Source organism: Desulfuromonas soudanensis (assembly GCF_001278055.1).
GTDB classification, from domain to species: Bacteria; Desulfobacterota; Desulfuromonadia; order Desulfuromonadales; family WTL; genus Deferrimonas; species Deferrimonas soudanensis.
In genome coordinates this window covers 2797782-2854142 of record NZ_CP010802.1, presented here as the reverse complement: position 1 = coordinate 2854142, position 56361 = coordinate 2797782, and the positions used below count along the sequence as shown (strand labels likewise).

Genomic DNA, 56361 nt, shown 5'->3' with positions numbered 1-56361 from the left:
CCGATGTTGAGGGACTTAACGGTGATTGTCGTTGCCTCCATGGCATCGACGCAGGTGATCTGCCGGCGGATATCGATGGTGGCATACGTATCTGCGGCGGCACTGGCCAGGGTCAGGGTGCCGGAGATGTTCCCCGGGGGTGTCGCCGGGGCGGCCAGGGTGAAGTCGACCATGATGGCGCTGCCGGCCGTCAGGGTGACGGCGGTGCAGGCGGGGAGATAACCGGTCTGGAAGACGACCAGATTGTAGTCTCCGGATTCAAGGAAAACGGCATATTCCCCGTTATCGGCGGTCACTGTTCCCGCCGCGATCACAACCCGATCCTTGACATCGGGGGCCGCCGGGGCCGTGACCTGGGCGGTCACCAGAGCACCGGCTTGCAGTGCGGATCCTTCGTCGGTCACCGTTCCGAAGGCGGAGGCGTAGTTGGCCGCATGGAGGACCTTGATCGTCGGTTTGAGCAGGTACTGCCCGCTCGATCCCGCCTTGACCACGGAGCGCATGGCGTCGAAATCGAGGAGCAATTCGGTGGTCCGATTTTCATGGATATCGAAACCGTTGACGATTTTCAGTCCGCTGTTGGTGCCGCTGGGAACTTTCATATCATGAACCAGGCCGGCCTGGTCGATGGCGTAGTTGGCATGTGGGTGCGTCATGCCGAGGATGTTCATGCCGGTTTCCGGAATTTTCCCGATAATCAGGCGCATCTGCGTATAGTGGCCGGTGGCCAGGGAGGAGACGCCGAGGGTCGTGCGAATTCCGTTGACCAGTTCCAGCAAATTATAGGTCTTGTCGGGGGTCGCCACGGTCTCCCAGGTGCCGTCGCCGTCATGGTGGACTTCGACGCGCGTAACGGTGACGTAGACCGCCTGGTACTCATCGGTGGTGCTGTCGGTCAGGGAGGTGGACAGGGTACCATAGGTGGTTCCCGAGCTGCTGTTGCCGCCGCAGGCCGCCAGTAAGAATCCGGCCGAAAGGCAAGCCAGAAGGATGGGGAGTTTCTTTAGAATTTTCAGTATCATGGACTCTCTCCTTTGCAGAGGTAATCTGAATTGCCGAACAGGGAAGAAACCGGCCCTTCCCGCGCCTTCGGCAGCTCCAACCCGGTACCGCCTGTATTCTCTTATACAACAGAACGGAGAGGTTGAAAGCCTGCCCCCCCAAGAATCGTGAAAAGACCGGCCCCTGGGTCCCAAGCTGCTGATTGCAAATGGAAAAAATTGCCATGGGCTTTCGCTGGATGTGTCCTGTGTGACAGGGCAGTCAACGGTGACGGCTCCGGTTGGGCACACCGCCGGCGGAACCCTCGTGAAAAAAGGGGACAGGTCGAATGGACCTGTCCCCCCAATTGCCATGGAAATCGTTCAATCTGAACGGTTATTTAAATTTTGTTGCCGCCCTTGCGGCCGGGATCGCCGGGGGTACCGCCCATCTCATCGTTCGAACCGAAGGGGTTGCCCTGATTGGAGTTACCCGGGTCACAACCCTCGGGGCCGTTGCCGACGCCCTGGTTGCATTTGCTCTTGGCCGGTTTGTTGTTCTGCTGCGCACAGTCGGTCAGGGTAGCGCCGGTCAGGGTGACGGCGGCCTGGGAGAGTGCATCGCCGTTAAAGACTCCGCCGGTGACAGTGATGGCCTCCCCGGCAAGAACGGTCCCCTGAAAGCTCGAGGTGGTCAGCGTTGCGGCTTCGGCGACCCACCAATAAACGTTGCAGGGCGCTCCGCCGTTTTCCATGACCACAGAGAAGTTGGTGGCGGTGAGGGCGCCGGTGCCGAGGGTGCCGATTTTGAAGATCCAGACGGCATTGGGGTCACCCTGGCCGTCGAGGGTCAACACGCCCGTCAAGGTGGCCGCTGCGTCGAAGCAGTAGACGCCGGGGGAGAGGGTCATGCCGTCGAGGGTGCCGGTCAGGGTCGAATCGCACAGCGCGTAGCCTAGATCCGTGTAGGCGGTGACGAAGTCCTGCTGAGCATTGGCGGCGACCGTATCCCCGGCGTGAATCGCCCCGGTAATCGTGCAATCGGTCTGAGTGACCGCGGTGCCGGGGTAGACGCCGACGTCTCCGAGGACGGTGGAATTGGTGCAGGTCACAGCCGTCGCGGCCAGGATATTGAAGTTTTCCGCCGCGCCGAGGTACGGGACGGTTTGGGCGAGGGCGGCCTGGAACGGTGCCGCCACAAAAAGTGCGGCAAGCAGGCCGAGAGCGGCAAGTCTTGCGGTCAGCCGCTTCCGAGTCATCGGATTTTTTACAGAATTTTTCATTTTGTACTCCTTTGGGGTGAGTAGGACCAATGCAGATTTTTTTGACTTACGGATCTTTCTTCAGTCGGGTTTTCTATACTACAAGGGTCGTGCCAGATCAGCCGCCAGGGGGCATTTGAAGCTCAAGTAGCCGATTTCTATCCTTTGAGCGAGGAAGAGAGGGACGGAGGGAGGCTGGGATGGGGTGGGGTCAGCTCGTCATATGTGACGGACCCACCTCCTGTGACGGGCAAGAAGGCGTGGATTTCTGATCGGTCAATCCAATCATCGCCTGGAATGCGGGTTCATCGGCAGGGATCCAGCCTGGTTAAGATTCGGTTTGGTTTGACCATTAAAAAAGGCCGGTTCCCTGACAATCAGGGAGCCGGCCTTTTTCGCGAACCCTAAGGGGAGCGGTGTTTATTTGCGGGAATGGGAAAGGAGACCCCAAACGTTTCAGGCTCGATCTGTATTGTTTTTAGTATGTTAAGCCCCTTGGCCGGATCCAGTTTCGTCAGCTTCCAACCCCGAATAAATATGTAGAGATCTCTTCCCGAATTGGCTCTATAATCAGCGAGGTTGGTTCTCGTCAGTCCCCCGTTTTGCGGGGCTTTACCCAGGTCCGGGATTTCTGCAGCTATGATGAAAAACAAGGTGTCGCGGCTCAATCTGATTATCGTCCTTGGCTTCGCTCTTGCGACCTTTCTCCTCTGGGGCTGGGGGAATCGCCCCTCCACCGAACCCCCCTGGCCCTCGAAGGTGGCCGGGATGTCCTTCTCCCCCCTGCGTCTGCATAACGACCCGGTGGCCGGGGACTATCCGACGGAGTCCGAGATTGCCGCCGATCTGGCCCTGCTGCAGGGGAAGGTGCAGGCGATCCGCACCTACGGCCTCGGCGGAACCCTGAGCAGCATTCCGCAACTGGCCGAAAAGCACGGCATGAAGGTAACGTTGGGGGCCTGGCTCACCGACAACCTCGAAGAGAACGAACGGGAGCTGGAGAGGCTCCTTCTGGTCGCCAAAAAAAACAAAAAGAACATTATCCAGGTGATCGTCGGCAACGAAACGCTTCTGCGCGGAGAACTGAGCGTGGAACAGCTGGCCGCCTACCTCGATCGCACGCGCAAGGCGCTGGACCTCCCCGTGAGTACCGGCGAACCCTGGAACGTCTGGGTGGCCCATCCTGAACTGGCGCCGCACACCGATTTTATTGCCGCCCACTTTCTCCCCTACTGGGAAGGGGTCGCGCTCAAGGCCGCCCTCGATCACGTGGACGCCACCTATGTCATGCTGCAGGAGGCCTTCCCGAAAAAACGGATCCTGATGGCCGAGGTCGGCTGGCCGAGCAATGGCCGCACGCGCGGCGCCTCCGTCGCCACCCATGCCAACGAGGCGATCTTTCTCCGCAACTACCTGCAGCGCGCGGTGAAAAACCATTACGATTACTACCTGATGGAGGCTTTCGACCAGCCCTGGAAATCCGAATCGGAAGGGGCGGTCGGGGCCTATTGGGGGGTTTTTGACGCCCACCGCAACCAGAAATTCCCCTTTACCGAGCCGATCGTCCGGGTCCCGCAATGGCGTTTGCTGGCCGGATTATCCGTCGGTCTGGGGCTGGCCGCCGCGCTGATCCTCTTTACCGACAGCTCCACCCTGCGGCGGCGCGGGCGCAGCTTTTTGGCACTGCTGGCCAACGGGATGGCGGCGACCCTGGTCTGGGTGGTTTATGACTACGTTTACCAGTATCAAAGCCTGCTGACGATTACCGTCGGCATCTGCCTGCTCTTCGGGTTTCTCGGGATCTGCCTGGTTCTGCTCACCGAAGCCCACGAACTCGCCGAGGCAAGCTGGATGAAAAAGCGCCGGCGTTTTTTCGCCGGGACGCCGGAGAGGGAGCTGGAGATCGCGTCGGGGCGGAGTTTCCCCAAGGTCTCCATCCACGTTCCGGCCTACAACGAGCCGCCGGCGATGATGATCGAAACCCTCGATGCCCTGAGTCGCCTCGACTACCCCGATTTCGAGGTTCTGGTCATCGACAACAACACCTCCGATCCGGCGGTCTGGCAGCCGGTGGAGGCCCACTGTGCCGTCCTCGGCGAGCGCTTTCGCTTCTTCCATGTCTCACCCCTGGCGGGATTCAAGGCCGGAGCGCTCAATTTCGCCCTGCAGCAGACGGCAGCCGACGCCGAGGTGATCGCGGTGATCGACAGCGACTACCAGGTTTCCCCCCGCTGGCTGAGCGATCTGACCCCCTATTTTGCCAATCCGGATATCGGTTTCGTCCAGGCACCGCAGGATTACCACGACGGCGACACCTCGCTGTTCAAGAAGATGTGCTACGCCGAATACAAGGGGTTTTTCCATATCGGCATGGTGACCCGCAACGACCGCAACGCCATTATCGAGCACGGGACCATGACCATGGTTCGCGCCCGGGTGCTGCGGGAGGTCGGCGGCTGGGCCGAATGGTGCATCACCGAGGATGCCGAACTTGGTCTGCGGATTTTCGAGGCGGGATACGAGGGGGGGTATATAGAGCAGAGTTACGGCCGCGGGGTGATGCCGGATACCTTCATCGATTACAAGAAGCAGCGATTCCGCTGGGCCTATGGCGCCGTACAGATCCTTCGCCGGCATCTTGGAGCTCTTCTCGGCTGGCGCGACAAGCGCCTGAGCCGCGGCCAGCGCTACCATTTTGTCGCCGGCTGGCTCCCCTGGCTGGCCGATGGACTGAACCTTTTCTACACCTTCGGCGCCCTCTTCTGGTCGGTGGTGATCCTGCTGGACCCGCAGCATACGGACCCCCCGCTGGCGGTCTTTACCATTCCTCCGCTGGCGCTCTTTTTTTTCAAGGTTCTCAAACTGGTCTATCTCTATCGGACCCGGCTGGGTGCCAGTCGCTGGGAGACGCTCGGTGCCGCCCTGGCAGGCCTGGCCCTCTCCCATACCATCGCCAAGGCGATAGTCGCCGGCTTCTGGACCAAAAACATACCGTTTTTCCGCACACCGAAATGCGAGAATCAGCCGCGACTGGTCCAGGCGGTTCTGAGTGCCGCCGAAGAGACCCTGCTGGCCTTCCTGCTGATCGGTGCGGCCCTCGGGGTGCTGTGGTTGCAGGGAGGGGTCATCCCGGGCGCTCGCCTCTGGGCGGGGGCGCTGCTGATCCAGTCCCTCCCCTATCTGGCGGCCCTCGGCATGGGGGTTGTCAGCGCCCTGCCGGGGTCGGCCCAGGGAGAGAAGATCCCGGTCGTCTCCTCTTGACCTTACCGTTTGGCGATGATCCAGACCGCGTGGACGATCCCGGGAATATAGCCGAGGAGGGTCAGCAGGATGTTCAGCCAGAAGGCCCCGGCAAAACCCACCTGCAGGAAGACCCCGAGGGGCGGGATGAGAATTGCGATCAGTATCCGGAAAAAATCCATAGGTTCTCTCCTTGTCAGTTAATCAAAGACCCCCGGCCGCGTTCCACAGGGCGCGGAGGAGCAAGAAACTCAGCAGGCCGATGCACAGCACCAACCCGACCAGCAGCAGGACGAGTCCCCAGACGAAGAGGCGGCTGACGACCACCGTTTTGCGCGGCTGGTCGTAGTAGGCGCGGAGAAGATCGACATTTCGCTGGTTGGCCTTCCAGGCAAAATCGAAGAGATCCCCCAGGACCGGAACGGCGCCGATGAGGGCGTCGACGGCGATATTGAAGGCCATCTTCAGCAGCACCGCTCTGGGAGCGCCGAGGCGGGCGGCTTCGGCGAGGATATAGCTCGACATCAGGGCGCCGACACTGTCCCCGAAACCAGGGAGGAGGCCGATCAGGGCATCGAAGCCGACCCGGATGTCGAGCCCGGGAATCGGGATGGAATTGTCAAGAAACCAGGCGAGGCGCTCCAGTCTTTTTCGGTCGGCTGCGGTTGCTGAAAGGTTCATGTCCGGGCTCCCGAAAGGAGGTTGTAACGACACACGCTGCTTATTATAGCAATGCGCTGTCCGGTTTTGCCACGACCGTCTCCTGATATGATAAAATCAAATCGTAGCCTGTATGGATTTGACCGGAGATCTGAGGTACGCCGGATCTGGAGCGTTCCGGCGTACCGGCAACATTAGGGAAAGGAGAACGGTAATGACGGATCGATTCAGCAAGGCGGTTGAAGAACTGGACAAGAAATCTGCGTTTGTCTGCGAAAGTTGCGGCCATCCCCACGACATCGCCAGTGTGCGGCGGAAGGCTGCGGAGGAGTCCGGAACGGAACTCAAGGACCGTTTTTCGAAACCGGTCGAAGAGTCCGCCGAAAAATCGGCGTTTGTCTGCGTGAGCTGCGGGCACAGTCAAGCTATCCCCAGGTCCCGCAAGTAATCAGGGGTCTTCGCTCCCGGTTCAATCAGTCCCGCCCCGTCGTCGGCAATAGCCGGATTTTGCCAAGGTTGGATTGTGCTTTGTTTTGCCCGAGGGACGGGGCAAGACCCCTTCCCTCGGGCAAAAAAAAACCCCGCTTATGGCGGGGTTTAATTTTTAAATGGGGTGGCTAGTGGGGATCGAACCCACGCATGAACGAGTCACAGTCGTTTGTGTTAACCGCTTCACCATAGCCACCATAGGCTTGTCGCTCGTCGATAGCTCCACGATGCCGACGCCAGTTTGTAGCATAAATTGCCGGCGAGTGCAAAGATTTAGTTTCGGCAACCGGGCAAAAAATACCCTCAGGGACGCTCCGTTCGGGTTCCCGGGAGGGATGAACGGGCCTGGGCCGGGTTTCTGCTGATTTTTTCAATTATGGCGCTATGTTGCGTTGACAATCTTTGCCGGAATGGGTTACAAGATGGGTAGTTTTTCCTGCGCGCGGTTGGCGAATATCCCCGATTGCCGCCATTGAAAAAATTTACATCAGCCTCCTCTGCCGGTGTAAGGTGACGCCCATGATCGATTACGCCGTCAGCTCCGACAAAGTCTCCACTCTCCTTTTGGGCGGAGCGGTTCTGATCGGCCTCTGCCTGGCCAGTTTTTACAACTATCTCCTGTTCCATACCCTCGTTGAATTCTTCTCCGTGGTCGTGGCCTGCGGTATTTTCATGATCGCCTGGAACACCCGGCGCATCATAAAAAACAACTACTTTCTCTTTGTCGGTATCGCCTCCCTCTTTGTCGCCCTCGTCGAAATCTCCCATGTCCTGACCTACAAGGGGCTGGGGATCTTCCCCGGCATCTCTCCCGATATCGCAACCCAGCTCTGGATCGCCTCCCGGTACCTGCAAAGCCTTTCCCTCCTCGTCGCTCCCTGGTTCATCGGCCGCAGGCTCAGGGCCGGATGGACGATCGCCTTTTTCCTGACCCTCACCTCTCTCCTCCTGACGGCCGTTTTCAGCGGAAATTTCCCTGCCTGCTTCGTGGAGGGGAGCGGGCTGACTCCCTTCAAGAAGGGGAGCGAATATCTGGTCTGCCTCCTGTTCCTTGGCGCAATCTACTTCATGGTCAGGAAGAAGGAAGCCTTCAATAGGGGGGTGGTCCGGCTCCTCTCCGGTGCCCTCCTTTGCTTCATCGCCGCCGAACTCGCCTTCACCCTTTATTCCGATGTCTACGGGCTGAGCAACGCGATCGGCCATATCCTCAAGTTCGCCGGTTTTTACCTTGTTTACAAGGCCCTGATCGAAACCGTCCTGGCCCGACCCTACGATCTTCTCTTCCGGGAACTTAAGCAGAGCGAGGAGCGCTACCGCCGCCTCTACAAGGATACTCCGGTCATGCTCCACTCCATCGATCGGGACGGGCGGCTGGTCAGTGTCAGCAACTATTGGCTCGCCTACCTCGGGTACGGGAAGGACGAAGCGATCAACGTCAAACTAACTTCTTTTTTTACCGAAGAATCGCGTCGTTACGCCGAAGAGGTCGTGTTTCCGGAATATTTTCAGACCGGATATTGCAAGGATGTCCCCTACCGGATAAGGAAGAAGAACGGCGAGATCCTCGACGTTCTCCTCAGCGCCACGGCCGATCGGGACGATCAGGGGGAAATCATCCGCTCCCTGGCGGTCATGATCGACATCACCGAACGGAAGCGGGCATCGGAAAAAATTGCCAGCCTGAATGCCAGCCTGGCGGCAAAGGCCGAGGAGCTGGAAAAAGCCAATCTGGAGCTGGAGTCCTTCAGCCACACGGTCGCCCACGACCTGCGGGCGCCCCTGACGAACATCAGCGGCGCCTGTCAGGGGCTGAACGAACTGTGTGCCGATACCCTCGATGGGAAAAGCAAGAAATTCATCGACTACATTCATGACGAAACCCTGCGCATGGACCTCTTTATCAGCGCCCTCCTCGATTTCTCCCACCTGAATCGTCAGGAACTGCACCGGGAGGAGCTCGACCTCAGTGAGATGGCCGCAGCTATCGTCCTCGGTCTGCGGATGCGGGAACCGGAGCGTCAGGTCACCTTCACCCTCGCCGAAGGAGTAAAATGTCTCGGAGACCCGGTCCTCATCTATTCGGTCCTGGAAAATCTCCTCGGCAACGCCTGGAAATATACCGGCGCCAGAGACGAAGCCCGCATCGAATTCGGCGTGATTGCCGAGGAAGAGAAGCCGGTTTTTTTCGTCCGCGACAACGGCGCAGGCTTCGATATGAATCAGGCCCACAGGCTCTTCGGCGCTTTCCAACGCCTGCATAACAGGGACGAATTTGCCGGGACCGGTCTCGGCCTGACCACGGTGCAGCGCATCCTTTTTCGCCACGGCGGACGGATCTGGGCGGAAGGAGAGAAGGACAAGGGGGCGACGTTTTTCTTTACCCTGTAACTCTTGCCCGCAATCTCTTCATCGCCGGCGTGTTGGCGGCGATCATTCCTGTCGATTGAACCCGGGGATTTTGACAGAGGAGGGATCTCATCTACAGTTGTGGAAAGGAAGGGAAAATCGTCCAAATAACGGAGGGCGGGAAAGGGGGAGATGGTGACTAAGAGACGAAATTTCCTGTGTGCGCTGGCTCTCGGAGCCCTCATGACGGTTCTGTCCGGCTGCGGGGGCGGGGACGATCCTGTCATTATTACCGGGCCGGGGCTGGTGGGAATCGACGACCGCCCCACCGTCGAGCTCACCGCGCCGGAACTGACCGTTCAGTACACCCTCCCAGGGCTACCGGGGACGTTTACAGACTTCATCCTCAGCGATCAGCCGACGGACGGCGACATCGCCTTCGACCCGGTCCTCGACTCCTTCACCATCACCCAGGGCTCGTTCACCCTCCTCTTCGGCATCGACAGCGCCAGTCGCAACCGCCCCGAGTACCGGGCCTTCCTCGATTTTCCCCTCGACGGCTCGACGGGCGGGCCGGACATCCCGCTGAATGCCGACATCTTTTCTGCGACCCTGACCGTCTTCGTCAATTTCGTCGATTTTGCCGGCACCGTCCCTGTACTCCTCGATCTGGTCGAATATTCGGTGGCGCCCGGGGGACTCAACTCCGGCGACTATTCTTCCGCCCCCCTGGCGGTTCAAACCTTCGACATCTTCGATTCCGACGCCGGCTTCGACGTGGAGATCGACGTCACCGCGCTGATGCGCGAAGCGCAGTTTTTAGGTGTGAATGATTTTCAGGTCCGTTTTGTTCTCGGCCCGTAACAGGGGAGGCCGGGCCAGGAAGAGCAGGCCGGACAATCCCACCGCCATCCCTACGTTTGCCGGGAGTCAGCCATGACGATTCATCACAGGCCGATCGGGGAACGGATCGACTGGCTGCAGGATCTGGCGCGTCGCCACACCGCCGAGTTCCGCAGTCCCGAGGCGTACCTGGCACGGGAGCGCTATCAGGCCAAGCATCCCACGGCCATCGTCGTCCTCAAGTGCATGGACGGGCGGATCAACATCCCGGTCGCCACCGGTACGCCCCCCGGCATCATCCAGCCTTTCCGCAATCTCGGCGGCATGTTCGACCTCGGCTGGCCGCATCTGGGAGAAGTTCTGGCCAGCCACGTGCACCGCATGGTGGCCGGCGGCCGCCGGGTGCTGATTTTCATCACCTATCACTTTTCGCGGGGCGATGTCGCGCGGGGGTGCGCCGGGTTCCATTACGACACCGAGGCGGCCCTGGCCCATACCCGCACCATCAAACGGCAGGCCGAACACATCTTCGGCACCGGCCACGCAACCGTCTATCCGATCATCTGCGGCTTCGAGACCGACGAGGACGCCCTCCTCATTCACGGAAAAAACGGCGAGGTCATCGATCTGGCGGCCATCTCCAAAGCGCAGGCCGGCTCCCTCGGTCCCCGCCTCACAGCCCTGTGCCCCGATCTCCCCGAACAGATGAGGGAGGACCTGCTGCGCCTGATGTACGGGAACCTGGAGTGGATCGCCCAGGTTCGTACGACCTCGCGCCTGCTGGATATCGAGCACCGGGAATGGATGATCTGTCTGGGCCAGGGGTTCGACTTTCTCCATACCCCCAACCTCGCTCTCATCGTCGGCCCCTACAGCCCCGACCTCGCCGATCCCATCGGCCAGGCCGCCGGCATCATCGAGGCCAACATGCAGGCGGGGCGAATCCCCGACGACGGCTTCCTGCTCCTTGCCTCGGTCCCCTATGAGGACATCGGCGTGGACCGGGCCCGGGCCGAGCTCAAGTCGAGGTTTCTCGCCGGTTTCGCCGGCGAGGTGATCCGCACCCGCTTCCCTTCCCTTGCCGACCGCATGTTCACCCAGACCGCCGTCCTCTCCTGGCGATCCCGGGCCCTGGAAATTCTGCCGACGCACTGAAAATATGATCCTGCCGGTCCGGTGATCTGCCGGCGTTGACCCTGTCCAGTGCCGAGCCGCCGGTGGTGGACATTGACTGATGGATTTCCGAGTTCGGGGAGCAACCGTGAATGAACTGAACACCCTCTTCCAGCCGGTGGGGGAGTACTGCCGCCGCGAGGTGATTACCTGTTCGGCCGACGATCCGTTGGTCGAGGCGGCGGCCATCATGCGGACGCACGGCATCTCCGGGCTGGTGGTCTGCCGCGCCGGCGTGCCGGCGGGGATGCTCACCGACCGCGATCTGCGCAACAAGGCGGTGGCCGAAGGTCGAAATCCCCGGACCCTGACCGTCGGCGACATCATGAGCTCGCCGCTGATCACCGTCGGCGAGGACACCTTTCTCTTTGAGGCCTTGCACCGCCTCTCCCGGTCCGGGATTCACCGGCTGGTCGTCGTCGATGCCGCCGGGCGCCTGGCCGGAATCATCACCGACTCGGATATTCTGCGCCTTCAGAACAGCACCCCCCAGCACCTGATCCTGGACATCGAGGAGGCGGACGATGTTGAAACGCTCAAAACCCTCTTTGAACAGGTTCAGAAACTGGTCGTCCAACTCCTCGGCGCCGGTGTGGCGGTTCAGGACCTGGTGCGGAATATCGCCCATCTCAACGACCGGATTCTGGTCCGGCTGGTCGATCTTCTGCTGGTTGAAGAATTCTCCGACCTCTCCGGGCGTTTCGCCTTCCTGGTCCTGGGGAGCGAGGGGCGGGGGGAGCAGACCCTCTCCACGGATCAGGACAACGCCCTCGTTTACGCCGATGACCTGACCCTCCAGGAACGACAGCGGATGGTAGAATTTTCCCAGGCGTTGATATCCGGAATCCTGGCCGTCGGCATCCCCTCCTGCCCGGGAGGGATCATGGCCAACAACCCCCTGTGGCGTCACAGCCTCTCCGAATGGCGCGTCGTCCTCGATGAGTGGTTCGGGACCCCGGTCGCCGACAATCTCCTGCGGATCGGAATGGTGGCCGATATGCGGGCCCTGCAGGGGGATCTGCAGCTGGAAAAGGCCTTGAAGGAGCATATCCTCGGCCGCCTTGCCGGAGATGAGATTTTCCTCGGGCATATGACCGCCAAAATGCTGCGTTTCCGGGTGCCGCTCGGGTGGTTCGGCCGGATCAAGACGGAAAAGGGGGAACACAGGGGAAAGCTCGATCTGAAAAAGGCCGGCATCTTTACCATCACCGAAGGGGTCAAGATTCTCGCCCTCTCCGAGGGGGTATCGGAAACGGGGACGGCCGAGCGGATCGAACGACTGGTTCGGCACAAGGTCCTGAGTCGCCGGGAAGCCGACGATCTGGAGGCGACCTTTCACGCCCTGGTCTACTTCCGCCTGCGCACCCAGGTGGAGGCGATCCGGGAAAAACGCCTCCCGGACAACCGGATTGCCCTCGACCTGCTCAACCGCATGGAAAAGGGGCGACTGCAGGTGGCCCTCGAGGGGGTGCGCTCCTTTCAGGGGGTGATGGAGCGCCGCTATCCGCTGGGTCAGATGGTTTGAAGGAAGCCTTCGAAAGAGAGTGACGACGATAAAAAAACCGCCCGACCGGAGGAATCCGGGGGCGGTTTTTTTTAACTATTCAGCACCTAAGCGAGCGCATGTGGTCTGCAGCCATTGCCCGCGTCCAACGTTGTCACTTGACTTCCCGCAAGCAACAGCCGCAGACCACAGGGTGTGTCGTTGAGTAAGGGAATAGAATGGTTGCGTTTTTTCATCCAATGTCCGCAGAAATATTCAGTCGGCCTCAAACTTGTAGCCGACGCTGTAGACCGAACGGATCAGCTCTTCGTCGGGGGCGACGGCGGCGATCTTCTTGCGCAACTTTTTGATATGGCTGTCGATGGTGCGGTCGCTGACGATGCGGTCGTCGGGGTAGATGTGATCCATCAGCTGGCTGCGGGAGAAAATCCGTCCGGGGTGGGCGGCGAGATAGGCGAGGAGCTGAAACTCGACGGCGGTGAGATCGAGGAGTCGGCCGTGGAGGACGGCGCGGTAGCGGGACGGATCGAGGTCGAGGCCGCCCATGGCGCCATTCCCCGGGGCCGCCCGGCGCAGGACGGCCCGGACCCGGGCCACCACCTCCCGGGGGCTGAAGGGCTTGCAGATGTAGTCGTCGGCGCCGATTTCCAGGCCGAGAAGGCGGTCGATCTCCTCGATGCGGGCGGTGATCATGATGATCGGAACGGCCGAAAAGGCGCGCACCTCCCGGCAGATCTCCATGCCGTCCTTGGCCGGCAGCATCAGGTCGAGCAGGACGAGGTCGGGGCGCTCGCTGCGGATCAGCTCGACGGCGGCGGCGCCGTCCCCCAGGGTCTGCGGCTCGAATCCCCCCTGGCGCAGATAGTCGGAAAGGAGGGCGGCGAGCTTCTCTTCGTCTTCGACAATAAGGATGCGTCCGCTCATGGCATTTTCTCCAGCGGGAAGGTGATGGTGATCCGAACCCCGCCCAGGGGGGAGGGACCCGCCGTGATCGAACCGTCGTGGGCCTGGACGATGTTGCGGCAGATGGCCAGGCCGAGTCCGGCTCCCCCCGTCGTCCGGCTCCGCGAACCCTCCACCCGGTAGAGACTCTCGAAGAGGCGTGTCCACGCCTCCTCGGGAACCCCGGGGGGACTGTCGTCGATCCGGAGAACGGCCGTCGCCTTTTCAGCCTGCAGGCTCACCCGGGCCTCTCCCGGCGCATCGGTATATTTGAGGGTGTTCTCCAGCAGGTTGGCCAACAGCTGATGCAGGCGCTGCGGATCGGCAAAAAGCCTCAGGTCGGCGGCGGGGAGCTCCTCCTTCAGGGTCAGCCCCTTGTCGGCAAAGCGCGGGCGCACGGAGGCGAGGGCCTCGCGCAACAGGGCCGTGAAATCCGTCTTCTCCTTGCGATAACTCAAGGCGCCGAGATCGGAGACGGCCAGCTGGTAGAGGTCGTCGACCAGGCGCCCCAGGCGCATCGCCTCGGTGTGCAGGGAGGCGATGGCCTCGGCGGTCGGCTGGCGGATGCCGTCCTGCAAGGCTTCGATCTCCCCGCGCAGCACGGAAAGAGGGGTGCGCAGCTCATGGGAGATGTCGGCCACCCACTGACGCCGCGCCGTCTCGTTTTTCTCCAGGGTCAGGGCCAGGGCGTTGAAGTCCCGGGCGAGCTGTCCGAGTTCGTCGCCGGAGACGGTCGGAACCCGGGTGGCGTAGGCTCCGCCCGCGAGCTGTCGGGTCGCCGTGGCCAGAAGCTGGATCGGGCGCACCAGGCGCCGGGCCAGGAGCAGGGAGAGAAGGGTGGAAATCAGGAGGACGACGAGGCCGACCAGGGCCAGGGCCAGCTTCTGCTGCTGGACGAAGCGCAACTGGTGAACGTCGGAGAGCTCTTTTTGCGGCAGCAGGATCAGGGAGCCGACGACGGTGCCGTCGTGGCGCAGGGGGGTGCGGGGCAGATCGGCGCCGGCGCCCCCCGGGCCGAGGATTCGACTCCCGTCGGCGTCGAGAAGGAGGACGCGGCTCTCGAAACGATGGGCCGGCCCGGGAAGGCGCCCCTCGGGACGAGGGAGACGCCCCTGCTCGGCGCGGCGCTCCAGTCGTTTCTCCAGCCGCTCCCTCTGCTCGGGGGTAAGACTCCCCTCGGGGAGGGTGCGCAGCATCAGGCGCAGCCACTCGGCGGGGTCGTCGCGGAGAAAGGCCCAGCTCCCCCTGGCGGCATAGGCCTCTTCAAGCCCTGCCGCCAGGCGTTCGAGGCGGCTCTGTTCGAGGGTGTTGACGTACTGGAGAAAGCCGCGGTCGATGCTCCACTGCATGATGAAAAACATGCCGAAGACCGCCAGCCCCGAGGCGGCCAGCAAGGCGAGAAAGAGCCGGTATTGTATCCTGATTCTCATAGACGTCCCCTGGGTGTCGACACCCGTAGTCCTCTTTGTCTCCTTCTCCTATCATATCCATGGCGATGACCGCCACGAATACTTGAATCGGCGCCCACTTTTCCTCAATCCCTGCACAATTGACCTGTCGCGGGGCCGTATTTGCCGTTGATGACGCACAACGGTCGGGCCTTGACGCGTTTTTTCATGACCCGGACAGGGGATATGGCCTATGATTGCCAGGGGAAAGATCCATGCCCCGAACCCAATTCTCCCCTTGGAGCCCTCCCGTGAATTCACTGGTGTCCCGTCTGGATCGCCTGCTGCCGCGCAGTTTGCAGGTCAAGCTCATTTTGCTGGTCACCGGACTTCTCCTCCTGCTGGTGGGGCTCATCGGCGCCCTCTTCTCCGACTCGGTGGAAAATCTACTGCGCGTGCAGATCGGGCGCAAGGCGGTGGAGGTCGCCCGCTCCGTCGCCCTGAATCCGGCGATCAGGGAAGGTCTGCGGACCGGAAACAGCAGGGACGTTCAGGCTGCGGCCGAGGCGATCCGCAAGGCGACCGACGCCGAATTTGTCGTCATCGGCGATACCCGGGGGATTCGCCTTTCGCACCCCGACCCGAAAAAAATCGGCGAGCACTTCGTCGGCGGCGATATCGACCTGGCCCTCAAGGAAGGGAAGTCCTACGCGTCCGAGTCTGTGGGGACCCTCGGACCCTCCCTGCGCGGCATCGTTCCCGTGCGCGACGATCGGGAGGAGATCATCGGTTTTGCCGCCGTCGGATATCTAGTGCAGGACATCGAGGCGGTGGTGCGGGAGCAGCAATGGGAGATTCTGCGGTACGCCGCCGTCGTGGTGCTCTTCGGGATCTTTGGCGCCACCCTCATCGCCCGGGGGCTCAAATCGGTGATATTCGGCCTTGAGCCGCAGGAAATCGCCGCCCTCTTTCGGGAGCGCAATGCGGTCATCGGCGCCATTCGCGAGGGGATCATTTCCGTCGACGGAGAGGGGCGCCTGACCCTGGTCAACCCGGCGGCGCGGCGCTATCTCGGCGAGAGCCCTTCCGCCGACCTGCGCGGAAGGCGACTGACCGAGGTCTGCCCCTGTGCCGATCTCGAGCGATCCCTCGGGGAAGGCGAGCCGCTCTTCGATCGGGAAATGACCCTGGCAGGGAGAACGATGGTCGTCAATATCCTCCCCTTCGGCGCCGCCGGAGCCGGTGCCGTGGCCAGTTTCCGCCCCAAGGATGAACTCGACCGCCTGACCCGTCAGCTCTCCCAGATGCAGGAATACTCCGAGCTGCTGCGGGCCCAGACCCATGAATACACCAACAAGCTGCACACCATCGCCGGGCTGATCCAGATCGGCGCCCACCAGGAGGCCCTCGACCTGATCATGACCGAGTCGAGCGGCTATCAGGACCTGATCCGCACCCTGGCCGAGGCGGTTCCCGATCCGGTGGTCGCCGGGGTGATTCTCGGCAAGTTCAACCGCGCCCGGGAGCTCAAGATCGATTTCATCTTCGACCGGCAGAGTTTCCTGACCGACCTGCCGGAGCACCTCGACCGCAACCATCTGCTCACCATACTCGGCAACCTCCTCGACAACGCCTTCGACGCCGTGCGGGATGCGCCCCGCCGCGAGGTGCGCCTGTTTCTCACCGATCTCGGGCCGGACCTCCTTTTCGAGGTCGAGGATTCGGGGGAGGGGATCTCCCCGAACATTGCCGCCACCCTCTTCGAAAAGGGGGTGACCACCAAGGGGGGAACCGGCCGGGGGATCGGCCTGTTCCTGGTGCGCCGGGCCCTCGATGCCCTCCGGGGAGAGATCACCGTCGGCCGCGGCGAAATCGGCGGCGCCCTCTTTACCGCCATCATTCCTAAGGGTGTTGGGAGAGAACTCAAGTAAAAATCGGCCTCCTTGACGCAATGTCGTTGCGAAGAGGAAATGACAAGATGATCAAGAGGGTTTTCTCTCCGCGAGCTCTGCGTCTCTAGTGAGCATAGCGAACGGGCGTGCGATGATCCTTTTTTGAAATACTCCAAGCATCCCACGCAAAGACGCAAAGACGCAGGGCAGGCAAGACCTGATCAGGTCAGGGCAATGAGCAACAACCAAAAGGGGAGACTTCGCCATGAATCCAGGATTGATCCGGGTGCTGATCGTTGAAGACGATGAGCGGATCTCCGAACTGCACCGGCGCTTCACGGAAAAGCTCGACGGTTTCGAAGTGGTCGGCCTGGCCAATTCCCTTGCCGGGGCCGCCGAAATGCTCGAGGTCCTCGAGCCGGACCTGGTCCTCCTCGACCTCTTCTTTCCCGAGGGGAACGGCATGGAACTGCTGCGGGAGATGCGGATCGGGGCGGCGCCGAGCGATTTCATCCTGATCACCGCCGCCCGGGAGATGGCCTCCCTGCAGGAAGCGCTGCGCGGAGGAGCCTTCGATTACATCATCAAGCCGGTCTCTTTTCCCCGGTTTCAGGAGGCGCTGCAGAAGTACCGGGATTTCTTCCACCTCGTGCGAAGCGGCGGGCCCCTCGAGCAGAAGGATGTGGACCATCTCCTCTACCCCCATCCCGTGGCCGACGGGGGGAGCGCGACTCTCCCCAAGGGGGTCGATCCCCTGACGCTGAAGAAAATACGCCTGGTTTTCGAGAATCCGGGCGTCAAGGATCTCGGTGCCGAGGAGGTGGGTGCCCAGGTCGGCGTCAGCCGTTCGACCGCAAGGCGCTATCTCGAATTCATGGTTTCGGAAGGTTTTCTCGTCGCCGATCTCCTCTACGGCGCCGTCGGGCGCCCCGAGCGCCGCTATCTGCGCAAGTCCTGATTTTCCGCCGTGAACAGAATGGGCAAAAAGGTCGTTAAAGACACAATTCTTTTTAAAATCCCAATATTTACATCTCGATAGTCAAGCCTCTAGAGTGGGGACAACAACCGGTTGCCCAGCCTGCCGACCGCAGCGGAGAGCAGCCGATCCCCTCACCCCCTCAAGGAGGCCTCCATGCTCTACATCCAGTTTCTTTTCCTGCTCCTGATGCTCTATCTCGGCAGCCGCTACGGCGGCATCGGCCTCGGCGTGATCTCCGGCATCGGCCTGGCCGCCGAAGTCTTCATCTTCAAGATGCCTCCGACCTCCCCGCCGATCACCGTCATGCTGATCATCATGGCCGTCGTCACCTGTGCGTCGATTCTCGAGGCGGCCGGCGGCCTCAAGTACATGCTGCAGGTGGCCGAGCGCATCCTGCGCTCCAATCCCAAGCGGGTCACCCTCCTCGGACCGCTGGTGACCTACACCATGACCTTCATGCTCGGCACCGGCCATGCGGTCTACACCATCATGCCGATCATCGGCGACGTGGCCCTGAAAAACGGCATCCGCCCCGAGCGCCCCATGGCGGCGGCCTCCGTCGCCTCCCAGCTCGGCATCACCGCCAGCCCCATCTCCGCCGCCGTCGTCTACTACCTGTCGCAGATGACCAACGTCGCTCCCGGCCTCACCCTGATGTCAATTCTGGCCGTCACGATCCCCGCCACCCTCCTCGGCAACCTGGCCATGTCCCTCTACAGTATGCGCCGCGGCGTCGAACTCGAGGATGACCCCGAGTATCAGCGGCGCCTGGCCGACCCGGTGTGGAGTCAGCGCATAAAGGACACCACCGCCACGACCCTCGATGAAAAGCTCCCCGTGGCCGCCCGCAACTCGGTGCTCGTCTTTCTGCTGGCCCTGGCGGTGATCGTCGTCATCGCCATGTTCCCGGAAATCCGCACCCAGTCCGCCGGGGCCAAGCCGATTTCCATGGCGGTCATCATCCAGATGATGATGCTGGCCTTCGGCGGGATCATCCTCCTGGTCACCAAAACCAAATCGTCAAAGGTCCCCGAGGGGGTCGTCTTCAAGTCGGGAATGGTGGCGGCCATCGCCATCTTCGGCATCGCCTGGATGAGCGACACCTACTTCCAGTACGCCATGCCGAGCTTCAAAACCGGGATCACCGCCATGGTCACCTCCTACCCCTGGACCTTTGCCCTGGCCATGTTCGTGGTCTCGGTGGTGGTCAACAGCCAGGCGGCGACCTGCCGGATGATGCTCCCCGTCGGCCTGGCCATGGGCTTGCCGCCGGCGCTGCTCATCGGCATCATGCCCTCGAGCTACGGCTATTTCTTCATCCCCAACTACCCCTCCGACATCGCCACCGTCAACTTCGACATTTCCGGGACGACCAAGATCGGCAAGTATTACTTCAACCACAGCTTCATGGCTCCCGGCCTGATCGCCGTGGTCGTCGCCTGTCTGATCGGCTATCCGCTGGCGATGGTCCTCATTTAGAATTTCATCAGGAGTCGTGAAAAAAAAGGGGAGGCCGCTTCGAGGGATGAAGCGGCCTCCCTTTTTTTTTGGAAAAGATCCTTTCCTCAATTGTTCCACATTTCCTCCTTAATCGGCTGTTAGCCTTGCTTCCAGATCGGAAGGAAAACGGTTGTAGCACAAAGACATTCTCTTTCATCTTTATGCAGGGAAAGGAGCACAACCATGAAAACGCAGGCAGGAAAATACAGCACTTTTCGGGCCCTGGTCGCTGCCTTGAGTCTCGGACTCCTCCTGGGCGGGGCCGCTCTGGCCCAGGCCGAAAGTCACGATCGCCGGGGGGATCAGGACAGGGATTTCTCACGACAGACGGACCACGCTCGGGACAATGGTCGGGACTCTTCTGCCCACCGTGGTCAATTCAGAGGCAAGGATTCAAACAGGGGTCGCCATCAGGCTCCGGCCGTCGGCACCGTCGTCGCCCGCATTCCGAACGGGCACATCCGGATCAGCATCGGCGGGATCCCCTGTTTTCTGGTCGGGGAGACCTACTACCGTCCGGTGCGCCGCGGATACCAGGTGGTGGAAGCGCCGCGGCACCGGTCGAATCGTGACTGGGTGGCCGTGGAGATCAAGCGGCTCAATATCCGCTCCGGTCCCGGACGTAACTTCCCGGTGATCGCCGTCGCCCACCGCGGGGAAACCCTGCATGTCGCCGGCAGTACCCCGGGCTGGCAATATGTGCAGCTCGCCCAGGGGCGCTACGGCTGGGTGATGAGTCGCTTTACCCAGGCCCCGGCCCGCGGCTAGCAGGTCAATGGTCATTACCTTTCTAAATCCGGGGCCTCGCCCCGCAACCAAGGAGAAGAAGATTATGAAAAAGCATCTCATGATGATCGCCGTTCTCGCCCTAACCCTCAGCGGCGGCCTCGCCCTGCAGCCGGCCTTCGCCCAGCGCTGCGACACCCCCGGCAACTGCGAACCGGGGGATTGCGGCAAGAGAGGGGAGAGAATGGAGCGGATGGCTGAGGTCCTCGGCCTGAGCGCCGAACAGCAGCAGCAGATCGAGTCCATCCGCGAGGAGGAGCGGGCCCTGGTGGCGCCGCTGAAAAAGGAGATGTCCGCCAGCCGGGAAGCGATGGCGGAGGCCGCCAAGGCCCAGCCCTTTGACGAGGGGGCAGTGCGCTCCCTGGCCGCGGCTCAGGCGGGAATCCGTACCGAGCTGACCGTGGCCCGGGCCCGGATGCAGAACCGGATTCACGCCGTGCTCACCCCCGAGCAGCGCCTTCTCGCCGAGAAGCTGCGGCCGATGTTGCACGACGGGAAGGGCCCCCGCGGCCGCCGCGGCGCTCCGCAGGGGGGGCAACTGTAGACAGAAGGGGGTTGCAGAAGCGGACATTCGGGCTTATCCTGAGCCTCTCCGCCTCCGCCCGTTCTTGCCTGATTCGATATTTTTCGCGGCGCCGCAGGAAAACCCTGCGGCGCCGCCTCCGCGAGACCGTACCGATGAAACCGATGTCACGACTCCTGACCCTCGCCGTCTTGCTCCTCGGCGGCGCCCTGACTTCAGGCCCCGCCTCGGCAGAGGCGCCGCCGGTGCTTCAACTGACTCTCCCCGGCGCCGTCGAGATGGCGCTAACCGGACACCCCGCCATGACCCTGGCCCGCAACCGCCGGGAATCGGCGGCCGTCTCTGTCACGGCAGCCCGCGGCGCATTTCTCCCCGATCTGCAGGGGAGCGCCGGAGCCGTCGAACGCTACGCCCAGCAGCCGCCGCCGGGGGACGGCGGGGACTCCCGCACCCTGAACCTCGATCTCTCCTCCAGTCTCAATCTCTTCAACGGCTTTGCCGACGTCGCCGATCTCGGCGCCGCCCGGCGCCGGCTCGACGCCGCCGGGGGGGAACTGCTGCGCCAGCAGCAGACGACGGCCATGAATGCGGCCAACGCCTTCATCGCCGTCCTCACCTCACGGGAGCTGGTGACCGTCGCCGAGGAGAGTCTGGCCCGGGAGAAGGCGCTCCTCGAACAGGTCGATGCCTTTTATCGCGCCGGCAGCCGCTCGGTGACCGATTTCTACCGCCAGCAGGCGGCCACGGCCCAGGCGGAACTCGATCTCCTCGACGCCCGGCGCAACCTCGAGGTCGCCGGACTGCAATTGCTCCAGAGTCTGGGGATGGAGCCGCCCCTTGTCGTCGAACCCCTTTCCCCCGACCCCTTCGCCCTGGTCGCCGTCCTGCAGGGGATCGATGCGGGGCAAACCCTGGCGCTGGCCTGGGAACTTCGTCCCGACCTGCTGGCCGGAATCCGGCGGATCGAAGGGGCCGAAGAAGAGGTGCGCCGGGCTCGGGGCGGCTATCTGCCGCGGCTCGATCTGACGGCCTCGGCCGGCACCGGTTACAGTTCCTTGAGCAGCGGCCGCAACCTCAACGATCAGCTGACCCGGGACAACGGCGACGCCTCCGTCGGCCTCTTTTTGAATGTACCGATCTTCGACCGCTTTCTCACCCGCACCGGCGTCGCCCAGGCCCGCATCGGCCAGAGCGACGCCGTCGCCGAGGTGGCGCGACTGCGCCAGCAGATCGGCGTCGAAATCGGTCAGGCACTGGCCGACTACCGCCGGGCCGAGCTGCAGCTCACCGTCTCCAGGGCCCAGCTCGACTACGCCCGGCAGGCCCTCGACGCCGCCGAGGCCCGCTACCGGGTCGGGGCGACAAACTGGATCGATCTCGCCGATGCCCGCGCCACCTTTGTTCGCGCCCGGGGGGACGAGGTCCGTGCCCGGCAGGGACTGCTGCAGCAGTCCCTGGCCGTCGGGTATGCCCGCGGCGACCTCGAGACGCTCCTTCCCCTGTTGACGCCCCGTAAGGAAAAATCATGAAACGATCCCGCCGCCTCTTCTGGCTCCTCGCCGTCGTCCTGCTCCTTCTTCTCGGAGGGGGGACCGCTCTCTTCTTCAGGGGCGCAGGGGGCTCCGGCGAACCGGCCCCCGGATACAAAACGGCCGAAGTGAGCCGCGGCACCCTCGAGCGCACCGTCTCCAGTTCCGGAACCCTGGCGGCCGTGGAGACGGTGACCGTCGGCACCGAAGTCTCGGGGACGATCGACAAGGTGCTGGTCGATTTCAACAGCCGGGTGGAAAAAGGAGAGGTGCTGGCCACTCTCAAGCCCGCCCTCTTTGCCGCAGCCGTTGCCGAAGGAGAAGCCGCCGTCGCCCGCGCCGAGGCCGATCTGGCCCTGGCCCAAAGGGAGCTGGAGCGCAGCCGTCCCCTCTACGACAAGGGGTATCTCTCGGAGCAGGAATTTCTCCCCCTCCGCTTCAACGTCGACCGCTATCGGGCCGCCCTCGATCAGGCGCGGGCGACTCTGGCCCGGGCCCGCACCAATGAGCGCAACGCGACGATCCGCTCCCCCATCGACGGCACCGTGATCCAGCGCAGCATCGACGCCGGCCAGACCGTGGCGGCCAGTCTCAATACCCCGACCCTCTTCGTCATCGCCCGCGACCTGGCTCGGATGCAGATCGAGGCCGACGTCGACGAGACCGATATCGGTCAGATCCGCCCGGAGCAGGCGGTGCGTTTCACCGTGCAGAGCTACCCCGACCGCACCTTCGCCGGCACCGTACGCCAGGTGCGGCTGCAGCCGGAGACGGTGCAGAGCGTGGTCACCTACACGGTGATCGTCGAGGCGGCCAACCCGGAAGGGGTGCTGCTGCCGGGGATGACCGCCACCGTCGACTTCGTCGTCGAACATCTCGAAGACGTGCTCCTGATCCCCAACGCCGCCCTGCGCTTCACGCCGGAGGAGAAGGAATCTGCTCCTGCCAGCGGCCAATCCCACCATTCCGCCGCAAAAACGGGAGGGCGGGTCTTTCGTCTCGGTGCGACCGGGGAGCTGCAGAAGGTAGCGGTTTCAACTCTTGCCAGCGACGGCCAGGTGACGGCGATTTCCGACGACGGACTGCAGGCCGGGGATGCGGTGGTCACCGGCCCGGCCAGGGAAGACACCAAGGTCAAAAAGAGCTTTTCCCTCTTCGGAGCGATGCGGGGGAGGCCGCGAAAATGACCGAGGAAACCCTGGTCATCGCCGGCGTCACCAAGGTCTTCGATCTCGGCGCCGTGAAGGTTCACGCTCTGCGCGGGATCTCCCTGACCATCCGGCGCGGGGAATTCGTCGCGGTGATGGGTACCTCGGGGAGCGGCAAGTCGACGCTGATGAATATCCTCGGCTGCCTCGACCGGCCGAGTGCCGGCGACTATCTCCTCGAGGGGGTGTCCGTCGGCACCCTGGGGCGCAACGCCCTGGCCGACATCCGCAACGAAAAGATCGGTTTCGTTTTTCAGGGGTTCAACCTTCTGGCGCGAACCACGGCGCTGGAGAACGTCGAACTCCCCCTTCTCTACGACCGCCGTCACCGCATCGCCGATCCCAGGGCCAGCGCCACGGCGGCCCTGGTCCGGGTCGGCCTCGGCGACCGTCTCGACCACGTCCCCAATCAGCTCTCCGGCGGCCAGCAGCAGCGGGTCGCCATCGCCCGCGCCCTGGTGACGGAGCCGGCGATCATCCTTGCCGACGAGCCGACGGGGAACCTCGACAGCCGCACCACCCTCGAGGTCCTCGCCGTCTTCCAGCAGCTCAACGCCGAGGGGATGACCATCGTTCTCGTCACCCACGAGCCGGAGGTCGCCCGCTACTGCAGCCGCATCGTCGAACTGCGCGACGGCCTGGTGCAGCGCGACGAGGCGGTGGCGGCGACGCGGCAGGCCGCCGAAGACCTGGCCGCGGCCCGACAGGAGGTGCCGGCATGAAGTGGCGCAAGCTGATCAAGGTCGCCCTGCAGAGCATCGCCCGCAACAAGATGCGCTCCCTCCTCACCATGCTCGGCATCATTATCGGCGTCGGCTCGGTGATCTGCCTCGTCGCCCTCGGCCAGGGGTCGCAGCGCGATATCGAGGGGCAGGTCGCTTCCCTCGGCACCAATCTCCTCATGCTGCGCTCGGGGAGCAGCCAGGTCGGCGGCGCCCGGGGGGGCGCCGGGACCCTCGAGACCCTCTCCATGGAGGACGTGGCCCGGCTGCGCCAGGAGACCACCCTCCTGCAGGGGGTTTCTCCGGAAATCCGCGTCACCAGCCAGATCATCGCCGGCGGCCGCAACTGGAACACGGCGGTGACCGGCGTCTCTCCCGAATACCTGGAGATCCGCAATTACCAGGTCGCCAGCGGCGCTCCCTTTGCCGAGCGCGACGTCCGCACCCGGGCCAAGGTGGCCCTCCTCGGCGAGACGGTGGCCCGCGAACTCTTTTCCGGAGCAGACCCCATCGGCGCCGCCATCCGCATCCGCAATGTCCCCTTCCGGGTGATCGGGGTCCTCGCCGCCAAGGGGCAGTCGGCCTTCGGCACCGATCAGGACGACATCGTCCTCGCCCCCTCGACGACCGTCCTCTACCGCCTCGGAGACGGCAAAACAGTGCGTTCCATCGTCGCCAGCGCCGCCAGTCCCGAGGAGATGGAGGGGGCAAAGGACGAGATCATCGCCATCATGCGCGAGGCCCACAGAATTCCCGCCGGGGGACTCGACGATTTCAATATCCGCGACCAGACCGAAATCAACCAGATGGCGACCCGGGTCACCGGCACCCTGACCCTCCTCCTCTCCGCCATCGCCGCCGTCTCCCTTCTCGTCGGCGGCATCGGCATCATGAACATCATGCTCGTCTCGGTCACCGAACGGACCCGGGAGATCGGCATCCGCCTCGCCATCGGCGCCCGCTCCGTCGATATTCTCTCCCAGTTCCTCATCGAGGCGGCGATCCTCAGTCTGCTCGGCGGCCTGATCGGCATCGCCTGCGGCCTCGGCGCCGCCTGGGGATTCGGCAGCCTCCTCGGCATCAGCGTCGTCATCAACCCGGCGGTGATCGCCGTGGCCGTCCTCTTCACCGGTGCCGTCGGCATCTTTTTCGGTTTCTACCCGGCGCGCAAGGCCGCCAACCTCAACCCCATCGACGCCCTGCGCTACGAATAGGGGCCGGTTCGATTCCGGCTCTTCAGGGATCTCGATTCAGGATCCAATCAAGGGACTCAACGGCGAGACGCTGAGTTGGAGAGACGCGGGAAACAGCGTGAGAGGCAGGGCCAGTGTCCCGGTTTTCCTCTCCGCCTCTTCGCCCGTAGCGCCTCTGCGTTGATACCCCTTCTCATCCTCAGCAAGGATCCCCATGCCCGCCGCCACTTCACGCTCCGCCACCCTCTTCGTCGTCTGCGTCGCCCACTTCATCATGCCGTTCATGATGTCCGCCGTCGGTATTGCCCTCCCGTCCATCGGCCGCGAGTTCGGCGCCAGCGCCATGCAGCTCGGCCTGGTCGAAACCACCTACGTCCTCTCCTCCTCTATTTTTCTCCTGGCCATGGGGCGCCTCGGCGACATCCACGGCCGACGGCGGATTTTTCTCTACGGCATGGGGGTCTTCACGGTCGTCGGCGGACTCCTCTCCCAGGCCTGGTCCATCGAGGTCCTCATCGCCCTGCGTTTTCTCCAGGGACTCGGCGGCTCGATGGTCATGGCGACCACCATGGCCATCGTCGTCGCCGTCTTTCCCCCTGCAGAGCGGGGCAAAGCCCTCGGCGTGGCGGTGGCCAGCGTCTACGCCGGGATCTCCTGCGGCCCCTTCCTCGGCGGGATGCTGGTCGAGGCCTTCGGCTGGCGCTCCATTTTCTATCTCGTCGTCCCCTTGGGTTCCCTGACTTTCTGGATGATCCGCAGCAAGCTGGACGGCGAATGGGCGGAGTCGAAAGGGGAGCCCTTCGACTGGCAGGGGGGGATCCTCTACGCCTGCGCCATCCTGCTGCTTATCGTCGGCGCCTCCAACCTCGATCACGGAATCTGGGCCGCCGCCCTCCTCGCCCTCGGCCTCTGCGGGGTGGTCCTTTTTCTCCTCTTCGAGCTCCGCACCCCCTATCCCCTCCTCAACATCGCTCTCCTGCGGGAAAACCGCATCTTCGCCTACAGCAACCTTGCCGCCCTCTTCAACTACGCCGCCACCTTCGGCGTCACCTTCTTTTTCAGTCTTTACCTGCAGTACGTGCAGTCGATGAGCCCGCGTCAGGCCGGGACGATCCTGATCATCCAGCCGTTGGCCCAGGCTCTCCTCTCCCCCCTCTGCGGACGCCTCTCCGACCGCTACCCGGCGGCCTGGGTCGCCACCGCTGGCATGACCCTCTGCGCCCTCGGTCTCGGCCTCGCCGCCACCGTCGACCGGGGGACTCCCCTGGCCGTGATCATGGCCATGCTCGTTCTCCTCGGCGTCGGTTTTGCCCTCTTCTCCTCCCCTAATACCAGCGTCATCATGGGGAGCGTTGAGCCCCGCCACCTCGGCGTCGCTTCCGGCTTAGCGGCGAGCATGCGCACCCTGGGGATGATGACCAGCATGACCATCATTACCGTGATCTTCTCCATCTTCATGGGGGGACAGGCGGTGACCGCCGCCACAGAGCCGGCCTTTCTGCGCAGCATGCATCTGGCGCTGCTGATTTTCAGCGGACTCTGCGTCCTGGGGATCGGCTGTTCCTTCGGCCGCCTGCAGCGGCGGGTCGGTTGAGAGGGGAGGAGGGGGATGGGACCCCGGGGCCTATTCTGCTAATTTCATGCTTCCGGGTTGACAGGGGGGCGTTCGGTGGTTTCATTTATAGGCAAGTCACACTCAAACAGAAGAGGGGGAACAGGAATGAAAATTTTGAGAGGGTTGGCATGTACGGGGATTTTGTTGTTTTTTCTCGCCGGGTGTACCACTCAGCTGACTCCGGCGGACCGGGATCTCATGAACCAGGCGATCGACTCGGCTGCCGGCGCCGCCGTTTCAGCCGAAAAGGCCCAGAATTCGGCCCTTGCCGCGGACAGCTCCGCCAATCGCGCCGAGGCGGCGGCGGCTAAGGCGGAGAATGCGGCAGCCCGCGCCGAGGCAGCGGCCAGCCGCGCGGCCCAGGAGGCGGCCGCGGCCGAAGAGAGCGCCCTGAAGGCGCAAAAAGCCTTCGAGATGGGCCTGAGAAAATAAACCGCCTCCGGTGGCGGAGGCACAAGGGGCTCCACCTTCCGGCGGAGCCCCTTCTTTTCGGTGAAAAGAGGGGACCTGTTCAGTCGTAGCGGCGCGCCGTCCATTTGGGATCCTCCCTCCGGGGAGGCGTCGACGGAAAGGGGGAGAGGATGACCGGGATGCCGCGGGGGTCATCGCAAAGGGCCTGGGCCCGGTCCATATCGAGGCGTCCCTGCCAGTTCAATAGCCGCTGCTGAAGGAGGAATTCGGTGAGGGAGCCGCCGAGCCGGCCGAGGAAATCGTCATGGACCTCCGCCAGCAGCTGTCCCTGCTGCAGACCGAGCTTGATGGGCTGGTAGAGGATGCGCACCGGGGTCCCCCTTTTCACCAGGGGGAAAAGATCGCGGATGTCTTCGGGGTAGAGACGGATGCAGCCGTGGGTTGTGCGGCGACCGACGCCGTACGGTTCGTTGGTGCCGTGTATGCCGTAGCCGTCCCGCGACAGGCCGATCCAGAAGTCCCCCAGGGGGTTGTCGGGACCGGTCGGCACCACGCGGGGTAGCCCCGGCCGGTCGCGGCGGATGTCGGCGGGGACGGTCCAGTTCGGGGCGACAATCTTGTTCACGACCGAGAAGTTCCCCTCCGGCGTTTGATGCTCCTCGGAGCCGATGGCGACGGGGTAAATCCGCACCCGGATCCGCTCCTGGTCCAGGGAAACGAAATAGAGGCGGAACTCGGCGAGATTGATGGTGATCCCCGGCAGGAGAGGGTAGGGGAGAATCGTTGCCCCAGGGAGAACGATTTTTCGGCCGGAACCGGGTCTCCAGGGGTCAACGCCGGGGTTGGCCCGGGTGACGGCCAGGTAACCGAGTCCCGACCGGCGTGCCACCTCCGTGAGGGTTTCGTCCCCTTCGACCCTGGTGGCAATCGTTTTTCCAACCAGCGGAGCCCGCTGGGCCGATGTCACCTCCGCCGTCAGCGGCGCCGCCCGGGCGGCGGCGGAGTGGCCGAGAAGGGCGACGAGAAGGGCGAGAGTCGTCCAGATTGTCGGGGCTCGCATCACCATCGATCGCTCCTGAAGCCCTGGGGAAAAATTTGCGGAAAGGAAGAGCCCATGACCCTGATACTTCGCTCTGAGGCCTTTGAGTCCGGCGCCGACATTCCGGCGCGCTACACCTGCCAGGGGGAGGATCTCTCCCCGCCCCTCGAATGGTCGGGCGTACCGCCGGAAACCCGGAGCCTGGTCCTGATCGTCGATGACCCCGATGCCCCCGATCCGCGGGCGCCGACGCGGACCTGGGTGCACTGGGTTCTCTATAATCTCCCCGCCGGCGTCTGCAGCCTCTCCGAGGGAGTGAAGGTGCTCCCCCCCGGGACCGGCGAGGGGCTAAACGACTGGCAGAAAACGGGTTACGGCGGCCCCTGCCCTCCGATCGGCCGTCATCGCTACATTCACCGTCTCTACGCCCTGGACAGGGTGCTCGACGATCTTCATCATCCGACCCGCCCCCGCCTGGAGGCGGCGATGGTTGGACACATCCTGGAACAGGCGGAACTGGTGGGCAACTACCGGAAGCATTGATTTCCCTGCCGCCAGGCAAGAAACCGGCTTTCCCTGACTCCGCCCCCAGCTGGCTGCCTGTCGCACGCTCGGCAACACTCCTCCTCTCTTCCCTGGCGCGCTGGAATCGAGAATCCCTTTACAGGTAACTTTACCATAGAAAAATCGGTGCGGCAGGAGGGATGAGGCCGCCGGCCGTCCGGACTTTTTCTTGTAGGGCAAAAGGGTCGATTCCGCCGGTGTCGCCCTGTCTTTTTTTTAAAGGGCTATGAATCCTGATACTTATGTGCACCAAAAACGCCGTGGCTGTGGTATTCTTTATTCGCTAAGGTTGTCGCACCGATGGGTAAATGGTCAGGCCGGGAATGTCCGCCGACCATCGTCGCTGGAAAATTGCCGGGAGAAAGAGGGAGTGAATTTATGACCGAGCAGGAAGGTAATAACAAGGAGCAGCAGGAGGTTGGCCTCTACGAGAAGCTGGCCACGCGCACGGCGGAACTTCTCGATGAGGGGAAAAAGACCCTGGACGAGGCCCTGAAAAAAGCCGGGGAGGAGATCTCTTCCATGGGAGATTTTTCCCGGGAACAGGCAGAGAAAATCTCCGTCTTCGTTCGCAGGGACATTGCCTCCATGGGCGTGCAGGCCGGAAAAACCAGGGAGGCACTCAAAAAGGCCGTCGATCCCCAGCGGGTGGCCGTCGGAATCCAGAGTGCTTTTTCGCGGATACTTAACAGCGCCGCCGGGACCCTCGGCGAGTGGGCGGAAAAATCGGAGAAACATCTCGAATACAAAACCGGCGATGTGACCAGCCCCGGGACCCTCTCCTGCAAGGACTGCGGGGCCGAGATGCACCCCAAGACCACGGTGCGCATCCCCCCCTGCCCCAAATGCCACAAGACCCTTTTCCGCAAGTCCTATTGAGGGGGAGCAGTCTTCCCGGGACGCACGCGACACAGGAGGGCGGCAGAGTCATTGGGCTCCGTCGCCCTCTTTCTAGTACCCTGTAACCCATAATCTTTCGCACCTTGCTTGTTCTTTGCCGCGTCAGCTACGTTCCGATTTCAGCTGTTTAGCGACGGCTAGGCAACAGAAATCGCGCCTTGCTGACACGTCAAAGCCCTACGCAATCCCTCGAAATCCTATGGGTTACAGGGTACTAGTAGGGTAAAGATCGGCAAGGGATGGAACCCATTTAAACCCGGGGCCGGAAACAGGGTCCTCTCCTGATCACTTACGACGATGAATGCTCCGATGAAAAACACATTATTGTTCACCCTTCTGGTCCTGGCCCTGTTCTTTGGCGCACTCCTCGGGGGGGCGACGGCCTCGGAAGGGACGGTCTCGGAAGGGACGGTCTCGGAAGGGACGGCCTCGGTCGCCGCGGACCCCCTTCCCCCGGAGGAAGAGGAAGAACCGAACCTTCCCGCCAGTCAGGCCATTTCCGAATTTCACGAATACTTTTCCGGGGGGGTGGAAGCCCTCTCCCGCAGGATTGACGCCTTTTTCGGCAGCACCCGCATCTACGAGGAGGCGAGCGGCACCTACCTGCAGATGCGCGGCAACGTGATTTACGGACGGTCGGGGGAGATCGGTTTTGACGGCAAGGTGCGAGCCCGGCTTGACCTGCCGAATCTTGAGGAGAGGGTCCACCTGGTCATCGAGAGCGAGGAGGAGGAGACCGTCAGCGAGACACGCGTCGCCGCCGGTTCAACCCCGGCGCAGGCCGTGGACGAGAAGAAATTGACCACTTCACTGCAGTATGTGGTCAAGTCGACCAGACGCTGGGACGTGCGCCTGCAGCCGGGGATCCGGGTCAATATGGACCCGCGCCCCTTTCTCCGCCTGCGTTTCCGGCTGATGCAGCCGCTCAGTGAAACCTGGCTCAGTCGCACCACCCTGACCCCGGGGTGGTTTGAAGACCGCGGCTGGGAAGGGCGAGCTTTTTTCGACTTCGAGCGCGCCACCGGGGGGGGGAGCCTCTTTCGCTCCAGCACCCAGGGGGTCTGGCTTTTCGACGAGCCGAAGGACGTGCAGCTCACCCAATCCTTGCTCTATGCCCACCCCATCGGGAGCCGGGTGCAGATGGCCTACCAGTTCGGGGTGACGGCGGAAGTCGATCCGAAGTTTCAGGACACCTTTTACTTCCTCAACGTACGCTACCGGAAAAACATCCACCAGGGGTGGATGTTTCTTGAGCTTCAGCCGCAGGTCCTCTTCGACCGGGAAGATGACTTCAAACCCGACGCCTCCTTCAGCCTGACCCTGGAAATTCTCATTGGCGGCCGTTACTTGTAGACCCAGTCATTTCCTCGCCATCCCTCCTTGACATCCCTTTTGCAAATGTTTAACTGTGCTATTCTTCATGGCAGAGCACCATTGGTGTCCTCCTCACTCTTCAGCCAGGCAGGCCAATGACCAGAAAAATCATTCTGACCCTTGTCGGCGTCCTTCTCCTTGCCGCGCTCATCGGCGGCATCAAAGCCTTGCAGATCAGGAAGATGATCGATGCCGGAGCGAATTTCGCCCCGCCGCCGGTGACGGTGACCAGCGCCGTCGTCGCCGCGGATAGCTGGGAGGCGCTCCTTTTTGCTGTCGGCTCCCTCGAGGCGGTGCAGGGGGTGATGGTGGCGGCGGAGAGTCCGGGGAAAGTTGTGGAGATTCCCTTCGTCTCCGGAAAGAGGGTCGGCAAAGGGGATCTGCTGTTGCAGCAGGACGTCTCCACCGAGACTGCCCAGCTCCCCGGTGCCGAAGCCGCGGTGTCCCTGGCCAGGAGCAATCTCAAACGCTCCGGAAATCTTCTCGCCGAAAAATTCATTTCGCAGGCCGAATATGACGCGGCCTTCGCCAACTTTCGCGAGGCGGCCGCCGCCGCCGACAACCTGCGGGCGGTCATCGCCAAAAAATCGATTCGCGCCCCATTTTCCGGGCGACTCGGCATCCGCCAGGTCGATGTCGGCCAGGTCCTCAAGGAAGGGGACCCGATCGTTTCCTTGCAGGACGTCGATCCCATCTTCGTCAACTTCTACCTGCCGCAGCAGAATCTCGCCGAGATCCGCATCGGCCAGACGATCAGGGTGACCTCTTCGACGCTGCCGCAGGGGTTTGCCGAAGGGGAGATCACCGCCACCAACCCGCAGCTCGATGCCGCCACACGCAACCTGCGCATTCAGGGGACTCTGGAGAATCCGGACGAGGTCCTTCGTCCGGGAATGTATGTCGATGTGGCCGTTCTCCTCCCGGACCGTCTCCCCCTGCTCACCATCCCGGCGACGGCGGTCCTCTATGCGCCCTACAGCGATTCGGTCTTCGTGATCGAGGAGAAGACCGATGAAAAAAGCGGAGAGAGCGTCAAGGTGCTGCGCCAGCAGTTCGTCACCCTCGGCGAGAAGCGCGGCGATTTCGTCGCCGTCAAAGAAGGCCTTAAGGAGGGAGAGACCGTAGTCAGCACCGGGGTCTTCAAACTGCGCAACGGCCAGGCGGTAACGATCGACAACACACTGAATCCCGATTTCAAACTGGCCCCCCGACCGGAAAACAAGTGATCCGCGCCGCGCGCCTCTCCATGGCCGGACCAGATACAAACTCGACCAGGGTTTTTGGCTCGATATGAAATTCACCGACCTCTTCATCCGTCGTCCCGTCCTCTCGCTGGTGATCAGCTTGGTCATCATCATTGCCGGACTGCAGGCGATCCGTACCGTCAACGTCCGTCAGTACCCCCGCAGCGAGAATGCTTCGGTGACCGTGACCACGGTTTACGTCGGCGCCAGCGCCGAGCTGGTGCGCGGCTTCATTACCACTCCTCTCGAGAGGGCGATCGCCGCCGCCGACGGCATCGACTACATCGAGTCCCAAAGCACCCTGGGACTCTCGACCATTACCGCCCGTCTCAAGCTCAATTACGACGCCACCAAGGCGTTGGCGGAGATCAGCTCCAAGGTCGATCAGGTCCGCCGCGACCTCCCTCCGGAGGCCGAGGTTCCGGTCATCAACATCGAAACGGCGGACAGCCGCTTCGCTTCGGCCTATCTCAGTTTCACCTCCGACATTCTCAAACAGAACCAGATCACCGATTATCTGGTGCGGGTCGTGCAGCCCCACCTTTCGGCTCTCGAGGGGGTGCAGCGCGCCGACATACTCGGCGCCCGCACCTTTGCCATGCGCATCTGGCTCGATCCGCAGAAGATGGCCGCCTACAACATCAGCCCGGTGCAGGTCCGTCAGGCGCTGGCCGCCAACAACGTTCTGGCTGCCGTCGGACGCAGCAAGGGGTCGATGATCCAGGTCAACCTCACGGCGAACACCAACCTCAATTCGGTGCCGGAGTTCAAGCGCCTCGTGGTTCGCGAGGGAAACGGCGCCCTGGTGCGCATCGAGGATATCGGCGAGGTGGTGCTGGGGGCCGAGGATTACGACGCCGAGGTGCGCTTTTCCGGGAAGACGGCGGTTTTCATGGGGATCTGGCCCCTCCCCAACGCCAACTCCATCGACGTCATCAAGCGGGTCAGCGCCGAGATGGAACTGATCCAGCGGGATCTTCCCAGCGGCATGGAGGCCCGGGTCGCCTACGACGCAACCGACTACATCAATAACGCCATTCACGAGGTTCTCACCACCCTCCTCGACACCCTGCTCATCGTGGTGGTGATCATCTTTCTCTTTCTCGGCTCCTTCCGCTCGGTCCTTATCCCCGTGGTCGCCATCCCCCTGTCGCTGATCGGCGCCGTCTTTTTGATGCAGGTCTTCGGTTTTACCGTCAATCTCCTGACGCTTTTGGCCATCGTCCTCTCCGTCGGTCTGGTGGTCGACGATGCCATTGTCGTGGTGGAAAACGTCGAACGCCACATCAGCGAAGGGCTCTCTTCCCTGAATGCCGCCCTTCTCGGCGCCCGGGAGCTGGTCGGGCCGATCATCGCCATGACCATTACCCTTGCCGCCGTGTACACCCCCATCGGTCTGCAGGGGGGGCTGACCGGGTCCCTCTTTCGCGAGTTCGCCTTTACCCTGGCCGGCGCGGTGACCATTTCGGGGGTCGTCGCCCTGACTCTGTCGCCGATGATGTCCTCCAGGCTCCTCAAGCCGGGCGCGGCGGAGCACGGTTTTTCCGGCAAGATCGCCAGGGATTTCAAGAAGCTGCGGGGGGCCTACGGGCGCCTTCTCGATGCCACCCTCGACGCCCGGCCGGCGGTCTACCTGGTCTGGATCATCATCAGTCTTCTGACCATCCCCATGTTCATCATGTCCCCCAAGGAACTGGCCCCCACCGAGGATCAGGGGGTTATTTTCGGCATTCTCGACGCCTCGGCCAACTCGACCCTCGACCAGACGAGCCGCTACGCCGCAGCGGCCAACGAGGCCTTCCTCAGTACGCCGGAGGCCAAATTCGTTTTCCAGATCACCTTCCCTTCCTCCGGTTTCGGCGGACTGGTCGTCCGCCCCTGGGACGACCGGGAGCGGACGATCTTCCAGATCCTTCCGGAAGTTCAGCAGAAGCTCGGCGCCATCCCCGGGATCCAGATGTTTCCCGTCCTTCCTCCGGCGCTGCCGGGAGGGGGACAGTTCCCCGTCGAGTTCATTCTCGCGTCGACGGCCAGCGAAGACCAGATTCTGCAATTTGCCCAGCAGATCCAGCTTAAGGCCATGCAGAGCGGCCTCTTCGCCTTTCCTCCCCTGATCGACGTCAAGATCGATCAGCCCCAGAGCGAATTCGTCATCGACCGCAACAAGGTGGCCGATCTCGGCCTCAGCCTCGAGGACGTCAACGCCGACATCTCCACCCTGGTCGGCGGCAATTTCGTCAACCGCTTTGACATCTCCGGGCGCAGCTACAAGGTGATCCCGCAGATCAGGCGGGTCGATCGCCTCAACCCCGAGCAGCTCCTTGATATCCATGTCACCGGCCCCGGAGGGGGGCTGATTCCTCTCTCCACCGTCGCCACCTTGCGCGACGGTGTCGTCCCCCGCTCCCTCAACCGCTTTCAGCAGCTCAACGCCGTCAAGATCAGCGGGGTGGCGGTGCGCCCCCTCGATGAGGCGCTGAGTTTTCTCGAAGATCAGGCCGCCGAAATCCTCCCCCAGGGATACGTCCTCGACTACACCGGCGAATCCCGGCAGCTGCGCACCGAGGGGAACCAGTTCCTCCCCACATTCGCCCTGGCGATCATCATGATCTTCCTGGTGCTGGCGGCCCAGTTCAACAGCTTCCGCGATCCCTTCGTCATTCTCGCCGGATCGGTCCCCCTGGCGATGTTCGGCGCCCTTCTCTTCACCTTTCTCAAGATTCCCGATCCCAACGTCCCCTTCTGGACGGGAGGGTGGACGACGACCCTCAACATCTACTCCCAGGTCGGGCTGGTGACCCTGGTCGGGCTGGTCGCCAAGAACGGCATCCTGGTGGTCGAGTTCGCCAACAAGCTGCAGGAGGGGGGGCACGGCAAACGGGAGGCCGTCCACGAAGCGGCCTTGACGCGGTTGCGGCCGATCCTCATGACCAGCGCCGCAACCATCGCCGGCCACTTTCCCCTGACCCTGGTCACCGGCGCCGGCGCCGAGGCCCGGAACTCCATCGGCCTGGTGCTGGTCGGCGGCATGGCGGTCGGCACCCTCTTCACCCTCTTCGTCATCCCTTCCATTTACATGCTGGTGGCCCGCGACCATGGCCGGGAGCAGGGGGTCATCGATCCCCCTGAACCGGAGGGTTCAGGCATCTAGATTCTGTTCGGTGAAGGAAAAAAAGGCGGCCTCAAGGCCGCCTTTTTCGTATCCGATTCCTGTTCTTCCCGGATCAGTCAAGGGTGCGGCGGAAGCGCTTTATTCCGATGACGAGGGCCAGGGCAAGAAACAGGGCCATCGGCCAGAGGTTGGGGAGGATCTCGTCGATCCCGTTCCCCTTGAGGAGGATGCCGCGGACGATGCGCAGGTAGTGGGTGAGGGGGAGGGCCTCGCCGAGGCGCTGGGCCCAGAGGGGCATGCCGCGGAAGGGGAACATGAAGCCGGAGAGGAGGATCGAAGGGAGAAAAAAGAAGAAGGCCATCTGCACCGCCTGCAGCTGGTTGCGGGCCAGGGTGGAGAAGGTGAGGCCGACGCCGAGATTGGCGGCGATGAAGAGGAAGGAGACGGCAAAGAGGAGAGTGAGGCTGCCCAGGAGCGGTACGCGGAAGAGAAAGCCTGCGGCCAGGAGGATGAAGGTCATCTGCAGATAGCCGACGATGATGTAGGGGACGATTTTGCCGAGCATCACCTCCAGGGGGCGCACCGGGGTGGAGAGGAGGTTCTCCATGGTGCCGCGCTCCCGCTCCCGGGTCATGGCCAGGGCGGTGATGATCACCAGGGTCATGGTCAGAACCACCCCCATGAGTCCGGGGACGATGTTGTAACGGGTGATCCCTTCGGGGTTGTAGCGCGGGTGGACGATGACCTCCAGGGGAGGGGCGCCGCGGCGCAGGTGCTGCAGGGAGCCGCCGAGGTCCCGGTCCAGGGCTCCTTCGGCGAGGAGGCGGAAGGCCGCCAGGGCGCCGCTGGTGGCGGCGGGGTCGGTGGCGTCGGCGCTCAGCAGGAGCGCCGGGCGCTCGCCGCGCAAAAGCCTTCGGGAGAACTGTTCGGGGATGCTGAGGACGAACTGCACCTCTCCCCGTTCGATGAGGCGCTGCGCCTCGGCCTCGCTGCCGGTGTCGCGGACGATGCGGAAATAGTCGCTGTTCTGCAGGGCGGCGACGAGGGTCCGGGAGAAGATCCCCTGGTCGGCACAGCGCAACGCGGTGGGGAGGTGTCGCGGGTCCGAGTTGATGGCGTAACCGAAGAGGATCATCTGCAGGATCGGGATTCCCAGCATCATGGCGAAAGTCACCCTGTCGCGCCGCATCTGCACGAACTCCTTGCCGACCATCGCCGCAAAACGGCGCAGGGAAAAGCCCCGCCGCAAGGCCATCTCAGTCTCCTTCCCGGTGCTGCATCAGGCTGATGAAGACCTCCTCGAGCCCCGTCTCCGTCTCTGTCCAGGAATAGTTTTCGTCGTCCCTGGCAGAGCGCAGACTCGCCTCGAGGGCCCGGCGGTTGCGGCCGCTGACGTGGAGGGTGTTGCCGAAGGGGACCACCTGGTCGACCCCGGGGAGGAGCCTGAGTCTCTGGCCGAGGGGGTGCAGGTCTTTGCCGGCGACCTCCCAGGTGGTCAGTCCCGCTGCGGCTACGAGCTCAACGGCGCTCCCCGAGGCGAGGAGGTCGCCGTAGGCGAGGTAGGCGAGGCGATGACAGCGTTCGGCCTCGTCCATATAGTGGGTACTGATCAACGTGGTGATTCCTTCGGCGGAGAGGGCGTAGATGTCGTCCCAGAAGTCGCGGCGCGCCTTGGGGTCGACCCCGGCGGTCGGTTCGTCGAGGAGGAGGAGCCGGGGCTTGTGCAGCAGGCAGCAGGCGAGGGCCAGGCGCTGCTGCCAGCCGCCGGAGAGGGTTCCGGCAAGCTGGCCGGCAAAGGGGCCGAGCTTCATGCGCTCGACGATTTCGGCGATGGCCCGGCGCCGGTCCTCCACGCCGTAGATCCGCGCCATGAAGTCGAGGTTCTCGCCGACGCTCAGGTCCTCGTAGAGGCTGAAGTGCTGCGCCATGTAGCCGATCTGCGGCCTGATCGCCTCCGCATCCTTCAGGAGATCGTGACCGAGGCAGACGCCGCGTCCGCCGTCGGGGCGCAGCAGGCCGCAGAGCATGCGGATGAAAGTCGTCTTGCCGCTGCCGTTGGGGCCGAGAAACCCGAAGATCTCGCCGCCTTCGACCCGCAGGGAGAGACGGTTGACCACCACCTTGCCGGAGAAGGATTTGCTCAGGTCGTAAACGTCGATGACCGGGGGCGACTCGCTCATGGAGCGGCCTCCAGGCGGACATCGAGGGGTTGTCCGGGGTGAAAGTCTGCGGCGTCTTCGGGGTCGGGACGGGCCTCGATCAGATAGACGAGCTTGGCGCGGGATTGCCGGCTGTAGATCACCGGGGGGGTGTATTCGGCCTGGGGGGAGATGTAGTTGATGCGGGCGGGATAACTTCCTTCGGCGCCGTCGAAGGAGACTGACAGGCTCTGGCCGAGACTGAGGGTGCCGACGACGTTTTCGGGGACGAAGAAGCGCAGCAGGATGTTTTGCGGCGGCAGAAGACTGACCACCGGATACCCCGCCGGGACGAACTCACCGGCGACGTAGAGGGTATCGAAGACGGCTCCCCCCTGGGGAGCGTCCTGGCGTTTCTGCTCGAAGCGCCAGCGGGCCTGGGCCAGGCGCTGCCGCGCCGCGCCGACCTCCGCCCGGGCGGCATCAAGGACGTCGCTGCGGCCGCCGAGACGGGCTGTTGTCAGCTCGGCCCTCAGTTCGTCCACCGCCGCGGCGCTCTGCTCCCTGGCCGCTACGGCCTGATCGAGGTCCTCGGCGGAGATCGTCTTTTCGGCGAAGAGGCGTCGCCTCCTTTCCCATTCCTTGCGGGCCAGCTGGGAAGCGGTGCGGGCCCTGTCGAGGCGGGCCTCGAGGGCGGCCAGCTCGCTGGGGCGGTCGCCCTTGGCGAGATCGGCCAGGCGATTTTCCGCCTGACGCAGGTTCAGGGCCGCCTCCTCCATCGCCGCCGATTCCTGCCCCCTCTCCAGGGTGAAGAGGGGGGCCCCGGGAACCACCGTTTCGCCGCGGGAAACGCCAAGGGTCTCGAGCTCCCCGCCGAGGGGGGAGGAGACGTAGAGGTATTCCCCTTCGGCATACCCCTGGTAGGTGATCGGCTCTGGCTCGCCGCAGGCGCAGAGGAGGAGGGCTGCCAGGGCGACCGGAGCCGGGAAGAGAATGAGGGAACGAGGGGACATGGCGGAATCCGTTCGCTTTGCGGGCTGCCGGCAGTGAGTTCTTTCAAGCTCTTATACAGTCTCGCACTTTTCCCGGGAGTTGCAATCCCCGCAAGGGCGCCGGAATCCAGGAGATCGGTTGGCCTGCCGATCTCCCCTTCCGTCCCCTGTTGGCCGGGAACCTGAACGGACCATGCTTTAAGGAGAGGGGTTTTGCAGGGAAGGGATCAGCGGCAGGGAGAAGGAGAGACGGGTTCCCTGGTTGAGGGTGCTTTCGGCGACGATCGTGCCGCCGTGGGCTTCGATGATGGCGCGGCAGAGGTAGAGTCCGAGTCCTGTCCCCGATGGCGCCGCGTCATGATTTGTCACGCGATAGAATTTTTCAAAAATGCGTTCCAGATGTTCCGGGGCCAGTCCGGGCCCTTCATCGGCGATGCAGACCTCCAGGGCCTGTGCTGTGAAGGCGGCGGCGACGCGGATCGTCCCCCCCTTCGGTGTATATTTGACGGCGTTGCCCAACAGGTTGTCGAGGACCTGGGTGATGCGATCCCTGTCGCCTGTCACCGGGGGGCAGGGGGAGGGGAGGGACCATTCGAAACGATGAGTCCGTACCGTTTGCTGATGGCTGCGCAGGGATTGAAGAATGAGCTGATCCATGGGGCAGGGCCCGAGGGTCAGGGGGAGGGTCCCGCCGTTTTCCAGCCGGCTGACATTGAGGAGCTTGTCCACCTGTCGCGAGAGGAATTCGGCCCTTTCCTGAACAATGGCGAGGTATTCGCAACGGAGTTCTTCCGTCAGGTTTGCCGAGTCGCTCAGGAGTTCGCTGAAGCCGAGGATGGCGGCCAGGGGCGTTTGAAACTCATGGGCGGCGGTGGAGACGAATTCCCGGCGCAGGGCGGCAATTTCCCGCTCGGCGGTTATGTCGACGAGGATCCCCACCAGTCCGGCCAGCTCTCCCCGTTCGTCGTTGAAGGTCGCTTTGTGGAACAAGACCTTGCGCACGGCGCCGTCTGTGCTGGTGAACTGCTCCTCGTAGCTGCACCCCTTCTGCGAGGCGAAGACTCCGCTGTCCTGCTTTGCATGTATCCGGGCTTCCTCCTCCGGTACCAGGTCGAAGGTCGTTCTCCCGATGATCTCATCCCTGCTGCGGCCGAGAAAGTCTTCAAAGGCGCGGTTGCAGCCGAGAAATCGTCCGGCGGTGTCCTTGAAAAAGACCGGGCTGGGGAGTTCGTCCATCAGGGTGCTGAGAAAATTCAGCTGGGTCGCCAGTTGATTTTCGGCCAGCTGGCGCCTCTGCACCTCCGCCGCCAGGTCCCGGTAGCCGGCCAGGAGGTTTTCCCGGCTCTTGCGCAACTCCTGAAGCATGTGGCTGAAGGACCGGCTCAGCTGCCCGATTTCGTCCCGTCCGCCGGGGGGAATCTGCTGATCGAGATCGCCCTCGGCCACCGCTTCGGCGATATCGGTCAGGCGCCGGATGGGGCCGGCGATGGCGGCCGAAAGGGGTATGGCCAGGAGTATGCCGGCTCCGGTGACCAGCAGGGTGATCACCAGGATCTCCCTGGCAATCTCGCTGGCGCTGTTTTCGACGGAGGAGGCCGAGAGGCCGAGGTGAACTTCACCGAGCCCGCCATGGGCGATGGGGGCGGCTATGTCGTAGACCGTACCGAATTCGGTGAGGATTCGGCGGATGCCATGGGTTTGTCCCGGGGGGAGACGGCGGGTTTCCATGAGAGCGGAAGGGAAGGTGTCGCCAAAGGAATGACCGAGAATCTCCCCGGGGCTGATCCCTTCGAAATAGATGTAGACGATATCCTCTTCAATCTTCTTCTGGTTGGCCGCCGCAATCCGCAGCGCCAGCCGGTCGCGGGCGAGAACGCTGTTGATGCTCTGCTGGGCGAGATGTTTTGCGATGGATATGCCGCGTTTTTCCAGCTCCCGGCGGAGACTAAAGGCGACGGAGAGCTGAATGGAGATCGCCACGGTGGCCCCGAAGATCACCATGAGGGTGACCAGAACCAGAAGGATTTTGCGGCGGAGAGTGGATCGCATCACGGCCGGTTCTCCCTGAGAGAGGGCGCCTTGCGGTGGAAGCGTTGGTGCAGCTCGCGGATGGAATCGTAGCGGAAGTCCTCGATGGCCACGAACCGCTCGATGTGCATCCCCTGGAGAATTGCCTTCCCCTGCCGATGGAGGTGGGTATTGAGCAGAACCTCCTGGAGGCGGGCCTTGGTGGCCGGATCGAGATCGGGGCGGGTGACGACCGGAGGCGTTCCATAGGGGCCGAAGCGGACGATCACCCGGACTTTTTTGGCTAATTCGGGGTGGCTGGCGAGGAGAAAATCCCAGATCAGACTGTCCACAGCCGCGCCGTCGACCATCTGATCGGCAACGGCCTGGATGGAGCGGTCGTGGGCATAGGTATAGAGAAAGGAGGAAAAAAATGTTTCGGGGGACTCGCCGAGCTTGTCCAACTCCGAAGCCGGCACCAGCATGCCGCTGTTGGACAGGGGGTCGGTGAAGGCGAAGGTCTTGCCGCGCAGGTCTTCGAGGGTGCGGGCCGGACTGTCCGCCGGCACGATCAGGTTGGAATAATAGCTTGCCTCGCCGTTGATGAGCGGCGCCGCAATCAGTTCGAGGCCGAAGCTCTTGTGTCCCTCCACATAGGGCCCGCCGCAGACGAAGGCGGCATCGACCTCCCCCTCCGCCAGCATCCGGTTGACTTCCGTGTAGCTCCCCGGGTCGATGGCCCGGACCCGGACCCCCATCCGGTCGGCGATATGGTCAAGAAGTTGACGGTAGTAGTGGTACCCCTCCTGGGGGGTGATCATCGAACCGACGCAGATGTTGAGAACCGGATCGTCCGGCAGAACGGCCTGTTCCGGCAAGGGGTGCTGCTCCTTGAGGCTGACGAAGGCCGGCTTTTCCTCGCAACCGGCGAGCACCGTCAAAAAGAGAACCAAAACCGCCAGACGGCTGGTTATCAATCCGAGTCCGGTGGATTTCATCGGAACACCTCGTCCTGTAGGGGTTGGACTTAATTAATGCAACAACCATTCCCACGACTTTGGAAATGGCTGTGGCCGTGGAGTAAAAAGGGGCTCCGGAGAGATTTTGGATTTGACAGGGGAGGGAGACTGACGTATACAGGGTGGCCGTTTTAACGGTTGTTTTACGGGCTTTTAGCTCATGTTCATCCTTTTTGGCCATCGGTGGAATCCCCTGGAAGATGAAGACTCCACCTCATCTGCGGACGCGGGGGAGTGCCCCTATCATTCCAGCAGAGAGGAAAACCCATGCTCAATCTTAAACCCGAAGTCGTCGCCCAACTCGAACGTGTCCTCGGCTCCGTCGAAATGCTCCTCCCCAAGGCGGCCAAGCCCGTCGACTGGAGCTCCTGTCCGGCGGCCAACTGGCGTCGCCATTCCTTTTCCGGGTATCTGGAACCGGTCAAGGTCACCGACACCACCACCCTCGACGAACTCCTCGGGGTCGAACAGCAAAAAGAGGTGATGATCAGCAACACCCGCCAGTTTCTCGCCGGTCTCCCCGCCAACAACGCCCTTCTCTGGGGTTCCCGCGGTACCGGCAAGTCGTCCCTGGTCAAGGCCCTCCTCAACCGCTTCGCCCCCGAGGGGCTGCGGGTGATCCAGGTGGAGAAGGAAGACCTGATCTACCTCTCTGAGATTTTCACCGCGGTGGAAAACCAGCCCTACCGCTTCATCCTCCTCTGCGACGACCTGACCTTCGAGGTCGGCGAGCTCAGTTACAAGATGCTCAAGAGCGCTCTGGACGGTTCGGTCTACTCGGCCCCGGAAAACGTCCTCATCTACGTCACCTCCAACCGTCGCCACCTCCTCCCCGAATACGAGACGGACAACCTCGGCGGCAAGTACGTCAAGGGGGAGCTGCAGCAGAGCGAGGCGATGGAGGAGAAGGTCTCCCTCTCCGACCGCTTCGGGCTCTGGATCGCCTTCCACGTCTTCAGCCAGGAACGCTACATCGACGCCGTCCGCCTCTGCGTCGAGCGCGAGGCCCGCGCCCGGGGGGTCGAGCTCCCCTGGAGCCGCGCCCTCGAGGAGGAGGCCATCCGGTGGTCCCACGACAAGAGCAAGCGCTGCGGCCGCACCGCCTTCCAGTTCACCAAGAACTGGGTCGGGCGCACCCTTCTCCAGCGCGCCGGCGCCTGAGTCGGGATCCGGCACGAACTACGGCATTGACGGGGGCGGTCCAGCGGGCCGCCCCTCCCTTTTTGACGGGGGAGGAGAGGACTTTTCCGGTAAATTGGTATACTGAAAGTGCAAACCGTTTGCGCCGACGGGGAGGTGTCCATGGCTGCCAACGAGGAAATCCTCCGCAGGCTGGGGGAACTGGACGGTCTCTATGCAAAGGATCCCGAACGCTTTGAGGTCCTGGCCCGGGAGCTCATCGAAAGCGTCATCGCCGATTTCCCCCCCGAGGACCAGCCACGGGCCAGGGGGCTGCAGTTCGTCGTCGATTCGCGGCTGGCACTGCATTCAAATCCCCTGGGGCGGATGGTTGAGATGATGGACATGCTCTGGGAGTCCGTGGACCGCCTCGTCGCGGCGCTCAACGACCCCTGGTCCGTTTGCGAGGAGCGCCAGCAATGCCGCTCCCAATCGCGGATTATCCCTTTTCCGGTTTCACGGCAGAAACATTGAAGGGTTTCCTTCCGGTTCGGGTACAAAAAAGCCCCGCGCAAATGCGCGGGGCTTTTTTTGTTTCACTATGGGGCGATCGTCTTACTTAGATCTTCCGCACATTGGAGGACTGGGGGCCTTTCTGGCCCTGAGTCACTTCAAAGGAAACGCGATCGCCTTCAGCGAGGGATTTGAATCCTTCGCCCTGGATTTCGGAAAAGTGAACGAAAACGTCAGGACCGTTGTCCTGCTCGATGAAACCAAACCCTTTTGCGTCGTTGAACCACTTGATAGTGCCTTCAGCCATTTTCTTTGCTCCATGTTCCCCGAGGGAACCTTTTAGTACTGCAAGTCCGAATCGCTGCTGATAGCACAAACATGAGCCGAGACGGGCTCTCATGCTTTCCTTCTGATCGACACTCTGTCGATCTGTTGGGCGAAAAATATGCAGACCTGCACAATGTCGAGCACCCTATCACAGCCGGGATGGACGGCGCAAGGCTTATTATTCTTTTCTTGATTTTCAGTCGCAAACCTGGTTGCGCCCCGCTTTTTTCGCCCGGTAGAGAGCCTGGTCGGCCGCCTTGAGCACCTGGCTGCTGGCCCCCCGCTGACCGGTCTTCTCGGCGGCGCCGATGCTGATGGTCACGCTCAGGGTCTTTTCCCTGGGGGGGGAAGGGCGGGGACGGGCCGGCTTTTTCTTCGGACGGTCCTTGCCGCGGTGGTGAAAGCGGGCGCCGGCAACGGCCTCGCGCAGCGCTTCGAGGTGGGGGAGGGCTTCCTCCACGGCCTTGCGGGGAAAGATCACGGAAAACTCCTCGCCGCCGTAGCGAAAGGCCTTTCCTCCGCCGGTGACGGCGGCCAGGCGTCCGGCCACCATGCGCAACACCTGGTCGCCGACGTCGTGCCCGTGCTTGTCGTTGAACTTCTTGAAATGATCGATGTCGACCATGGCCAGAGTATAGCGGCTGCCGAGCCGGGCGAGGGCCTCGTTGAGCGCGCGGCGCCCCGGAAGGCCGGTGAGGTCGTCACGATAGGCCATGGCGTGGGAGTTCTCGATGACCCCGACGACCAGAATGAAACCGGCTGCCGCCAGATGCAGGGTCGGGGAGGGCACGCTGGTAAGAGCGATGGGCATCGCCAGCAACGCCCAGAGAAAGCCCCCCTCGAGGGGGGCGGGGTTGCGATAGAAGCGGAAGGCCAAAACGAGCAGGGCGAGGGCAAAGGCGGCCAGGGCCGGCTGGGCCAGAGGGAGGCGGTCGAGAAAGGGGAGGTGGACGAAGTCGCTTTCCAGCCAGGCGGTGGCACGTATCATAGGACGGGCGGCGAGCCAGGCCCCGGCGGCAAGTTGCGTCAACAACACCCCCAAAACCAGGGCGCCGCGCCGGTTCACCAACCCGCGCTCGGCCAGCAGGGCGACCCCGAGGAGATTGAGGGGGAGGGCGCAGGCCAGGGCGTTGTGGACGAAGGGGGCGGCGGCGCCGCGGAGGCCGAGAAGGGCGTCGGCCATCGCCAGTAGCAGCAGGGCGAAGATCAGTCGGGTGGAATTGAAGCGCCAGCCGAGAATGAGTCCGACGCCGAGAACGGCGGCGGGGAAGACGCTCAAGTAAGGGGCAAGGGGAGGGAATTGGGGGGCGACAGAGAGGCCGAGGACGGCGGCGGCAAAGAGGAGGCCGTTGGGGAGGAGAAAAGGATAGATCAGCCGGGAAAGGAAAAAGCGCAAGGACTCTAGACTCCCAAGAAAGCCGACGGGCGATCAGTGCCGGCCATGATACCCCTGTGTATTTATTTCCGGTGCGTGCGACCGCGGCAGACGCAACAGGCCGGCCCGTTGCCGGCCGGCCTGTTGCCGCGAAGGGAAAAGGGCCGGGGGATCAGTCGAGGAGGTCGACGATCTCGGCGGCCATTCCGGTGTAGCTGGCCGGGGTCATCTCCAGGAGCCGTTCCTTGTCGGCGCGATCCAGGTCCAGACCCTGAATGAAGGCGCGGATGGTGTTTTTGTCCATGACGTTGCCCCGGGTCAGTTCCTTGAGTTTTTCGTAGGGCTTCTCGATGCCGGCCTTGCGCATCACCGTCTGGATCGGCTCGGCGAGGACCTCCCAGGCCTGATCAAGATCGGCGGCGAGCTTCGCCTCGTTGAGCTTGAGTTTGCCAATCCCCTTGAGGGCCGAGCTGTAGGCGATCATGCTGTAGCCGAAGCCGACCCCCATGTTGCGCAGCACCGTCGAGTCGGTGAGGTCACGCTGCAGCCGGGAGACGGGGAGCTTGGCGGAGAGGTGGCCGAAGATGGCGTTGGCCAGGCCGCAGTTCCCCTCGGAGTTTTCGAAGTCGATGGGATTGACCTTGTGGGGCATGGTCGAGGAGCCGATCTCCCCCTTGACGGTCTTCTGGCCGAAATAGGCCATGGAGATGTAGGTCCAGACGTCGCGGTTGAAGTCGGTGAGGATGGTGTTCCAGCGGGAGAGGGCGTCGAACATCTCAGCCATGTAGTCGTGGGGCTCGATCTGGGTGGTGAAGAGGTTCTGCTTCAGCCCCAGGTCGGTTTCGATCACCCCGCGGGTCAGGGCGACCCAGTCGACCTGCGGGTAGGCGCTGAGATGGGCGTTGAAGTTGCCGACGGCGCCGTTGAGCTTGCCGAGGATATCCACGGCGGCGAGGCTGTTGCTTTGCCTCTGCAGGCGCGCGGCGAAGACCGCCAGTTCCTTGCCGAGGGTGGTCGGCGAGGCGGTCTGTCCGTGGGTGCGGGCGAGCATCGGCACGTCGCGAAACTGGCGGGCCAGGGCCGAGATCCCGGCGATGATCTGCCTCTGCTGGGTCGCCAGGGCGGCGAGGCCGTCCTTGAGCATCAGGGCGTGGGAGAGGTTGTTGATGTCCTCGGAGGTGCAGGCGAAGTGGATAAACTCGGAGAGATCCTCCAGGGACGTCCCGTCGAGCTCTTCCTTGAGATAGTATTCCACCGCCTTGACGTCGTGGTTGGTGACGGCCTCGATCGCCTTGATCTTCTCCCCTTCGGCCGGGGTGAAGCGCGCGACGATGGCGCGCAGCGCCTCCTCTTCGGCCTCGCTCACCGGGCGGCATTCGGGGATTCCGGGCTCGGCGCACAGGGCCAGGAGCCAGGCGATTTCCACCCGGACCCGGTTGCGCAAAAGGGCATATTCGGAAAAACATTCGGTCAGTGCGGTGACCTTCGATGCGTATCGCCCGTCAATGGGGCTGATGGCCGTGATCATGGCGATCTCTCCTTGGCTTGTGATTGGCCGGCAATATAGCCCAAGCGGCGGCGGTTCTGCAAATCTAAATGCGTAGCGCCGGATCGGTTCTTTTCTCCCCCTTCTCTCCCCGGCCCGGCCGGGACGCCCCCTGGACCGAACCTGTGGCTGAAAACCGCCATACCTGGTTTATTTTGGCCGAATCGGGCCGGGGGATTTCATCCCCATGTCTCCCTCTATTCAAAAAATAAGAACGATTTTTGTTTGTCAGTAATTTTTAACATGTCCGGACGGATATTTTTGCCGGGCGGTACGGGAGGGAGCAGGATATATAAAACGGCGGATTTTTTGCCGGTCGAAGGAGTCGCGAAGGTGACTGCACAGGCCAGGTTCCCCGACTCCCGTTCTGCGGCGGATTCCGAGGGGTCCGGAACCGCTTTCCCATGCGGGGGGCATTCGTCCTTCTCCGGAACTTGCCGGACGTCGCAAGTCGGGTGCCAAAATCAAAACTTTGTTTTGTAATTACCGTCGGTGGCATTCTTGTTGCTATGCCCTCCCTGCGACCGGCGTTCTGTCATGATCCTTTTCCCCGCAGCGTTTTTTTGCTCCTGACCCCTGACCCGGGCCGTGCCGCCGCCGAATACCCCCTCCCAAGGAAGGAGACTTTACAGCCGATGTTCGAAAAACTGGACCGATATCTTGAGTACTTCAGCACCACCGTGATGGTGGTCACCATGTCCGTGGCGACGCTGGTGGCCTTCTTCAACGTGGTGCTGCGCTATGTCTTCAACATGTCGCTGACCTGGGCCGGGGAATTGACCTCCTACCTCTTCATCTGGAGCGCCCTCTTCGGGGCCGCCTACGGCTTCAAGATCGGCATGCATCTGGGCGTGACGGTGCTCATCCAGAAATTGCGGCCGAAAGTCGCCAAATGGGTCCTCTCCCTCTCCCTGCTGATCATCCTCGGCTACCTCCTCTGTCTGATGGTCTGGGGGTACGACTTCGTCATGTTCAATCACATGATGGAGATGGTCTCCGTCGATCTCGAACTCTCCTACTGGATCATCTATCTCTGCGTGCCGATCTCCATGGCCATTGCGTCCTACCAGGTCCTGCTCAAGCTGATCAAGACGCTGCGGGTCCCCGGTGATCAGTTCAGTTACGACATGGTCATGAAGGAGCACTAGACAATGGCGACTCTTCTCCTCTTCATTCTTCTCTTCGGCCTCCTCTTCATGGGGGTGCCGATCGCCGTGGCCCTGGGCCTTTCCACGACGCTGATCCTCCTCTTCTTCACCGATCAGCCGACCCTGGTCATCGCTTCCCAGATGTTCACCTCCCTCGACAAGTTCGCCCTGATGGCGATCCCCCTCTTCGTCCTGGCCGGGAACTTCCTCTCCCAGGGGGGAGCGGCAAAACGGATCATCCGCTTCGCCCGCTCGGTGGTCGGCCATCTCCCCGGCGGCCTGCCGATGTCGGCGATTTTCGCCTGCATCATCTTCGCCGCGGTGAGCGGCTCCTCGCCGGCGACGGTGGCCGCCATCGGCTCGATCATGATCGGCGCCATCAAGGAGGACGGCTACAGCAACTCCTTCTCCATCGGCTCCATCGTCTGCGCCGGCTCGTTGGGGATTCTCATCCCCCCCTCCATCGTCCTCATCGTCTACGGGGTCACCGTCGATCAGTCCATCGGCCGGCTCTTCATGGCCGGCGTGGTTCCCGGGATCCTCCTCGGCGGCGCGCTCATGGTCTTCACCTACATCGCGGCGGTTCGCGGCGGCTTCAAGAAGACGCAGCGCGCTCCCTTCTCCGAGGTCTGGGCCAGCTTCAAGGACGCCTCCTGGGGGCTTTTCGTCGTCGTCATCATCATCGGCGGAATCTACGGCGGTCTCTTCACCCCCACGGAAGCCGCCGCCGTTTCCGCCGTTTACGGCTTTCTGGTCGTCAAGTTCATCTACGGCGATCTCTCCTGGAAGCAGATTCCCGAGGTCATCAAGGGGTCGGCCTCCACGGCGGCGATGATCATGTTCATCATCGCCAACGCCATGGTGTTTGCCTACCTGCTGACCATCGAGCAGATCCCCCAGCAGCTGGCGGCCTGGATCATCGACATGAACCTCAACAAGGTCATGTTCCTTGTCGTCGTCAACGTCCTCCTCCTGGCGGCCGGCAACTTCATGGAACCTTCGAGCCTGATCATGATCATCGCCCCCCTCATCTTCCCGGTGGCGATGCAGCTCGGCATCGACCCGATCCACCTCGGAATCATCGTCACCGTCAACATGGAAGTCGGCATGCTGACCCCGCCGGTGGGACTCAACCTCTTCGTGGCCAGCGGCATTTCCGGGGAGAGTCTCGGCGAGGTGGTCAAGGCCGCCATCCCCTGGTTTTTCGTTCTGCTGGTCGGGCTGCTAGTCATCACCTACGTCCCGGCGATCTCCCTTTGGCTGCCGAATCTCATGTACGGCAGCTAGGTTCGCCCCCTAGGAAAATACGCGTCCAATCAGGATTCATCACCCAACAGAGGAGGAAAGCATGCGTCATCTCAAACTGCTCATGATCAGCCTGGTCGTTCTGCTCCTGGCGGTCGCCCCGGCCTTCGCCAAGAAGCCGGTCGTCATCAAGTTCAGCCATGTCGTCGCCGTCGACACCCCCAAGGGGCAGGCGGCCGAGTTTTTCAAGAAACTCGTCGAAGAGCGCTCCAAGGGCGACATCATCGTCGAGGTCTATCCCAACTCGTCGCTGTTCAACGACAACGACGTCATGACTCCGCTGATGACCAACGCCGTGCAGATGGCGGCGCCGAGCTTTTCCAAGTTCACCAAGTTCGCCCCCCAGTTGCAGCTCGTCGATCTCCCCTTCCTCTTTGACGACGCCGATCACCTGCACCGCGTTCTCGAGGGGAATGTCGGTCAGCAACTCAAGGATGCAGTCGGCAAAAAGGCTCTGGTCGGTCTCTCCTTCTGGGACAGCGGGTTCAAGCAGTTCTCCGCCAACAAGCCGATCCTCGTTCCCGAGGATGCCGCCGGACTGAAGTTCCGCATCATGTCCTCCAAGGTGCTCGAGGAGCAATTCAAGGTGGTCGGTGCCAATCCCCAGGTTCTCCCCTTTTCCGAAGTCTACAGCGCCCTGCAGCAGGGTGTGGTCGACGCCGCCGAGAACCCCCTTTCCAACTTCTACACCAAGAAGTTCCACGAAGTGCAGACCGACCTGACCCTGTCCAATCACGGCTACCTCGGCTACCTGGTGGTCACCAACAAGATGTTCTGGAAATCCCTCGACGACCAGCAGCGGGAACTCATCACCCAGGCCATGAAGGAAGCGACCGTCTACGGCAACAAGCTGGCCCTCGACATGGACATTACCTACCTGGAAAAGGTCAAGGAGTCGGGGAAAACCGCGGTTCATGAACTGACCCCCGCCCAGCGCAAGCTCTGGAAGGCGAAGATGGTCGCCATCTATCCCGAGTTCTATGACACGATCGGCAAGGATCTGATCGACGGCGCCATCGCCGAAGGAAAGTAACGATCGTTTGGGTCACGGAGAAAAGGGAGGCCTGGCCTCCCTTTTCTTTGGCCGGGCCCTGCTCCCGGCGAGGGATGGTAGACTGGAAGGGGAACGATTCGTCTCAAGGAGAGCGCCATGCTGCCCAATTACCGTAATATCCTCATTGCCACCGATCTCACCTCGAATGCGGTGCATGCCTTCAAGCATGCCGTGATGATGGCCCGGCGCAACAATGCCCGACTGCACCTCCTCCACGTCGTCCCCGAGGTCGACGCGGCGGTGCGCACGTACGTTTCGACCGTCATGGGAGCGGGGAGCCTTGCCCATTTCGAAAAACAGCATGAGGACGAGGCCCGGGACGAAATGAAGAAAAGGCTGGAAACCTTTGCCCGGGAAGAACTCGCCGATCATCCCGAGGATCTCGACCGGATTGCCGGCATCGAAGTTCTCCATGGTCATCCCGTCGCCCAGATCCTCCTCGAGGCCGATCGGATCGAGGCTGACGTCATCATCCTCGGCACCCATGGCAAGGGGGCGGTGGAATACACCTTTCTCGGCAGTGTCGCAGAAAAGGTGCTGCGCAAGTCGACGCGCCCGGTTTTCGTGGTGCCGCTGACGCCCTGAACAGGGCAGCCTATAAGCGGCGATGAGGATTTTTCGTAACTAGTCAGCACCTAAGCGAACGCATTTTGTCTGCAGCCATTGCCTGCGTCCAACGTTGTCACTTAACTTCCCGCAAGCAACAGCTGCAGCCCACATGCTGTGCTATTGAGTAAGGGAAACGAATAGTTACGATTTTTCTTGAAAAAGGCTCAGGGGAAAAAGGGAGAGGCCCTTTTCCCCTGGGCCTTTTTTTATGACATCGATTCAGCAGGAAGCCGGAATGGCCTGAATGCAGGGCAGGGGATGCAGCCCGCCCCTTTTCTGCGGTTTGCAGCGCCCTTCCCCTGTGGTAATCTGGCCGCCTGTCTTCATCCGCTGCAGCACCTGGAGGAGGGTCTTTTGGAAGAAGTCGTCAGGATCATTCTGGTTTCGGGGAAGTCGGCGGTGGAACTGGGGCTCTACGTCCTCCTGCCGGTGATGGTGGTGATGATGGCGCTGATGAAGGTGGTGGAGGCCAAGGGGGGGCTCGCCCTGGTCGCCCGCCTCCTCACCCCGATCCTCAGGGTTTTCGGCATCCCCGGCGCCGGGGCCTTCGCCATTCTCCAGCTCTTGCTTGTCAGTTTCGCCGCTCCGCTGGCCACCCTGTCGATCATGGAGAGGGACGGCACGGCCCGGCGCTCCATCGCCGCCACCCTGGCGATGATCTTTACCATGAGCCAGGCCAACGTCGTCTTCCCCATGGTGGCGGTGGGGCTCGACCTGAGCATCATCGTCCTCACGTCCCTGGCCGGAGGGCTCTGCGCCGCGGCCCTCACCTATTATCTCTTCGCCCGCTCGGCCCGCGACCACGATCCTTCGGTGGTCGGGATTCTCCCTCCCGAGAAACCGAAGTGGGCCTCGTCGCCACTGACGCTGATGATTCAGGGGGGGCAGGAGGGGGTGCAGATCGTTCTCGGCGCCATTCCGATCCTGGTCCTGGCCATCTGCCTGGTCAACGGCCTCAAGGGGATCGGCGCCCTCGCCCTCCTCGAAGAATTCCTCTCGCCGGCCCTGGGAGCCATCGGCCTCCCGGCGGTGGCGGTGCTGCCGATCGCCACCAAATTTCTCGCCGGGGGGACGGCGATGATGGGCGTCACCCTCGATCTCCTAAAGGAGGGGGCGATGACCGTGACCGAATTCAACCGCCTCGCCGGTTTCATCATCAATCCCTTCGATATCGTCGGAGTGGCGGTGCTGATCTCGGCCGGCAGCCGCTGCGCCTCGGTGGTCCGCCCGGCGGTCGCCGGCGCGACGGTCGGGGTGCTGATCCGCGGCATTCTTCACCTGCTTATTTTTTGATCGGACAACAGAAAGGGCAAAGCGAGACCGCCGCAATCTGCAGGAAGAGGAGGGAAATAAGAGGGAAAAAGGAGATGAATTGCGGGGTTGAAAAGGGTGCGGCATGGTGTATTCTGAAAACATCCTCATGGAGGTTCGTCTAAAAAGACGGACCCTCCGGGGGAGGCATCGATGCGGAAATGAAATCGAAAAATTCAGGATAGGATTCAACGGCCCTGGAGGCCCAGTAAAATATTGCTGGACGCTTTGCAGGGTTTGACGCCTGGCCGGCAGGAAGATGGGCCGCCGGAAATATTCCTGAAAGGAGGGCTGAAAAATGAGGGAAATAAAGGTTCTCTTCCTGGATTTCGACGCCGTTCTCAACACTGCCGCGACACTGGAGAGGGGGGAACTCTTTGAACGCACCAACGTCGAGGCCCTCAACGCCATCCTCGACAGCACCGATGTCAGTATCGTCGTCACGTCCATGTGGCGGATCGCGGCGACGTGCCAGGAGTTGGAAACCCTGCTCGTCGAAGCGGGAGTCCACGCCACCAACCGGGTCGTCGGCGCGACGCCCTGTCTGGAGAATTGCCAGCGGGGGGCGGAAATCAGGGAGTGGCTGAAGCAGACCTCCGAGCCGGTGATGGGTTTTGTGATCCTCGACGATCGAAACGACATGGAAACCTGCTACCGGCATCTGGTGAGAACCGATCCGCGCTACGGCCTGGTCCCCTCCCAGTTCAATGAGGTCGTCGACCGGCTGGCGATGGATATCGGCGACACGCAAATCTGAAGGGCGCCCGCCGCCCGTCCTCGTCCGGTCCAATTTGCGGATCTGTCGCACCCAATTTTTCCCTTCCCTCCCCCCGGCAAAATCCTCCCCCATCCGTTTTGTCCCTCCACTTTTTTATGCGCCCGAATAAGTCGGCACCCTATATGCAATTTCATCGAACAACTTCAATGGAGGTGCACCTGTGAAAAAAATTGCTCTGGTTGTGGATGACGAACCGTTGATTCGGCGGCAGGTTGCCGAGATCCTAGTAGATTACGGCTTCGACGAGATCGTCGAGGGGGGAAACGGCGCCGAGGCCATTGCCCTGGCCGAGGCAAAAAAGCCGTTGTTGATCATCATGGATGTGTCGATGCCCGGTCTCGACGGCATCACCGCTGCCGATAAAATAGGCAAAACCCTCTCCTCTCCCATTGTCATGCTCACCGGGACGGGGGATGCGGCGACCATCGAGCGGGCGCGGCTGGCGGGAGTGATGAACTACGTGATGAAACCGTTCCGGGCCGAGCAGGTCTACGCCGCCGTCGACCTGGCGATTCACCAGTACGTCGAGGTCTCGAGTCTCCGCGACGAGGTCGCCAAACTCAAGGAGGCCCAGGAGACCCGCAAGCTCGTCGACAAGGCCAAGCTCCTCCTGATCAAACAGGGTCTCAGCGAGCCGGAGGCCTACCGGCGCATGCAGAAGATCGCCATGGACAAGCGCAAGAGCCTCAAGGAAGTGGCCGAGGCCATTCTCCTCATGGAGGGATAACGGCGATGGAAGCGACCCCGATGAACCTCTGCAACCTCCCCCCCTGGGCCATCGCTTCCCGGCACTTTAACGGCAATCCCCAGACCCTCGAGATCCAGGGGGTGCGCCGCGCCAACCGCCTCCTCTTCGAGCGCCTGGCTTCCCTCGATGCCCCGGAGGAGCGGGGCGCCCTCTTTCACGATTACATGGATGTCACCTTCCAGCTCCACCAGTGGGAGAGGGAGGCTTCGGTCATGGGGCGCAAGAGCCTCAAAAACAGCTATCTGCGTTTTTTGCGGGGGTGGATGTTCGACTCCAACTCCCTCGAAGGCGCCGTCCTCAAGGGGTGGGTCGAAAGCCGCCTCGGCCTCCCCCCCACCTTTCACGGCGAGGCGATCGACACGGTCCACTCGGAGGCTTATTACCGCTACACCGTCGGCCGGATGAAGGGATCGGCGCGCACCAGCGCCATCCTCGCCCAGTTCGACGTCCTCTACGAATACGTCCAGGAGGAGCTGCGCCGGCTCCTGCCGCAGGAGACTCACCTGCGGCTCTACCGGGGGATCAACGACTTCTCCGAGCACCGCATCATCGAGGAACTGGGGAAAAACCGCTGTCTGGTGCGCCTCAACAACCTCAACTCCTTCACCACCGATTTCGAGCGGGCCTGGGAGTTCGGCACCCGGGTTCTCGCGGCCGAGGTGCCGCTGGTGAAGATCTTCTTTCGCGGCGATCTTCTGCCCCGCTCTCTCCTCAAGGGGGAAGGGGAGGTGCTGGTCATCGGCGGGGAGTACGAGGTGAAGGTGCTCACGGGGGGATGAGGATGCATGCTTCAACCACAGAGGCACGGAGACACAGAGCAATGAAAAACCGAGTCTTCGAGGTAAATGTGCCAATCTGGAAAATATCCTGAAAAGGGAGGATCGAATAAGGTCCAGAGGGCCGTTGCTTCATCTGACCCGTTTTTTTGGCGTTCCTCTGTGTCTCTGTGGCTCTGTGGTAATGGGATACTATGACCAGTACTGATGAAATCTACTCTCGTGCCCGCGCCGCTTTTCTCGGACTGGCCGTCGGCGACGCCCTCGGGGCGACCACCGAGTTCATGACGCCTTCGGAGATCCGCGCCGTCTTTACGGTCCATAAAAAGATCGTCGGCGGCGGCTGGCTCTATCTCAAGGCGGGGCAGGTGACCGACGACACCGAGATGTCCCTGGCCCTCGGCCGGGCCCTGATTGCGGCGCAGGGGTGGGATCTGACGGGGATTGCCGACAACTTCGTCGCCTGGATGCGTAACAAGCCGGTGGACATCGGTTCGACCTGCCGCCGCGGCATTCGCGACTACATGACCCGGGGGCAGCTGCAGACCCCGCCCAACGAATGGGACGCCGGCAACGGCGCAGCGATGCGGATGGCGCCGGTCGCCCTCTTCACCCTCGGCGACGAGGCCCTGCTGCAGCGCTGCGCCCTGGAGCAGGCCCGTCTGACCCACAACCACCCCCTCTCCGACGCCGCCTGCATCGCCATCGGCACCCTGGTGCACCGGGCGCTGCTCGGCTGCGACCGCTTCGAGCTTCATGCCGTCACCCGCGACCTGGTGGCGCGTTTTTCCACTTTTCGCTTCAATAATTACAAGGGGCTCTCCGGCTCCTACGTGGTCGATACCTTGCAGACCGTCTTTCACCATCTCTTCACCACCGCCGATTTCGAGGAATGCCTGGTCGGCGTGGTGAATCAGGGGGGGGACGCCGACACCACCGGAGCCATCGCCGGGATGATCGCCGGCGCCTTCTACGGCCTTGACGCGATTCCGCCGCGTTGGCTCAAAAAGCTCGATGGCGCGGTGCGCGACGAGGCGACGGCCCAGGCCGAGGAGCTGCTGCGCCTTTCCCCCTGGGGCCTATGCCGCCCCTGAGTCCTACTCCAGGCAATATTTGAAAAACCGGACACAAGGAGGTGTCCGGCAAGGCAGGCAACGAAGCCCGCAGGGAGATCCCCTGCGGGCTTTTTCAACCCAAATCACCCCCAAAGGAGGGACGAACGATGTCCGGACAAAAAAAGGATGGGCTCCTGATCCCCATCAATGAGGTCGCCGAGCTGTTGCAGACCACCCCCCTGAACGTGCTGATGCATATCAAGCGGGGGATGCTCGTCGGATCCGAGGAGGAGGGGACCTGGTCGGTCGACGCCCGGAGCCTGGACGCCTTTCGCGCCGTCCGGGAAGGGGCCGACAAGACCCTCTGCCGCAGCGGCTGCTCCAAAACAGGGGGCTGCGCCTCCTGTTCCTGAAGAGGAAATCCGGCAGCAAAATCCACAAGGAGTCGCCCATGGGTGTCCAAATCAAGCCCTCCGATCTGCAGTACCGCTATCCGAAGAACAAGGCGCAGCGGGAGTCCCCCAAGTTCAGCGGCAAGCCCGATCCCCGCCCCTTCGACCGGGACGATCTTTACGAGGTCATCCCCATGTTCGAGGCGGTCATGAATGATCTCGGCACCGCCGACGGACAGGTATTGCACCGTCTCGAAGAAATTCTCAATGCCGGCGTGCCGCGCTTCGTCGAGAGTCGCGAAGATGTCTACGACTGCCTCTTCTGGACGATGCGCGACCTGCTCGGTCCGGAGGAGACGGGGTGAGGGAGATCCGGGGGGATCTCTGGGATTATCTCGGCCTCGCCGTGGTGGTCATCACCACCGGCGGCGCCGTCAGTCGGCGGGGGGAGTGCGCCATGCCCCGCGGCTGCGCCCGCCAGGCCAAAGAGCGCTTCCCCGAGCTGCCGGCCGTCCTCGGGGCGCTGATTCTGCAGGAGGGGAATCATGTCCACGCTCTCGGTTACGGCCTGGTGAGCTTTCCCGTGGAGAACTCCCCCTACGAGATGCCGGGGTTGGGGATGATCGAGCGCTCCTGCGCCGAGCTTGTGACGCTCGCCGACGCCCGTTCGTGGCCGACCGTGGTCGTCCCCCGGCCGGGGTGCGGCGGCGGCGGGCTGCAGTGGCCGGAGG

At 62.6% G+C, this 56361-nt stretch carries 51 protein-coding genes and 1 tRNA gene (2 of these 52 running past the window's edge); 36 read left to right on the top strand and 16 right to left on the bottom strand.

Annotated features, from left to right (window positions below; all coding sequences use genetic code 11):
- Both DSOUD_RS12840 and DSOUD_RS12835 read right to left on the bottom strand, forming a co-directional pair.
- Positions 1-1022: the 5' portion of a DUF4382 domain-containing protein gene (locus DSOUD_RS12840; RefSeq protein WP_053551387.1), read on the bottom strand. Its footprint begins 136 nt before the window's first position; 1022 of the gene's 1158 nt are visible here — the first part of the coding sequence; its start codon is at positions 1020-1022; its stop codon lies off the left edge, out of view.
- A 359-nt stretch (positions 1023-1381) separates the two neighbouring features.
- The gene (locus tag DSOUD_RS12835; protein WP_053551386.1) at positions 1382-2263 is read right to left on the bottom strand and encodes an ice-binding family protein; all 882 of its coding nucleotides are present in this window, start codon (positions 2261-2263) and stop codon (positions 1382-1384) included.
- 621 nt (positions 2264-2884) lie between these two features.
- Here DSOUD_RS12835 and DSOUD_RS12830 point away from each other — a divergent pair.
- Positions 2885-5503: a glycosyltransferase gene (locus tag DSOUD_RS12830; protein WP_053552389.1), complete on the top strand. Its 2619-nt coding sequence runs from the start codon at positions 2885-2887 to the stop codon at positions 5501-5503.
- A 2-nt stretch (positions 5504-5505) separates the two neighbouring features.
- On the opposite strand, the gene DSOUD_RS17985 is transcribed toward DSOUD_RS12830, so the two are convergent.
- Both DSOUD_RS17985 and DSOUD_RS12825 read right to left on the bottom strand, forming a co-directional pair.
- The gene (locus DSOUD_RS17985; RefSeq protein WP_082351269.1) at positions 5506-5664 is read right to left on the bottom strand and encodes a YqaE/Pmp3 family membrane protein; all 159 of its coding nucleotides are present in this window, start codon (positions 5662-5664) and stop codon (positions 5506-5508) included.
- Positions 5665-5686: 22 nt separating this feature from the next.
- Positions 5687-6163: a DUF4112 domain-containing protein gene (locus DSOUD_RS12825; protein ID WP_053551385.1), complete on the bottom strand. Its 477-nt coding sequence runs from the start codon at positions 6161-6163 to the stop codon at positions 5687-5689.
- Between the two features lie 193 nt (positions 6164-6356).
- Between DSOUD_RS12825 and DSOUD_RS12820 the strand changes: the two genes are divergently transcribed.
- Complete coding sequence (locus tag DSOUD_RS12820; RefSeq protein ID WP_053551384.1) at positions 6357-6590, top strand: hypothetical protein; 234 nt, start codon at positions 6357-6359, stop codon at positions 6588-6590.
- Between the two features lie 161 nt (positions 6591-6751).
- Here DSOUD_RS12820 and DSOUD_RS12815 read toward each other — a convergent pair.
- Positions 6752-6827 (bottom strand) — tRNA-His (locus tag DSOUD_RS12815).
- 323 nt (positions 6828-7150) lie between these two features.
- On the opposite strand from DSOUD_RS12815, the gene DSOUD_RS12810 reads away from it, so the two are divergent.
- The 4 genes from DSOUD_RS12810 (at position 7151) to DSOUD_RS12795 (ending at position 12518) form a co-directional block, all read left to right on the top strand.
- Positions 7151-9019 (top strand): MASE3 domain-containing protein, encoded by a 1869-nt coding sequence (locus DSOUD_RS12810; protein ID WP_053551383.1) that lies wholly within the window; start codon positions 7151-7153, stop codon positions 9017-9019.
- Positions 9020-9220: 201 nt separating this feature from the next.
- Positions 9221-9841 (top strand): hypothetical protein, encoded by a 621-nt coding sequence (locus DSOUD_RS12805; RefSeq protein ID WP_053551382.1) that lies wholly within the window; start codon positions 9221-9223, stop codon positions 9839-9841.
- A 72-nt stretch (positions 9842-9913) separates the two neighbouring features.
- A complete protein-coding gene (locus tag DSOUD_RS12800; protein WP_053551381.1) occupies positions 9914-10975 on the top strand; it encodes a hypothetical protein in 1062 nt (353 codons plus the stop codon).
- Between the two features lie 106 nt (positions 10976-11081).
- Positions 11082-12518 (top strand): putative nucleotidyltransferase substrate binding domain-containing protein, encoded by a 1437-nt coding sequence (locus DSOUD_RS12795; protein WP_082351268.1) that lies wholly within the window; start codon positions 11082-11084, stop codon positions 12516-12518.
- Between the two features lie 234 nt (positions 12519-12752).
- Here the strand turns inward: DSOUD_RS12795 and DSOUD_RS12790 are convergent, their stop codons facing one another.
- Positions 12753-13421 carry a response regulator gene (locus DSOUD_RS12790; RefSeq protein ID WP_053551379.1) on the bottom strand — a complete coding sequence of 223 codons (669 nt, stop codon included), beginning with the start codon at positions 13419-13421 and terminating at the stop codon, positions 12753-12755.
- Positions 13418-14869, bottom strand: coding sequence for an ATP-binding protein (locus DSOUD_RS12785; RefSeq protein WP_053551378.1), 1452 nt, complete (start codon positions 14867-14869; stop codon positions 13418-13420). The genes DSOUD_RS12790 and DSOUD_RS12785 overlap by 4 nt, the downstream gene beginning before the upstream one ends.
- Positions 14870-15138: 269 nt before the next feature.
- On the opposite strand from DSOUD_RS12785, the gene DSOUD_RS12780 reads away from it, so the two are divergent.
- The 11 genes from DSOUD_RS12780 (at position 15139) to DSOUD_RS12730 (ending at position 27206) form a co-directional block, all read left to right on the top strand.
- A complete protein-coding gene (locus DSOUD_RS12780; protein ID WP_198300315.1) occupies positions 15139-16758 on the top strand; it encodes an ATP-binding protein in 1620 nt (539 codons plus the stop codon).
- Between the two features lie 226 nt (positions 16759-16984).
- Positions 16985-17677 carry a response regulator gene (locus DSOUD_RS12775; RefSeq protein WP_053551377.1) on the top strand — a complete coding sequence of 231 codons (693 nt, stop codon included), beginning with the start codon at positions 16985-16987 and terminating at the stop codon, positions 17675-17677.
- 174 nt (positions 17678-17851) lie between these two features.
- Positions 17852-19177 (top strand): anaerobic C4-dicarboxylate transporter, encoded by a 1326-nt coding sequence (locus tag DSOUD_RS12770; RefSeq protein ID WP_053551376.1) that lies wholly within the window; start codon positions 17852-17854, stop codon positions 19175-19177.
- A gap of 204 nt (positions 19178-19381) precedes the next feature.
- On the top strand, positions 19382-19966 hold the full coding sequence (locus DSOUD_RS12765) for an SH3 domain-containing protein (protein WP_053551375.1): 585 nt from the start codon (positions 19382-19384) through the stop codon (positions 19964-19966).
- 64 nt (positions 19967-20030) lie between these two features.
- Positions 20031-20528, top strand: a complete 498-nt coding sequence (locus tag DSOUD_RS12760; RefSeq protein ID WP_053551374.1) for a Spy/CpxP family protein refolding chaperone — start codon at positions 20031-20033, stop codon at positions 20526-20528.
- A gap of 143 nt (positions 20529-20671) precedes the next feature.
- Entirely contained in the window at positions 20672-22036 is a 1365-nt protein-coding gene (locus DSOUD_RS12755; protein WP_198300314.1) for a TolC family protein, read from the top strand.
- The gene (locus DSOUD_RS12750) at positions 22033-23223 is read left to right on the top strand and encodes an efflux RND transporter periplasmic adaptor subunit (protein WP_053551372.1); all 1191 of its coding nucleotides are present in this window, start codon (positions 22033-22035) and stop codon (positions 23221-23223) included. Before DSOUD_RS12755 ends, DSOUD_RS12750 begins: the two co-directional genes overlap by 4 nt.
- The gene (locus DSOUD_RS12745; protein ID WP_053551371.1) at positions 23220-23966 is read left to right on the top strand and encodes an ABC transporter ATP-binding protein; all 747 of its coding nucleotides are present in this window, start codon (positions 23220-23222) and stop codon (positions 23964-23966) included. The genes DSOUD_RS12750 and DSOUD_RS12745 overlap by 4 nt, the downstream gene beginning before the upstream one ends.
- Positions 23963-25180, top strand: a complete 1218-nt coding sequence (locus DSOUD_RS12740) for an ABC transporter permease (RefSeq protein ID WP_053551370.1) — start codon at positions 23963-23965, stop codon at positions 25178-25180. The genes DSOUD_RS12745 and DSOUD_RS12740 overlap by 4 nt, the downstream gene beginning before the upstream one ends.
- A gap of 193 nt (positions 25181-25373) precedes the next feature.
- The gene (locus DSOUD_RS12735) at positions 25374-26753 is read left to right on the top strand and encodes an MFS transporter (RefSeq protein ID WP_053551369.1); all 1380 of its coding nucleotides are present in this window, start codon (positions 25374-25376) and stop codon (positions 26751-26753) included.
- Positions 26754-26879: 126 nt separating this feature from the next.
- A complete protein-coding gene (locus tag DSOUD_RS12730) occupies positions 26880-27206 on the top strand; it encodes a hypothetical protein (protein WP_157671869.1) in 327 nt (108 codons plus the stop codon).
- A 79-nt stretch (positions 27207-27285) separates the two neighbouring features.
- Here the strand turns inward: DSOUD_RS12730 and DSOUD_RS12725 are convergent, their stop codons facing one another.
- Complete coding sequence (locus tag DSOUD_RS12725) at positions 27286-28251, bottom strand: L,D-transpeptidase (RefSeq protein WP_053551367.1); 966 nt, start codon at positions 28249-28251, stop codon at positions 27286-27288.
- Between the two features lie 48 nt (positions 28252-28299).
- Between DSOUD_RS12725 and DSOUD_RS12720 the strand changes: the two genes are divergently transcribed.
- The 5 genes from DSOUD_RS12720 (at position 28300) to DSOUD_RS12700 (ending at position 35457) form a co-directional block, all read left to right on the top strand.
- On the top strand, positions 28300-28767 hold the full coding sequence (locus DSOUD_RS12720) for a YbhB/YbcL family Raf kinase inhibitor-like protein (RefSeq protein ID WP_053551366.1): 468 nt from the start codon (positions 28300-28302) through the stop codon (positions 28765-28767).
- A gap of 399 nt (positions 28768-29166) precedes the next feature.
- A complete protein-coding gene (locus tag DSOUD_RS12715; protein WP_053551365.1) occupies positions 29167-29667 on the top strand; it encodes a zinc ribbon-containing protein in 501 nt (166 codons plus the stop codon).
- Between the two features lie 330 nt (positions 29668-29997).
- Positions 29998-31041, top strand: coding sequence for a hypothetical protein (locus DSOUD_RS12710; protein ID WP_157671868.1), 1044 nt, complete (start codon positions 29998-30000; stop codon positions 31039-31041).
- A gap of 116 nt (positions 31042-31157) precedes the next feature.
- Positions 31158-32288 (top strand): efflux RND transporter periplasmic adaptor subunit, encoded by a 1131-nt coding sequence (locus DSOUD_RS12705; RefSeq protein WP_053551363.1) that lies wholly within the window; start codon positions 31158-31160, stop codon positions 32286-32288.
- Between the two features lie 64 nt (positions 32289-32352).
- Positions 32353-35457, top strand: a complete 3105-nt coding sequence (locus DSOUD_RS12700) for an efflux RND transporter permease subunit (RefSeq protein ID WP_053551362.1) — start codon at positions 32353-32355, stop codon at positions 35455-35457.
- Positions 35458-35530: 73 nt separating this feature from the next.
- Here the strand turns inward: DSOUD_RS12700 and DSOUD_RS12695 are convergent, their stop codons facing one another.
- The 5 genes from DSOUD_RS12695 to DSOUD_RS12675 all read right to left on the bottom strand — a co-directional run bounded on the left by DSOUD_RS12695 (position 35531) and on the right by DSOUD_RS12675 (position 41553).
- Complete coding sequence (locus DSOUD_RS12695; RefSeq protein ID WP_053551361.1) at positions 35531-36673, bottom strand: ABC transporter permease; 1143 nt, start codon at positions 36671-36673, stop codon at positions 35531-35533.
- A 1-nt stretch (position 36674) separates the two neighbouring features.
- Positions 36675-37598, bottom strand: a complete 924-nt coding sequence (locus tag DSOUD_RS12690; protein ID WP_053551360.1) for an ABC transporter ATP-binding protein — start codon at positions 37596-37598, stop codon at positions 36675-36677.
- A complete protein-coding gene (locus DSOUD_RS12685; protein WP_053551359.1) occupies positions 37595-38569 on the bottom strand; it encodes an HlyD family secretion protein in 975 nt (324 codons plus the stop codon). Before DSOUD_RS12685 ends, DSOUD_RS12690 begins: the two co-directional genes overlap by 4 nt.
- 177 nt (positions 38570-38746) lie before the next feature.
- Complete coding sequence (locus DSOUD_RS12680; protein ID WP_053551358.1) at positions 38747-40597, bottom strand: sensor histidine kinase; 1851 nt, start codon at positions 40595-40597, stop codon at positions 38747-38749.
- Positions 40597-41553, bottom strand: coding sequence for a substrate-binding domain-containing protein (locus DSOUD_RS12675; protein ID WP_053551357.1), 957 nt, complete (start codon positions 41551-41553; stop codon positions 40597-40599). The genes DSOUD_RS12680 and DSOUD_RS12675 overlap by 1 nt, the downstream gene beginning before the upstream one ends.
- Before the next feature lie 288 nt (positions 41554-41841).
- On the opposite strand from DSOUD_RS12675, the gene DSOUD_RS12670 reads away from it, so the two are divergent.
- Together DSOUD_RS12670 and DSOUD_RS12665 are read left to right on the top strand one after the other, a co-directional pair.
- Positions 41842-42735, top strand: coding sequence for an ATP-binding protein (locus DSOUD_RS12670; protein ID WP_053551356.1), 894 nt, complete (start codon positions 41842-41844; stop codon positions 42733-42735).
- 141 nt (positions 42736-42876) lie between these two features.
- The gene (locus tag DSOUD_RS12665; protein ID WP_053551355.1) at positions 42877-43227 is read left to right on the top strand and encodes a DUF3135 domain-containing protein; all 351 of its coding nucleotides are present in this window, start codon (positions 42877-42879) and stop codon (positions 43225-43227) included.
- An 85-nt stretch (positions 43228-43312) separates the two neighbouring features.
- On the opposite strand, the gene DSOUD_RS12660 is transcribed toward DSOUD_RS12665, so the two are convergent.
- From DSOUD_RS12660 to purB, 3 genes are all read right to left on the bottom strand, one after another.
- A complete protein-coding gene (locus DSOUD_RS12660) occupies positions 43313-43513 on the bottom strand; it encodes a cold-shock protein (protein ID WP_053551354.1) in 201 nt (66 codons plus the stop codon).
- Between the two features lie 216 nt (positions 43514-43729).
- The gene (locus tag DSOUD_RS12655) at positions 43730-44929 is read right to left on the bottom strand and encodes a GGDEF domain-containing protein (protein ID WP_053551353.1); all 1200 of its coding nucleotides are present in this window, start codon (positions 44927-44929) and stop codon (positions 43730-43732) included.
- Between the two features lie 151 nt (positions 44930-45080).
- The gene (gene purB, locus DSOUD_RS12650) at positions 45081-46436 is read right to left on the bottom strand and encodes an adenylosuccinate lyase (protein WP_053551352.1); all 1356 of its coding nucleotides are present in this window, start codon (positions 46434-46436) and stop codon (positions 45081-45083) included.
- Positions 46437-47089: 653 nt separating this feature from the next.
- On the opposite strand from purB, the gene DSOUD_RS12645 reads away from it, so the two are divergent.
- The 12 genes from DSOUD_RS12645 to DSOUD_RS12590 form a co-directional block, all read left to right on the top strand.
- A complete protein-coding gene (locus DSOUD_RS12645) occupies positions 47090-47602 on the top strand; it encodes a TRAP transporter small permease (protein WP_053551351.1) in 513 nt (170 codons plus the stop codon).
- A gap of 3 nt (positions 47603-47605) precedes the next feature.
- Positions 47606-48889: a TRAP transporter large permease gene (locus DSOUD_RS12640; RefSeq protein WP_053551350.1), complete on the top strand. Its 1284-nt coding sequence runs from the start codon at positions 47606-47608 to the stop codon at positions 48887-48889.
- A gap of 61 nt (positions 48890-48950) precedes the next feature.
- Positions 48951-49940 (top strand): TRAP transporter substrate-binding protein, encoded by a 990-nt coding sequence (locus DSOUD_RS12635; protein ID WP_053551349.1) that lies wholly within the window; start codon positions 48951-48953, stop codon positions 49938-49940.
- Positions 49941-50057: 117 nt separating this feature from the next.
- Positions 50058-50546, top strand: coding sequence for a universal stress protein (locus DSOUD_RS12630; protein ID WP_053551348.1), 489 nt, complete (start codon positions 50058-50060; stop codon positions 50544-50546).
- A gap of 378 nt (positions 50547-50924) precedes the next feature.
- Positions 50925-51863, top strand: a complete 939-nt coding sequence (locus DSOUD_RS12625) for a nucleoside recognition family protein (protein WP_053552387.1) — start codon at positions 50925-50927, stop codon at positions 51861-51863.
- A gap of 316 nt (positions 51864-52179) precedes the next feature.
- Positions 52180-52638: an HAD domain-containing protein gene (locus DSOUD_RS12620; RefSeq protein WP_053551347.1), complete on the top strand. Its 459-nt coding sequence runs from the start codon at positions 52180-52182 to the stop codon at positions 52636-52638.
- A 181-nt stretch (positions 52639-52819) separates the two neighbouring features.
- Complete coding sequence (locus tag DSOUD_RS12615) at positions 52820-53386, top strand: ANTAR domain-containing response regulator (RefSeq protein WP_082351264.1); 567 nt, start codon at positions 52820-52822, stop codon at positions 53384-53386.
- Positions 53387-53391: 5 nt separating this feature from the next.
- Complete coding sequence (locus tag DSOUD_RS12610; RefSeq protein WP_053551346.1) at positions 53392-54186, top strand: NAD(+)--dinitrogen-reductase ADP-D-ribosyltransferase; 795 nt, start codon at positions 53392-53394, stop codon at positions 54184-54186.
- Positions 54187-54377: 191 nt separating this feature from the next.
- Positions 54378-55277, top strand: coding sequence for an ADP-ribosyl-[dinitrogen reductase] hydrolase (gene draG / locus DSOUD_RS12605; RefSeq protein WP_053551345.1), 900 nt, complete (start codon positions 54378-54380; stop codon positions 55275-55277).
- A 128-nt stretch (positions 55278-55405) separates the two neighbouring features.
- The gene (locus DSOUD_RS12600) at positions 55406-55651 is read left to right on the top strand and encodes a hypothetical protein (protein WP_053551344.1); all 246 of its coding nucleotides are present in this window, start codon (positions 55406-55408) and stop codon (positions 55649-55651) included.
- 38 nt (positions 55652-55689) lie between these two features.
- Positions 55690-55995 (top strand): hypothetical protein, encoded by a 306-nt coding sequence (locus DSOUD_RS12595; protein ID WP_053551343.1) that lies wholly within the window; start codon positions 55690-55692, stop codon positions 55993-55995.
- Positions 55992-56361, top strand: partial view of a macro domain-containing protein gene (locus DSOUD_RS12590; RefSeq protein ID WP_053551342.1) — the 5' portion only. It continues 62 nt past the right edge of the window; only the first 370 of its 432 coding nucleotides appear in the window; it begins with the start codon at positions 55992-55994; the stop codon falls past the right edge of the window. Before DSOUD_RS12595 ends, DSOUD_RS12590 begins: the two co-directional genes overlap by 4 nt.

Coding starts and splice junctions, on each gene's coding strand:
- DSOUD_RS12835 (WP_053551386.1), bottom strand. CDS start 2,263: ATGAAAAATTCTGTAAAAAATCCGATGACTCGGAAGCGGCTGACCGCA.
- DSOUD_RS12830 (WP_053552389.1), top strand. CDS start 2,885: ATGAAAAACAAGGTGTCGCGGCTCAATCTGATTATCGTCCTTGGCTTC.
- DSOUD_RS17985 (WP_082351269.1), bottom strand. CDS start 5,664: ATGGATTTTTTCCGGATACTGATCGCAATTCTCATCCCGCCCCTCGGG.
- DSOUD_RS12825 (WP_053551385.1), bottom strand. CDS start 6,163: ATGAACCTTTCAGCAACCGCAGCCGACCGAAAAAGACTGGAGCGCCTC.
- DSOUD_RS12820 (WP_053551384.1), top strand. CDS start 6,357: ATGACGGATCGATTCAGCAAGGCGGTTGAAGAACTGGACAAGAAATCT.
- DSOUD_RS12810 (WP_053551383.1), top strand. CDS start 7,151: ATGATCGATTACGCCGTCAGCTCCGACAAAGTCTCCACTCTCCTTTTG.
- DSOUD_RS12805 (WP_053551382.1), top strand. CDS start 9,221: ATGACGGTTCTGTCCGGCTGCGGGGGCGGGGACGATCCTGTCATTATT.
- DSOUD_RS12800 (WP_053551381.1), top strand. CDS start 9,914: ATGACGATTCATCACAGGCCGATCGGGGAACGGATCGACTGGCTGCAG.
- DSOUD_RS12790 (WP_053551379.1), bottom strand. CDS start 13,421: ATGAGCGGACGCATCCTTATTGTCGAAGACGAAGAGAAGCTCGCCGCC.
- DSOUD_RS12785 (WP_053551378.1), bottom strand. CDS start 14,869: ATGAGAATCAGGATACAATACCGGCTCTTTCTCGCCTTGCTGGCCGCC.
- DSOUD_RS12775 (WP_053551377.1), top strand. CDS start 16,985: ATGAATCCAGGATTGATCCGGGTGCTGATCGTTGAAGACGATGAGCGG.
- DSOUD_RS12770 (WP_053551376.1), top strand. CDS start 17,852: ATGCTCTACATCCAGTTTCTTTTCCTGCTCCTGATGCTCTATCTCGGC.
- DSOUD_RS12765 (WP_053551375.1), top strand. CDS start 19,382: ATGAAAACGCAGGCAGGAAAATACAGCACTTTTCGGGCCCTGGTCGCT.
- DSOUD_RS12760 (WP_053551374.1), top strand. CDS start 20,031: ATGAAAAAGCATCTCATGATGATCGCCGTTCTCGCCCTAACCCTCAGC.
- DSOUD_RS12755 (WP_198300314.1), top strand. CDS start 20,672: ATGTCACGACTCCTGACCCTCGCCGTCTTGCTCCTCGGCGGCGCCCTG.
- DSOUD_RS12750 (WP_053551372.1), top strand. CDS start 22,033: ATGAAACGATCCCGCCGCCTCTTCTGGCTCCTCGCCGTCGTCCTGCTC.
- DSOUD_RS12745 (WP_053551371.1), top strand. CDS start 23,220: ATGACCGAGGAAACCCTGGTCATCGCCGGCGTCACCAAGGTCTTCGAT.
- DSOUD_RS12740 (WP_053551370.1), top strand. CDS start 23,963: ATGAAGTGGCGCAAGCTGATCAAGGTCGCCCTGCAGAGCATCGCCCGC.
- DSOUD_RS12735 (WP_053551369.1), top strand. CDS start 25,374: ATGCCCGCCGCCACTTCACGCTCCGCCACCCTCTTCGTCGTCTGCGTC.
- DSOUD_RS12730 (WP_157671869.1), top strand. CDS start 26,880: ATGAAAATTTTGAGAGGGTTGGCATGTACGGGGATTTTGTTGTTTTTT.
- DSOUD_RS12725 (WP_053551367.1), bottom strand. CDS start 28,251: ATGGTGATGCGAGCCCCGACAATCTGGACGACTCTCGCCCTTCTCGTC.
- DSOUD_RS12720 (WP_053551366.1), top strand. CDS start 28,300: ATGACCCTGATACTTCGCTCTGAGGCCTTTGAGTCCGGCGCCGACATT.
- DSOUD_RS12715 (WP_053551365.1), top strand. CDS start 29,167: ATGACCGAGCAGGAAGGTAATAACAAGGAGCAGCAGGAGGTTGGCCTC.
- DSOUD_RS12710 (WP_157671868.1), top strand. CDS start 29,998: ATGAAAAACACATTATTGTTCACCCTTCTGGTCCTGGCCCTGTTCTTT.
- DSOUD_RS12705 (WP_053551363.1), top strand. CDS start 31,158: ATGACCAGAAAAATCATTCTGACCCTTGTCGGCGTCCTTCTCCTTGCC.
- DSOUD_RS12700 (WP_053551362.1), top strand. CDS start 32,353: ATGAAATTCACCGACCTCTTCATCCGTCGTCCCGTCCTCTCGCTGGTG.
- DSOUD_RS12695 (WP_053551361.1), bottom strand. CDS start 36,673: ATGGCCTTGCGGCGGGGCTTTTCCCTGCGCCGTTTTGCGGCGATGGTC.
- DSOUD_RS12690 (WP_053551360.1), bottom strand. CDS start 37,598: ATGAGCGAGTCGCCCCCGGTCATCGACGTTTACGACCTGAGCAAATCC.
- DSOUD_RS12685 (WP_053551359.1), bottom strand. CDS start 38,569: ATGTCCCCTCGTTCCCTCATTCTCTTCCCGGCTCCGGTCGCCCTGGCA.
- DSOUD_RS12680 (WP_053551358.1), bottom strand. CDS start 40,597: ATGCGATCCACTCTCCGCCGCAAAATCCTTCTGGTTCTGGTCACCCTC.
- DSOUD_RS12675 (WP_053551357.1), bottom strand. CDS start 41,553: ATGAAATCCACCGGACTCGGATTGATAACCAGCCGTCTGGCGGTTTTG.
- DSOUD_RS12670 (WP_053551356.1), top strand. CDS start 41,842: ATGCTCAATCTTAAACCCGAAGTCGTCGCCCAACTCGAACGTGTCCTC.
- DSOUD_RS12665 (WP_053551355.1), top strand. CDS start 42,877: ATGGCTGCCAACGAGGAAATCCTCCGCAGGCTGGGGGAACTGGACGGT.
- DSOUD_RS12660 (WP_053551354.1), bottom strand. CDS start 43,513: ATGGCTGAAGGCACTATCAAGTGGTTCAACGACGCAAAAGGGTTTGGT.
- purB (WP_053551352.1), bottom strand. CDS start 46,436: ATGATCACGGCCATCAGCCCCATTGACGGGCGATACGCATCGAAGGTC.
- DSOUD_RS12645 (WP_053551351.1), top strand. CDS start 47,090: ATGTTCGAAAAACTGGACCGATATCTTGAGTACTTCAGCACCACCGTG.
- DSOUD_RS12640 (WP_053551350.1), top strand. CDS start 47,606: ATGGCGACTCTTCTCCTCTTCATTCTTCTCTTCGGCCTCCTCTTCATG.
- DSOUD_RS12635 (WP_053551349.1), top strand. CDS start 48,951: ATGCGTCATCTCAAACTGCTCATGATCAGCCTGGTCGTTCTGCTCCTG.
- DSOUD_RS12630 (WP_053551348.1), top strand. CDS start 50,058: ATGCTGCCCAATTACCGTAATATCCTCATTGCCACCGATCTCACCTCG.
- DSOUD_RS12620 (WP_053551347.1), top strand. CDS start 52,180: ATGAGGGAAATAAAGGTTCTCTTCCTGGATTTCGACGCCGTTCTCAAC.
- DSOUD_RS12610 (WP_053551346.1), top strand. CDS start 53,392: ATGGAAGCGACCCCGATGAACCTCTGCAACCTCCCCCCCTGGGCCATC.
- draG (WP_053551345.1), top strand. CDS start 54,378: ATGACCAGTACTGATGAAATCTACTCTCGTGCCCGCGCCGCTTTTCTC.
- DSOUD_RS12600 (WP_053551344.1), top strand. CDS start 55,406: ATGTCCGGACAAAAAAAGGATGGGCTCCTGATCCCCATCAATGAGGTC.
- DSOUD_RS12595 (WP_053551343.1), top strand. CDS start 55,690: ATGGGTGTCCAAATCAAGCCCTCCGATCTGCAGTACCGCTATCCGAAG.